A 57,671-nucleotide genomic window follows, 5' to 3' on the forward strand; every position below is an offset into this window, starting at 1 on the left:
GGCCGGTGTCGATGCCGAGGCGTTCGGCGTCCTGCGGGTGCAGCTGCAGGGTGCAGCGGTTGCTGCCGCCGGCGAGCAGCGGGACGTTGTGCATCCACGAGTTGTTGGAGCGCAGCTGCCTGCGGCCGATCAGCAGCAGGCCGTCGGCCGGCGCCGAGCCGAGCTCGGCGAGATGGTCGGCCAGCCGGGCGGCCTCGGCGAGCAGCTGCGGGGGCGCGAGTTCGACCCGGCCGCTGGGGGTGCGCAGGACTCCGGGCAGGCGCGGGCGCAGCGGTCCCAGGTCCAGGCCGTGCGGGGCGGCGGCCAGAGCGTCCAGGCTGAGGCCCTCCGGTTTGGCGCCGAAGCCGTCCCCGTACGGGCCGCCGCGCAGCATCAGGTCGAGCAGGCGCTCCTGCCGGGTGCGGTGGGCGACGGCGGCCAGCAGGTCCCCGGGGTCGCGGCCGTGGGCCGGGGAGGAGGGGTCGGCGGCGATCCGGCGGGCGGTGTCGGAGGCGGTGAGGTCGTCGAGCTGCTGCGCGGTGACGCTGCCGCCGAGCGCGGCCGCGGCCAGTCGCAGCAGCACCTCGGACTCGTCCAGCTCGCCGGGGCCGAGCGGCACGCTCGGGGGTGACCAGTGGGCGGTGTTGCGGATCGAGAAGGAGGCGAACACCAGGTCGTAGTGGCTGCGCGCGAGCGGCGAGGCGGCCGGCAGCACGACGTGGGCGTGCCGGGTCGTCTCGTTGAGGTAGGCGTCCACGCTGACCATGGCGTCCAGCGAGGCCAGCGCCGCGCCGAGGCGGGCGCTGTTGGGTGTCGACAGGACCGGATTGCCCGCGACGGTGACCAGGCCGCGCAGCCGGGTGCCGTCGGCCGCCGACGGTGTGTCGATCTCCTCGGCCAGCGCCCCGGCCGGAAACTCGCCGAAGACGCTGGGGAGTCCCCGGACCCGGGTGCGGCGCGAGCCCGGCACCCGCACGCCGCGTCCCCGTCCGGGCTCGCCGGTGGTGGTGGGCGAACCGGCCGCCGGCTCGGGCCACATCACCCCGCCGGGCCGGTCCAGGTTCCCGGTCAGGGTGTTGACGACGTCGACCAGCCAGCTGGCCGCGGTGCCGTAGGCGGTGGTGGTGGTCCCGATCCGGCCGTAGACGGCGGCGCTGGGGGCGGCGGCCAGCTCCTCGGCGATCCTGCGGATGGTCCCGGCCGGGATCCGGGTCGCGACGGCGACCGCCTCGGGGGTGAACGGCTTGAGGGCGTCGCCGAGTTCGGCCAGTCCGTTGAGGTACGGGGTCACCCGGGGGCCCGGGTCGGCCAGTCCCTCCTCGACCAGGGTCCGGGCGATCCCGGCCAGCAGCAGCGCGTCCGTGCCCGGGCGGATGGCCAGGTACTCGTCGGCGATCTCCGCGGTACGGGTGCGGCGCGGGTCGACCACGACCAGCCGTCCGCCGCGCCGGCGCAGCGCCCGCAGCCGGCCGGGCAGGTCGGGCGCGGTGAGCAGGCTGCCGTTGGACACCATCGGGTTGGCGCCGAGGACCAGCAGGTAGTCGGTGCGGTCCAGGTCCGGGACGGCGATGGACAGCTCGGTCCCGAACATCAGCCCGGAGGCGACCTGCTTGGGCATCTGGTCGACGGTGCTGGCGCTGAAGCGGTAGCCGGTGCCGAGGGCCTGGATCAGAGTCCGGCTGTAGAGGCTGAGCCCGAGGTTGTGCACCACCGGATTGCCCAGGTAGACGCCGACGCTGTCGGCGCCGTGCTGCCGCAGCAGTGGCGCCAGCAGCCGTCCGGCCTCGGCGAACGCCTCGTCCCAGCCCACCTCGGTCCAGCTGCTGCCGCGCCGGACCAGCGGGGTGCGCAACCGGTCCGGGTCGGCGTGCAGCTGGCCGAGGGCGACGCCCTTGGGGCAGATGTAACCGCGGCTGAACGGGTCCTCGGCGTCCCCACGCACCCCGATCGCCTCGCCGGCGCCCTCAGGGCCGGGACCGATGGTGACGGTGAGCCCGCAGGTCGCCTCGCACAGCGGGCAGGTGCGGTGCGTGGTGGCAGTCATGCGCGCGAGCCTAGTCCCGGGGTGCGGACGGACGGAACGGTGCGGAACCACGGGCTCGCTTGCGGTAGCCGTCCAGGATGTCCTGGCGGAGCAGGAAGCCGAAGCCCGCCGACTCCAGGCGCAGGCCCAACTGCTCCTCGGTGATCGAGAGTTCGGCTGCGGTCCGGCCCAGGTGCCAGTCGTGGGCGGCCAGCCGGTCGAGCAGGTGGCCGCGGCGGACCTGGGCCTCGGAGAGCCGGAAGGTCTTCAGGTACACCACCCGGCCGGACTCGTCGGTGATGGTCTCGCCGATGTGGCTCTCCTGCTTGGGCCGGAACTCCGGCAGGAAGCGGGAGAGCGTGAAGCGGCCCATCCGGTACACCTGCTGCGAGGTGTGGGCGGCGTCCAGCAGGCCGCCGGCCATGGCCGAGTCGTGGAAGCCGGTCCACTCCCGTTCCTGCCGCTCGGCGGCCGCGCGCAGGTCGGCGAGCGAGCGGACCTCGGTGTCGCGGATCCGGGCGCGGAAGTCCGGCAGCGGCATCATCAGCGTGGCGCCGTGGTGGACCTGCTCGCCGTAGAGGTCCTGCACCAGGGTCGGATGCAGTGCGCGGTAGTCGGCGGGGTGCGGCACCGCGAAGGCCGCGGTGAGCGAGTCGGCCACGTAGAGCAGCACCCCGCACTGGCCGGGGTGGATCTCGAACACCCGGAGCGCGTCGGCCAGCCCCCGCACCTCGGCCCCGGTGCAGGCCTCCTCGACCCGCGGCGAGAGGCCGCGCCGGACCGCCTGCTGCGACCACTGCTCCCAGACCACCGTGGGACCGCCGAAGTGCAGGGCCAGGTAGCCCTCCAGGGCGAGGTGCAGCGGCAGGAAGCGCAGCCGGTTGCGCTCCTCGCGGCGGGCCAGCTTGCGGTGGAAGCGCAGGGGCATGCCGCTCGGCCGGTCGGTCCCCAGCTGGGTGCCGTAGGCGGCGACGGGGGACCCGTCGCCGGTCCAGTCCGCGACGAAGCCGTGCGGGATGTAGGAGAGGTAGTGATCGCGCGGAGCGAGCTCGACCAAGCCGACCCCGTCGCCGTAGGCCCGCCGGTGCAGCCGCAGGTCGGTGACCGGCTCCTCGCGCAGCAGCGGGACCAGCCGGATCCCGCCCCAGACCTGCGAGGGGCCCGCGGTCAGCCCGGTCAGGTCCGAGGTGGTCAGGTCCGAGGTGGTCAGGTCCGAGGTGGTCAGGTCCGAGGTGGTCAGGTCCGAGGTGGTCAGGTCCGAGGTGGTCAGGTCCGACGTGGTCAGGTCCGATGTGGTCATGTCGTCACCTCCGTGAACGTGGCCGTCCTGGCTGCCAGATGCTGCGTCAACTCGGCCAGCCCGGTGCGCCCTTCGGCGAACGCGGCCAGTTCGACCAGGGCCGGGAGGTCCTCCGCGTCGCGGATGCCCGCGGTCGGCACGGTCGGGGCCAGTCGGCGCACGTCGAAGCCCTCGGCGTCGTAGACCGGGTTGAGGTGGACGATGCTGGTGCTCCGGTCCGGGTCCAGGCGGGTGCGCCAGATCCGCAGCACCTCGGCGGCCAGCCCGGGCGGCGCGTTGTCCCAGCCGTCGGAGACGATCAGGATCCGGTCGGGCCGGGTGTCCAGGGCGTCGACGATCCGCCGCCCCAGCGGTGTGGCGCCGAACGGGCGGCTGAGCAGCGGGTCGTCACTCCCGGAGGTCCACAGCGGGGTGTAGTCGGCGGCGAGCGCCTGCAGCAGGTAGTGGCAGGCCAGCGCCACCGCCAGCGGACGGCGGCGCTTCTGCCCCGAGCCGGAGGCGGAGTAGCTGTCGTCCAGGACGGCGGCGACCCGGCCCCAGCTGCCCTGCTGCGGTCCGGCCGCACGCCGGGCGGCGCTGCGCAGGGCGGCGGTCAGCTCGGCGCGGCGGGTCACCCGGTCGGCCGGCGCCAGCGCCAGCACGTACGTGGCCAGCCGGGTGAGCGGCATCCGGGACAGGTCGGCCCGGACCGCCCCGGCCCGGTGCCCGCGGCCGGACTCCTGCAGCCGCAGCTGCTCCAGCCGGGTCATCCGGGGCGCGATGCGCTCCAGGAAGTCGCCCCTGGCGATGCCGCGCCTGGCGGCGAAGCCCTCGGCCACGGTGTACGGCAGCTCGTACAGGGCGGCCTGCTCGTAGTGGGCCCGGCGCCAAGTGTCCAGGATCGGCGTGGCGAACCGGGCCGGGGTGCGCGCGGCGAAGAAGAACGTGCCCAACTCCTCGGAGGCGGGCGCCAGATGGGCGTGCCGCAGGGCCTCCTTGAGACCGCCGCGGTACTTGACGGCGTCGAACGCCGGGTCGGGCCGGGCGGCGATCCAGTCCCGGACGACGGCCCGGGTCCTGCGGTTGTTGACCTTGGCCTGCCGCAGCGCCCGGAACAGCCGGTACACCCGCTGCGGCGGCAGCAGCACGAGCCGACGGGCGATCAGACGGCCCTCGACGCGGCGCTGCTCGGCGGTGGCCTCGCGCCCGCTCGCCAGCAGCCGATGGATGATCAGGGCCGCGTTGTGGTCGTTGATGTCCAGGGCGAGGGCGGCCGCGTAGAGCTCGCGGTAGTTGCCCAGCATGTAGGCGTGCAGGAAGTCGAGGGAGAGCCGCTGCTCCTCGGTGCCGGTGTGGAACTCGCGCTGGCCGGTCGCCGTGATCGCGGCATTGACGAACAGCAGGACGTCCTCGGCCGCGACCAGATCGTGCTGAGTCTCCATCAGGCCCCCGTCGCCGTCCCCGCCCCGATCGCCCCGGTCGCTCGGTCGATCCGGTCGCCCCGGGTGCCGGCCGGGGAATGGGGGCACGAACTGCGAATCATTGCTTCATAGGCACGTTCCGGAAGTCGCACCGTAGTCCCGCGGCCGGCCCGCCGACCGTAGCAGACCCGGCCGCCGGGCTTCCCGGGCTTTTCCGCGAGCCAGAAGCGCTGGTCGCGGGTGGTTCGGTTACCGTGAGGCGGCATCCGATGGCGAGGAGGGATCCGCAGTGCTCGGCCGAGAGAGCTGTACCCGGTTGCAGTCCGATCGCGGCAGGTCCGCTCCCGGGACGCGGCCGGCCGTCGTCGTGGACCGTCCGCCGTGCTGAGCGACGCCTCCTCGCCGCTGGCCCAGGAGATCCTGCGGCAGATGCTGGACGGCACCACGGCCGGCGTCGCGGTGCTGGACCGCGAGCTGCGCTACTCCTACGTCAACCCCACCCTGGCCCTGATGAACGGGGTGCCCTCGGAGCAGCACCTCGGCCGCACCATCGGCGAGGTGGTGCCAGGCATCGACGCCAGGGAGGACGTACTGCGCCAGGTGCTGGACGACGGCATCCCCAGGGAGGTCACCTCCAGCGGCCACACCAGGGCCGGATCCGACCGGGAGCGGCGCTACTGGCACGGCGCGTACCACCGCATCGAGGACGACGGCCAGGTGCTGGGCGTCATCGGCATCGTGCTGGAGGTCACCGACGCCCGGGAGCAGCAGCGCGACCTGGAGGAGGCCCGGGCCAGGCTGTCGATGCTGGACCGGGCCGCCACCGTGATCGGCACCACCCTGGACATGGACACCACCTGCGAGGAGCTGGCCTCCTTCCTGGTGCCGGACGTCGCCGACATCGCCACGGTGGAGGTGATCCCGGTGGACGGCACCACCGAGCTGCGGCCGCCGCCCCCGGGGGTGCTGCGGCTGCGCCGCGCGGCGATGGCGGTGCTGCCGCGGCTGCGCGAGCGGTCGCGGGCCTTCGAGGCCCCGGGCCAGTACGTGGACTACCAGCCCGGATCGGCCATCCCCCGCTGCCTGGCCAGCGGCCGGCCGATCGTGGAGAACCTGCCGAACGACGAGGCGCTGAGCCGCTCCGCACCCGACCCGCAGCGGGTGACCCGCTACCGGGAGGCGGGCATCCACTCGGCGATGGTGATCCCGCTCTCGGCGCGGGGGGCGCCGGTGGGCACCCTCACCATGGTCCGCTCGGGCGGCTCCCCCGCCTTCACCGACCAGGACGTCGTCACCGCCCAGGACCTGGCCGGGCGCGCCGCGATCAGCCTGGACAACGCCCGCCGCTACACCCGCGAGCACCACATCGCGCTGCAGCTGCAGCGCGCCCTGCTGTCCGGTCCCAGCCATCCGCATCCGGACCTGGAGATCGCCACCCGCTACCTGCCCTCGGGCACCAGTGCGCTGGTGGGCGGGGACTGGTTCGACAGCGTCCGGCTGTCCCAGGAGCGGACCCTGCTGGTGATCGGCGACGTCATGGGCCACGGCGTCGCGGCGGCCGTGGACATGAGCCACTACAGCGCGATGCTGCGGGTGGTCGCCGACGAGGGGCTGCCGCCGCACGAGATCCTGCGGCGCATGGACGCGCTGATGGCCCGGGTGGCCGGGGAGCGTCCGGCGACCTGCCTGCTGGCCCTGGTCGACTCCCGGCACGGCACCTGCACCTACGCCAGCGCCGGCCACCTGCCGCCCGCGGTGGTGGACCGGGGCAACCGGGTACGGCTGGTGGACGTGCCGCCCGGTCCGCCGCTGGGCACCGGGCAGGGCGGCTACGCCTCGTTCACCCGGCCCTGCGTCGGCGGGGACACCCTGCTGATGTACACCGACGGCCTGGTGGAGCGGCGCGGCGAGGACATCGACCGCTCGCTGCAACGGCTGACGGAGCTTCAACTCCCGGACGACCCACCGCTGGACCAGCTGCTGGACGACCTCCTGGAGCAGCTGATGGGCTACGGCACCGACGCCGAGGACGACGTCGCCGTGCTCGCGGCCCGGTTCACACCGCGCTGAGGGCGCCTAGGCTGTCCCCTCCGCCACCGTCGCCCCCTGCTTCTCCTTCTTCTTCCCGCCCATCGCCTCGTTGCGGATGATGTCGAGGAAGCTCGGCGTCCCCTGCTCGGTGCGCACCTCGACCACCGCGCGTGGATCCAGGCCGTCGACGACCTGGCGCAGCAGCGCGTTGGCCAGGTCGCTGCGCGAGGTGAACCGGCCGGGCAGCCGCGGTCCGGCGGCCATCCGGTAGCGGCTGACGGCCGGGGCGTCGAAGAGCCCGGCCGGACGGACCACGGTCCAGTCGCAGTCGCTGCGGCTGACGATCTCCTCGCCGCGGCGCATGTCCTCGTAGACGGTGCGCCCCACGTAGCCGACGATGAACGGCTCCAGCACCTTGCGGAAGAACAGCCCCTCGCCGGGGGACTCCTCCCCCGAGACCGAGGTCGAGGTGACGCAGGCCAGCCGGGCCACGCCGTGCCCGGCCATGGCCCGGGTGATGTGGGTGAGCCCGACCGAGTACACCGTGACCGGCTTGCGGCCGAACGGCACCCCGAGCGTCGAGACCACCGCGTCCTGGCCCGCCACCGCCTCCTTGACCGCGACCGGGTCGTACACGTCCGCGCCGACCACCCGCAGCAGCGGGCCGCCGGGCGGAAAGGACCCGGGCCGCCGGGTGACGGCGGTCACCGCATGCCCCTCGTCGAGGGCCTGCTGCACCATCTGCCGGCCGGTCGGACCGTTGGCGCCGAAGACGACGATCTTCATCTGTGTTCCCTTCTCAGGACGGAACTCCCTCACCGCCCTGTCGCCCGCGGACCACCGGATGTGACCGCAACGGCGGACGGGGGTCCCGCCTACCGCAGCCGTGGTATCCGGGTGCTCCTGCCGTCGGATGATGTGACCGCCGCCTGCTGCCGCCTACGGTGAAGTCGTGGAGATCCGTCGCTCACTGCGCCGGGCGGGCCCGGGAGCGGCGATCCTCGCCCTGGTCCTGGCCCAGGGCGCTTCCTCGGGGCGCCTCGGCGCGCCCCTGTTCCTGGCACCCTCGGTGCTGGTGTGCGCCGCGCTGGCCTGGCGCTGCGACCGACCGGCCGCGGTACTGGCCGCGGTCTGCGTCGGGGTGGGGGTGTACCTGGGCGCCGGCAACCCCTACGGTCCGGTGCTGATCGCGGTGGCGGTGGCGCTGTTCTCGGTGGCCCGGCTGGTGGGGCGGAAGTTCGCGGTGTACGCGGCGGTGGCGGCCACCCTGCTGATCGTGGGGACGGTGATGGCGGCGCAGGCCGACGACCCGTTCAGCTCCACCGACTTCCTCCCGGTCCCCTGGCTCGCCCTCGCGGTGGCCAGCGGCGACGCGGTCCGCAACAAGCAGGCCTACCTGGCCGAGGTGGAGGAGCGTGCGGCACGCGCCGAGCGCACCCGCGAGGAGGAGGCGCTGCGCCGGGTCGCCGAGGAGCGGCTGCGGATCGCCCGCGAGCTGCACGATGTGCTGGGCCATCACATCGCGCTGGTCAGCGTGCAGGCCGGGGTCGCCGCCCACATCATCGACGCCCAGCCGGAGCAGGCGAAGTCCGCCCTCGGCCACATCCAGCGGGCCAGCCGGGCCGCGCTGGACGAACTCCGGGTCACCGTCGGACTGCTGCGCCGCCCCGAGGACGCCGTCCCCACCGATCCGCTGCCCGGCCTGGGGTCGCTCGACGAACTCACCGACGACTGCGAGAGCGCCGGGCTGCGGGTGGTCACCGTCACCGAGGGGGCGGTGCGGCAGTTGCCGGCCGCGGTGGACCTGACCGCCTACCGGGTGGTCCAGGAGGCGCTGACCAACGCCAGGAAGCACGCCGGGCCGGCCGCCGTCGAGGTCCGCATCGGCTACGACCCGGAACGGCTCCGGGTCACCGTCCGGGACAACGGCCGGGGGACACCGCCGCCGGAAGCCACCGATCCCGGCAGCACCGATCCCGGGACCACCGGCCAGGGCACGATCGGCCACGGCACCACCGATCCCGGCACCACCGGCCACGGCCTGGTCGGTATGCGGGAGCGCGCCGCTGCGCTCGGCGGCACCATCGTGGCCGGTCCGCACCACGACGGCGGCTTCCAGGTGCACCTCGAACTACCGATACGACAGGGGGAGTTCGCATTGTGACCGTACGGGTGCTGATCGCCGACGACCAGGCGCTGCTCCGGGACGCCTTCCGGGTGCTGCTCGACTCCGCCCCCGACCTGGAGGTGGTCGGCGAGGCCGCCGACGGGCACGAGGCGGTGGAGCTCGCCCGGGACCGCCGCGCCGACGTGGTGCTGATGGACATCCGGATGCCGGGGCTGGACGGGCTCACCGCCACCCGGCTGATCTGCGCCGACGAGGACCTGGCCGGGGTGCGGGTGCTGATCCTCACCACCTTCGAGATCGACGACTACGTGGTGGAGGCGCTCCGCGCCGGAGCCAGCGGCTTCCTCGGCAAGGGCGCCGCCGCCCATGAACTGCTGGACGCGGTACGGCTGGTGGCCGCCGGGGAGGCCCTGCTGTCGCCCAACGCGGTCAAGGGTCTGATCTCCCGTTTCCTGGCCCAGCCGGAACGCGCGGTGGAGACCTCCCAGGTCCGGCTGGAGACGCTGACCGACCGGGAGCGGGAGGTGCTCGCCCTGGTCGCCACCGGGCTCACCAACGACGAGATCGCCGACACCCTCCACCTCAGCCCGCTCACCGTGAAGACCCATGTCAACCGGTCGATGACCAAGCTCGGCGCCCGAGACCGGGCGCAACTGGTCGTCGTCGCCTACGAGACCGGTCTGGTCCGGGTGGGTGGCGCGCTACCGCGCCCGCGGTAGCCGCGGCGGCCCGCCGGTGGAGGACGACAGCGACTCCGCCGGCCTGTGATCGTGACATAGCGGCCGCCGCCCCCGTGGTGCTCAACCCGACGGCGGCGGCCGCACTCTGATTGACCGTCACATCACCCTGACCGCCCACGGATGGGACCTTCCATGTCCACCCTCGCGCGATGGTGCCACCGGCACCGCCTCGCCGTCCTGCTCATCTGGCTGGCCGCCCTGGTCGCCCTGATGGGGGCGTCGCAGGTGGTCGGCAGCGCCTACAACAACGACTACAGCCTCCCCGGCACCCAGTCCGCCCGGGCCACCGCCCTGCTCCAGCAGAACTTCCCGGCCCAGGCCGGGGACACCGACACCGTGGTCTGGCAGCGGACCGGCGGCACCGGCACCGTGCGCGACCCCGCCGTGGTGGCCCGGATGGACGCCGTGCTGGACCGGATCGCCCACCTGCCCTCGGTCACCGGTGTCACCGGCCCCTACGACGCCCGGGGCGCGGCGCAGATCAGCCGGGACTCCCGGATCGCCTACGCGCAGATCGGCTTCGACCGGCCGGCGGCGCAGATCCCCAAGGCCGACGTGCTGGCGGTGATCCGGACCGCCCAGGCCGCACGGCAGGACGGCCTGCGGGTGGAACTGGGCGGCGGCGCCGTCCAGAACGCCCAGCAGAGCCCGCTCTCCAACGCCGCCCTGGTCGGGGTGGCCGCCGCGGCCGTGGTGCTCTTCCTGGCCTTCGGCTCGCTGCTCACCATGGTGCTGCCGATCGTGCTGGGGGTGGCCGCGGTGGGTGCCGCCCTGGCCACCGTGGCACTGCTCAGCCATGCCGTCGCCATCGGCGACTTCGGACCGACCCTGGGCGCCCTGATCGGCCTGGGCGTCGGCATCGACTACGCGCTGTTCATCGTCACCCGCCACCGCAGCGGCCTGCGGTCGGGGTTGGCACCGGAGCAGGCGCTGGTCACCGCGATGAACACCTCCGGCCGCGCGGTGCTGTTCGCCGGGGCGACGGTGACCGTGGCACTGCTCGGCATGTTCTCGCTGGGTCAGTCGTTCCTGGACGGGCTGGCGGTCGCGGCCGCCGTCACCGTGGTGTTCACCGTCCTCGCCGCGGTCACCCTGCTGCCCGCGCTGCTCAGCCTGCTCGGACGCCGGGTGCTCGGCCGGCGCGGACGCCGCACCGCCGCCGGCCCGGAGACCAACCCCGGCTGGGCCCGCTGGGCCCGGGTGGTGGAGCGGCGGCCGCGGGCGCTGGCCCTGGTCGCCGTGGTGCTGATGGCCGCGCTCGCGATCCCGCTGGGCTCGATCCGGATGGGCATCACCGACCAGGGCAACGACCCGACCAGCAGCACCACCCGCCAGGCCTACGACCTGCTGTCGCAGGGCTTCGGGCCGGGCTTCAACGGCCCGGTGCAACTGGTCGTCGACGCTCCCCGCCCCGACGACCGGGCCGCCCTCGACGCCGTGGCCGCGGCCGCCCGGTCCACCCCGGGCGTCGCCTCGGCCACCGCGCTGCCGCTGCGTCCCGGATCCACCGTCGGGGTGGTCCAGGTGGTCCCCGGCACCGCGCCGCAGTCCGCACCGACCGCGGACCTGCTGCACCGGCTGCGCACCGTGACGGAGCCCCAGGCCGAGGCGGCCACCGGAACGAGGATCTACCTCGGCGGCTACGGAGCCACCCTGGACGACTTCACCCGGGTCATCTCCGGGAAGATCCTGTGGTTCGTCGCGGTGGTGGTCGGACTCGGCTTCCTGCTGCTGACGGTGGCCTTCCGCAGCCTGGGCGTACCGGCCCTGTCCGCGGTGATGAACCTGCTGGCGGCCGGTGCGACCTTCGGCATCCTGGTGGCCGGGTTCCAGTGGGGCCATCTCTCCGAACCGCTCGGGGTGGGCGGCGCGGGGCCGATCGAGCCGTTCATCCCGGTGGTGATGTTCGCCATCCTCTACGGGCTCTCCATGGACTACCAGGTGTTCCTGGTCAGCCGGATGCACGAGGAGTGGATCCGCACCGGGGACAACCGACGCGCCGTCAACACCGGTCAGCGAGCGGCTGGACGCGTCGTCAGCGCCGCGGCGGCGATCATGATCTGCGTCTTCGCCTCGTTCCTGCTCAGCGGGCAGCGCCCGGTCGCCGAGTTCGGCCTGGGCCTGGCGGCGGCGGTGGCCCTGGACGCCTTCGTCCTGCGCACCGTGCTGGTCCCGGCGGCGATGCACCTGATCGGGCCGGCCAACTGGTGGCTGCCGCGCAGGCTGGACCGGATCCTGCCGAGGCTGGCCCTGGAGGCGGCGGAGCAGGCCCCGGAGGCGTCCGCAGCGGAACGCGAGTCCGTCGACGTCACGACGGGCGGGGACCGGACCGGACCGGTTCGCAGCGGACCGGGAAGTTGACCGAGTTCGCGATGAAGCAGAGCCCGTGGGCCCGCTCGTGCAGCGCGTCGCCCCGGGCCTCCTGCTCGGGGGCGGCGAAGCGGACCGTCGGGCGCAGCACCACCTCGGCGAACCGGCCGCCCCCGTCCGCGGTCTCGACCATGGCGCCGCGCGGGCGGTCGCTGTACTCGGTGACCACGACGCCCTCCGCCGAGCACAGGTGCAGGAACCACAGCATGTGGCACTGGGACAGCGACGCCACCAGCAGTTCCTCCGGGTTCCAGCGCTCCGGGTCGCCCCGGAAGGAGGGGTCGGAACTGCCGGGGACGGACGGCTTGCCGGCGGCGTCCACCCGGTGCGAGCGCTCGTAGTCGCGGTAACCACTGGTGCCGGAACCGGTGTTACCGGTCCAGACGACGGTCACCTCGTAGTGGTGGGTCCCGGGCATGGCGCTGCTCCTCGGTTGTCGTGGCACTGTCCGCCGTGACGCTGTCCGTCGTCAGGTGGGCCGCCATGGCGGCGGTCCGGGCCACGGTACTTGGCCGCGGCCCGGACGCGCCTCCCGGTCAGCCGGTGCTCACCGGGTGCGCAGCGACCGCTCAGCCGGTGCTCAACCAGGTGGCGGTGAACAGGCGGCCGCCGGTCAGGCCCGAGATCGAGTCCTCCTGGACACCCTTCATGTCCTGGAGGTTCCCGGTCCACAGGTCGAAGTTACCGAGGTTCTGCCCGTTGGCGGTGGCACCGCCGAAGGTCACCGAGCCGAAGTCGGTGACATTGCCCGACGAACCTGCGGCGCCGGTGTCGGAGTTGGCCTCGACGATGACATTGGCGGAGGTGGGGGTGCCGCCGGTGGAGACCTGGGTCTCGGTCTCGGTCTTCGTCCAGCCCTGGGTGACATTGGCCAGCTTCAGGGTGAACACGTTGTTCCCCTGGTAGGTGACCGAGGCGTGGATGTGGTCGCCCGGCGCGGTCTTCACGGTCATCGGCACACCGGCCGCCGGGTACATCTCCCACCAGGCGTAGTAGTCCGGTGTGGTGCCGTTGCAGTTGGCGGCCGTGCCGGTCTGCGCGATGGTGCCCGCGCCGCTGAGCCCGACCCAGAAGCCGGTCTGCTGGTCGCCCCCGGCGCAGACGGCGGTCGGCTGGATCCAGTTGGCGGTGACCGAGGTGAAGCTCCCGTTGATCGCCGAGTAGCCGGAGCCGAAGTTGTACCCGGTGCCCTTGGTGATGGTGGCAGCGTCGGCGCCGTGCACCAGCGCCCCGGCGGCGACCAGCGCGGTGACGGTGCCGATGCCGACGGCCGCGAGACGGCGCGGACGGCGGAGCAGCCGGTGCCGGGGGCCGGTACCCGGGTTCGGGACGGTGCCGGTACCCGGGTCAGGGATCGGGTCAGGGAGCGGGTCGAGGATGGAGTCGGGGACGGGACTCATGGGTCGGATCTCCAGTGCGCGGGAAGGGACGGGGGTCATCCCTCAGTGGTCCCGGCGCCGGAAAAGGTTGCCCGGTCCCAGGCGCCCCCGCTAACCGGCCTCGCCGGTCGGTGCTTCCTTGTGCCGCACCGGCCGGGACACCTGCTTCTCCACGCAGGACGGTATTCCGGAGACACCGTCAACTGCCTGGCGCTGGTAGCTGCTGGGGGGCATGCCGACCAGTTCAGTGAAGCGGGTGCTGAAGGTGCCCAGCGAGGAGCAGCCCACCGCGAAGCAGACGTCGGTGACACTGAGGTCGCCACGGCGCAGCAGCGCCATCGCCCGCTCGATCCGACGCGTCATCAGATAGCTGTACGGCGACTCCCCGTAGGCCGACCGGAACTGACGACTGAGATGCCCCGCCGACATGTGCTCACCACGGGCCAGTGCCTCGACGTCCAGCGGCTGCGCGTACTCCCGGTCGATCCGGTCACGGATTCGGCGCAGCCGGGCCAGGTCGCGCAGACGCTGTGTCTCGTCGGGTTTGCCGGTCACCCTCGGAATCGTGCCATAGGCAGGTCGCATCGGGGCGGCTCAACCGCCGACGTACTCCGCCAGGTGCTCGCCGGTGAGGGTGGTGCGGTCGGCGACCAGGTCGGCGGGGGTGCCCTCGAAGACGATCCGGCCGCCGTCGTGACCGGCCCCGGGACCGAGGTCGATGATCCAGTCGGCGTGCGCCATGACGGCCTGGTGGTGCTCGATGACGATCACCGACTTGCCCGAGTCGACCAGCCGGTCCAGCAGGCCGAGCAACTGCTCGACGTCGGCCAGGTGCAGGCCGGTGGTCGGCTCGTCCAGGACGTAGACGCCGCCCTTCTCACCCAGGTGCGCGGCCAGCTTGAGCCGCTGCCGCTCGCCGCCGGAGAGCGTGGTGAGCGGCTGGCCCAGGGTGAGGTAGCCGAGCCCGACGTCGGCGAGCCGCTGCAGGATCGCGTGCGCGGCCGGGGTACGGGCCTCGCCCGCACCGAAGAACTCCTCGGCCTCGGCCACCGGCATCGCCAGCACCTCGCTGATGTCGCGGCCGCCGAGGTGGTAGTCGAGCACCGATGCCTGGAACCGCTTGCCCTCGCACTCCTCGCAGGTGGTGGCGACCCCGGCCATCATCGCCAGGTCGGTGTAGACCACGCCGGCGCCGTTGCAGTTGGGGCAGGCGCCCTCGGAGTTGGCACTGAACAGCGCCGGCTTGACGCCGTTGGCCTTCGCGAAGGCCTTGCGGATCGGGTCGAGCAGCCCCGAGTACGTCGCCGGATTGCTCCGCCGGGAGCCGCGGATCGCGCCCTGGTCGATGGACACCACACCCTCGCCGGGCGCCGCCGAACCCCCGGCCGCCGATCCCTGCACCAGCGACCCCTGGACCAGCGAGCTCTTGCCGGAGCCGGCGACACCGGTGACGACGACCAGCACCCCGAGCGGGATGTCGACGTCCACGTCCTGCAGATTGTGTGCCGACGCCCCGCGCAGCTCCAGTGCGCCGGTGGGGGTCCGCACCTTCTCCTTCAGCGCGGCCCGGTCGTCGAAGTGACGGCCGGTCACGGTGCCGCTGGTCCGCAGCCCCTCGACGCCGCCCTCGAAGCAGATGGTGCCGCCGCCGGTGCCCGCGCCGGGGCCGAGGTCCACGACATGGTCGGCGATCGCGATGGTCTGCGGCTTGTGCTCCACGACCAGCACCGTGTTGCCCTTGTCCCGCAGCCGCAGCAGCAGGTCGTTCATCCGGCTGATGTCGTGCGGGTGCAGGCCGATGGTCGGCTCGTCGAAGACGTAGGTGACATCGGTGAGCGAGGAGCCGAGGTGGCGGATCATCTTGACGCGCTGGGCCTCCCCGCCGGAGAGGGTGCCGGACGGCCGGTCCAGCGAGAGGTAGCCGAGCCCGATCTCCACGATCGAGTCGAGGATCTGCTGCAGCGCTGTGAGCAGCGGCGCCACTGTGGGCTCGTCGAGGCCGCGGACCCAGGCGGCCAGGTCGCTGATCTGCATCGCGGACGCCTCGGCGATATTGGTCCCGCCGATCCGCGAGGACCGGGCCGCCTCGTTGAGCCGGGTGCCCTCGCAGTCGGGGCACACCGAGAAGGTGACCGCCCGCTCCACGAACGCCCGGATGTGCGGCTGCAACGAGTCGACGTCCTTGGACAGCATCGACTTGGTGATTTTCGGGATCAGGCCCTCGTAGGTCAGGTTGATGCCGTCGACCTTGATCTTGGTCGGCTCCCGGTGCAGCAGGTCGTGAAGCTGCCGCTTGGTGAACCTGCGGATCGGCTTGTCCGGGTCGAAGAAACCGCAGCCGGTGAAGATGCGGCCGAACCAGCCGTCCATGCTGTAGCCGGGGATGGTGAGGGCGCCCTCGTTCAGCGACTTGCTGTCGTCGTACAGCGCGGTCAGGTCGATGTCGGTGACCGAGCCCCGGCCCTCGCAGCGCGGACACATGCCGCCGACGATGGCGAATTCGCGGCGTTCCTTCACGGTCCGGCCGCCGCGGTCCATGGTGACCGCCCCCGCCCCGCTGATCGAGGCGACATTGAAGGAGAACGCCTTCGGCGAGCCGATGTGCGGAGTGCCCAGCCGGCTGAAGAGGATGCGCAGCATCGCGTTGGCGTCGGTGGCGGTGCCGACGGTGGAGCGCGGGTCGGCGCTCAGCCGCTGCTGGTCCACGATGATCGCGGTGGTCAGCCCGTCGAGGACGTCGACCTCGGGCCGCGCCAGCGTCGGCATGAACCCCTGCACGAAGGCGCTGTAGGTCTCGTTGATCAGACGCTGCGACTCGGCGGCGATGGTGCTGAAGACCAGCGAGCTCTTGCCGGAGCCGGAGACACCGGTGAACACCGTCAGCCGGCGCTTCGGGATCTCGATGCTCACGTCCCTGAGGTTGTTCACGCGCGCACCCAGCACGCGGATCAGGTCGTGGCTGTCGGCGGCGTGCGACACCGGGGACGTCCTCGTGGCCTTGCTCATCGTGACTCCATCAGGTCGGGCGGGCCGTGCTCATGTCCGTGACGGTCACCCTAGGTCGGTCCCGGTGGCGGCGCTTCTCGATTCGTGACCGGTGCGGTCCCGCTCAGGCGGCGGTGATCCGGAAGACCGGGAATCCCGGGGCGATGCGCTCCAGCTCCGACTCCGGGGAGTCGGCGGTGATGCCGTCGAAGAAGTAGCCGACCTCCCAGGCCCAGCGCTTGAGGTAGTGCCGCAGCACGACCGGCTTGTCGGCGTCGGCCAGCTCGACCGCGGCGAAGGCCTCGGCCTTCCGGCCGAGCCGCAGCTCACCACCGCCGGCGGCGCGCATGTTGCGCACCCACTGGGTGTGGCCGCGCGGGGCGACCAGGTAGCGCTCCCCGTCGAGGGTCAGCAGGTTGACCGGGGTGGTGCGCCACTCGCCGCTCTTGCGGCCGCGGACGGCCAGCACGCGGGAGTCGAGGACGCTGATGCCCCGGTTGGTCAGCCAGATCATCACCTTGCGGGTGATCCGGTCCATGGTGACCATCATCCGGCCCTGCGGGGTGACCAGGCGGGACGTCGCGGCGTCAGTGGCGGCGGTGTCGTTGGCAGTGACAGTGCTCATGATGTGCTCCTCATGGACAGCGATGCGGACGGGGCTCTCTTTCGAGAGCAGTGCTCTCGTTTGCCTGGTACGACTATTGCGCGGTCGGCGCACACTGTCAAGAGCACTGCTCTCGAATATGTTCAACGCACGCACACGGGTGCGGCGCTCTCGACTGTGGCAGACTCTCCGGCATGGCAGCAGCAATCCGAACCGCGCGTGAGCGGGCCCGTGAGGAGCTCACCCGTGAGATCAAGAAGGAGGCCCGCCGGCAGCTCGCCGAGGAGGGCGCCCAGCGCCTCTCCCTGCGCGCCGTCGCCCGCGAGCTCGGCATGGCGTCCTCCGCCCTCTACCGCTACTTCCCCAGCCGGGACGACCTGCTCACCGCGCTGATCATCGACGCCTACAACGCCCTGGGCGAGCGCGCCGAACACGCCGTCTCCGCCGCCCCGCCCGGGGATCCCCGGGCCATGTGGCGGGCCCTGTCCGGCGCTGTCCGCAGCTGGGCGCAGCAGCACCCGCACGAGTACGCGCTCCTCTACGGCACCCCGGTACCCGGCTACGCCGCCCCGCCCGAGACGGTCGCCCCCGCCGCACGCGTCGCGCTGGCGCTGATCGAGGTGCTGCGCGCCGGCGCCCACCGGGTCGAGCTGGCCACCCCGGTCCGCCCCCTGCGCGGGATCCTCGCCGAACAGGTCTCCGCCCTGGCCGCCCAGGTCGCCCCGGAGGTCAACGCCGGTGTCCTCAGCCGCGGACTGGTCGCCTGGACCCAGCTCTTCGGCATGATCAGTTTCGAGCTCTTCGGTCACCTGGTCGGATCGGTCACCCCCGCCGACGGTTTCTTCGCCCACACCGTCGAGGAGATGGCCGACTTCCTTGGCCTACCCGAGAGCGCTCCCTGAACCCGCTGTCACCTTCCGTCACCGGTTCCGGGTAGGGTCCGTGTCCGAGCACGAATCATCGGAAAGCATCCCAGCACACACGGGGGCGGAACTTGGCTGCCGACGATCTACCGGGCCCGGTGGTGACCTTCCTCAATGTCATCGGCGTCCCCTGGCCCTATCTCAACGAGGACGAGGTGCGCCGTTTCGCCGGCATGGTCCGGCAGTTCGGCCAGGCCGTGGAGACCACGCACCAGGACGCCACCACGGCCATGGCCAACTTCGCGCAGGCCTACCAGGGGGCGGCCACCCGGCAGATGCAGTCCGGCTGGACCAAGATGTCCGCCCAGCACACCCAGGAACTGGTGGAGGGCTGCCGCCTCCTCGCCGAGGCACTGGACCTGGCAGCGGACTACATCGTCGCCCAGAAGGTCGAAGCGGTGGCCGAGCTCGTCGCCATGGCGGCGACGTTCGTCGCCGACCAGGCGGCGGCGGTGGCCACGTTCGGGCTGGCGGAGGCCGCCGTCCCGGTGATCATCGGTACCGGGAAGAAGCTGCTGGAGACGCTGAAGCAGCAGATCATCCAGCACATCATGGGCGAGGTCATCGAGGCCGCCGCCAAACCGCTCTTCGCCAAGGTCGAGGCCGCCATGTCGGGGCTGGACTGGTCGCAGAGCGGCGCCGCCGGCGGCGGGAGCGACCTCGGCGAGGGCTTCTCCATCGACCACGGCACCGCCGGAGCACACCTGCAGGTACTGAGCGGGCACGCGGACACCCTCCGCGGCCACGCCCAGGTGCTGCGCAGCGGCATGGCCGGGCTGGCCTTCTGATGAGCGCCGGCGGAGAGGAGAAGGCGGTCTTCCACGCGCTGAAGGCGGACGCGGAGAAGAGCCTGCCGAAGATCGCGGAGAAGCACGCCGGGCTGGTCGACTCGACGGTGGAGAAGGGCACCAGGAACCTCGCCGAACACGCGGCCAACGAACAGGAGCTCTCCGACGCCTTCCGCTCGAAGATGCCCAAGGACGACCCGCTGACCGAGCCGAAGCCGTCCGAACCGGGCAGCGGCGGCTCACGGATCTCCCAGGCCCTGGACTCCGGCGCCGCCCCCGACCTCGAAGCCGGGGCACCCCAGCTGGGCCGCGACGCCCTGCACGACTCCCCCGACTTCAACACCCAGATCGACCAGGAGCTCAACGCCCGCGGCCTGGACCGCACCGAACACGACCGCCTCCGCACCAGCCCCACCAACGACCTGACGGACGAACAGATCCAACAGGTCGTCGACGTCCGCAACAGCATCAAGATCGCAGACGGCCAGATCGTCACCAAGGTCCTGGGCCCGGACATCGCCAAGTCGTACCTGAAAAACGCGAAGGTCCTGCCCGACGGAGGGGCGTTCGACTCCACGCGCTTCGGCGGCTCCATCGCCCGCGGCACGGACACCGCCGGACTCACCACGCCGTCCGACCTGCGCGACGCCCTCGCCCTGGACGACAAGGGCGCCGGATGGTCGCCCGTCCCCGAGGACGCCGCAGAGGCTTACCAGCTGCGCCTGAAAGCGCCCGAAGGAATGGATGCGGCCACCACATTCGGTGCCGTGGACGACCCTGCAGCCGCGCAACACGTCGCAGATCTGGCAGGGGCGAGCAAGGGACGTCCCTGGCACGATCCATTCACCGGCACCGGATACACCGGCGGCGGGATCCCCGAGTGGGAAGCCGCTCGAACCCTTGTTCCACCAGGTGCCGAGATCTGGAGAATGACCCCGGACGGCGGCGAATCCCTCGCGGGCTACTACGACGGAAACAAGTGGATCGGAACCAATGGCTGACACAACCGATTACCGAGGAGGGCGCTATGCCGTGTACCAGGGGCATGCCTACTGGTCCGTCGGAGACAGCAGTTCACCGATGATCACCCTCTGTGTGCGTGACGGCGATCCGGTGCCGGAAGGGCTGGAGCCCAATCGTGATCCACGTGGACCCAGCGATTCCTACCTTGTCGATCCCCGGGAGGTCACTGCCTGGTACACCTCCAGCTGGACCTTTCGCTGGAAGGGCGAGGAGTTCGCCAGCTATGGCTGTATTGACGACCGAATCAGCGGCTATTACCAGGGCACCAAGGGGTCGCCCTTCGCCGAGGTGTACCTGAAGCGTGTCGGCGTTATCGAGTACGAAGGCACCTTTCCCCTGAGCGAAGTAACCGACCTCACCGAAAAGCGCATCGACCTGCTCTCCGCCTGGAAGGCCAAGCACTCGCAATGACCACCCCCACCGCCGGCCTGTCCCCCCGCACCGTCATCCAGCTCCCTATCACCCGTCAGCTCGCCGGCCAGTACCTGGGCAACACCGTCGTCCCCGGTGCGTTCGAGCCATCGCTGATGTGGGGCCTCTGCTCGCGCCTGGTGGACGTCGTGGCCGCCGAATCCGGGGCTCAGGCGCGGGCCTTCCACGGCCTGGCCGAGGACGAAGCCAACTTCCCCACGGGCGACGGCCTGTTCGTGCTCCGCTTCCAGACGCACTGGCCGGCGCTGTTCCAGGCGTCCTTCGGTGGCCAGACCACCGCCGGTGCAGCCCGGCTCGACTCCACGCTCGTACTCCCCGAGCCCTTCCTCGGCACCGGCTACACCAAGTACGCCCCGGCGGCCGTCCCCGAGTACTGGCTGGAGCTGACCGACGTACCGGTCGGCGCCGAGATCTGGCACTTCGCCGAGGACGGCGGCGAAGGCTCCGAGAAGGCGCTGGCCCGCTACCCGGGCCGCTACACCGGCTGGCAGTCCTTCCCCGCAGCCAAGGAGACGGGGCTGACCTCCGGCCCGGTCGCCGCCCCTCCGGCAGGCAGCACCGCGCGCGGCCTGATCGTCACCTTCCAGGGGTCGGCCTACCTCGCGGACTTCGGCCCCAACCCGGGCGAGTCGACCGTCTACCGGGCCGCCGACGACGGCACGATGATGTCCCGCGCACTGGAGTTCGGTCAGTGCGACTCGGTGTCCTACCGACGGATGCTCGCCTCCTGGCGCGACAGCGACTTCGAGGTCCTGGCAGGCGCCGACGGAGTCGCCACCCTCGCGCTGACCAGCGGCAACGCCGAAGAGGCCGCCCGACTGGGCCTGGCCTCCGCAGGCCGTCACGCCTGGCGCGCGCAGGTCCCGATCGACGACCTCACCGAGGTGAGGCAGGAGACCCGCGAGATCACGGCACCGGACCCGCAGGCCTGACCGCGGGAGGGGCCGGGAACCTGCTGAAGCAGCTCCCCGGCCCCACCCCACGTCCTCCGGTCCCGTCCGCTCAAGGACGACCGGTCAGAGCCCGGCCCCGGCCGAGAAGACCACCGGGCGGACCTCGATCGACAGGCCCTTGATCCGGGCGTCCGGGATGAGCTCGGCGATCTCGACCGCGCGCTCCTTGCTCGCGCAGTCGACCAGGTAGAAGCCGCCCATGAACTCCTTGGCCTCGATGAACGGCCCGTCGGTGACCGCAGGCGCACCGCCGGTGCCGGCGACCACGGTCGACTCCGCCGGAGCGCCGAGCGCCTGGGTGAGGATGAACTCCCCGGAGTCCTGGATGGTCTTCATGAACCCGCCGTGGCCCTCCATGACGAACTTCTGCTCCTCCTCCGAGAGGCCGTCCAGGATCTCCTTGTTGACCTGCATGATCAGGAGGTACTTCATGTCCTTGCTCCTAGCGTCGGGTTCCGCCCCCTGCGGGGCTGCTCGACAAGGAGTCGGAGCCACCCCGCGCCCCTCGACATCCCCGGGCGAACAAATCCACACACCTCTGCCCTACTGCACCAGCCGATTGCTCCCCTCCCGTTGCGGGCGGCGGTCCTGCGCCGGGTCGAAGCATGGGCCCGCCCGCCGCCCGCCGCTACCTTGGTAGACGGACGGGCCGGTGCGTCCAGTCCGAGAGGTCAGGAGGCGCGGCCTGATGCTGCACGTCAGTCTCTTGGGGCAGCAGGCGATCACCGATGTCCCGGCCGGCACCGTGCTCACGCGTTCGTCCCGCGCGCTCGCCCTCGTCGCCTTTCTGGTGGCCCATGCGGGATCGCCCCAGCCCCGGCAGCGCATCGCCGGACTGTTCTGGCCCGAGTCGACGGACGCACAGGCGCTGACCAACCTGCGACGCGAGCTCCACCACCTGCGTCACGTCCTCGGCGACGAGCCCGCGCTCGTCGTGACGCCGAGGAGTCTGAGCTGGTGTCAGACCGGGACGTGCCGTGTCGACGTACTCGTCTTCGACAGCGAGCGCAGCGCCGCCCTGGCGGCAGCGGCGGCGAAGGACAGCGAGGGGATCCTCGCGCACGCCTCTGCGGCCATTGCCGAGTACCGAGGTGAACTCCTGCCCGGCGTGTACGACGACTGGCTCCTCGACGTCAGGTCGGAGCTCGAGCGCCAGTGCGTGGGCCTGTGCGATCTGATCTGTGAGACACGAGCACGACGGGGCGACCTGACCGGAGCTGTGGAGGCCGCCCGCCACCGCATCCGGCTGCAACCGCTGGAGGAGGTCGGCTACCGCGCCCTGATGCAGTTGCAGGCCGACCTGGGGGACCGTGCCGGCGCCGTGAGCACGTACCACCACTGCGCATCGGTCCTCGACCGTGAGCTCGGCCTCGCCCCGGACCCGGCGACGAGGCAGGCGCTCCAGCGCCTGATGGTCGGCGCGGATCCGTCGGACGCGAGGCCGCCGACGGTCGAGGCCGCCGTCGGTCGCTCCGGGTACGCCGCAGCACAACTCGTCGGACGGGCCCGGGAACTGGGCCTGCTTCAGGACCTGTGGCGAACCGCCGCGGCCGGCCGCCCCGGTCTCGCCCTGGTCCGCGGCAATGCCGGCGTCGGGAAGACCCGCCTGGTGGCCGAGGTCGCCGAAGCAGCACGCCTGCAGGGCGCCGTGGTGGCCGGCACCCAGTGCTTCGGTACGTCGCGCCAGCTGGCACTGGCGCCCGTGGCGGACTGGGTACGACATCCGGCGGTCAAGTCGGCCTCGGAGTCGCTCGACCCGGCCTGGCGCGCCGAGGTCGGCAGACTCGTGCCGTCCGGAGACCCAGCGGAACGCGAACGCGAAGGCGAACGTGAGACCGGTGCGCGCGCGATGGTGGACGTCTGGCGGCGCCACCGCTTCTTCGAAGGTCTGGCACGGGCGTTGATCGCTGTCGGCCGCCCGATGCTGCTGATCCTGGACAATGTGCAGTGGTGCGACCAGGAGACGCTGACGTTCCTCACGTTCTGCCTGGGACTGGCCCCCGACGCCCCGATCCTCGTTGCCGGGACGCTGCGCAACGACAACCTCGACGAGGATCCGGAACTCGTGGACTGGACCGTCAGGATGCGGGCCACCGGACTGCTCACCGAGCTCTCACTCAGCCCGTTGGAGCCGGCCGACACAGCACGTCTCGCCGAGGCGATCTCCGGGCGTCGGCTCGACGAGGCCGACACCGGCCTGCTCCAGGCGACGACGGGTGGATTCCCGTTGCACGTCATCGAGGCAGTACGGAGCAGCATCGATCTCGGTCGTGGCGTCCTGGCGGTCGGCGATCTGACCGGAGTACTGCGCCACCGTCTCGAGCAGGCCAGTGCGACGGCACAGGAGGTGGCCGGCCTCGCCGCGGCGGTGGGGACGAACTTCACCCTCGACCTGCTCACCGAGGCGAGCGACCTCGAAGCCGATGCCGTGGTGGGAGCGGTCGACGAACTGTGGCAGCGCAGGATCGTGAGCGAGTTCCGAGAAGGCTACGACTTCGCCCATGATCTGCTCCGCGAAGCGGCATACGCACAGATCAGCCCACCGAGGCGCTGGCTGCTGCACCGGCGCATCGCCCAGGGCCTCGAACTGCTCCACTCCGCCGACACGGACCTGGTCTCGGCTCAGCTCGCGGAGCAGTACGCCCGCGGCGGCCGGACCGAGCAGGCGGTGGCCTACTACCGGCGCGCAGCCGACGTCGCAGCGGGCAGGTTCGCCCACTCCGAGGCGATCCGGCTGCACCGGGAGGCGCTGTCCCTCGTGAACGGCCTGCCCGCAGGAACAAGCAGGGACGCGCAGGAGCTCGCCGTCCTCGAAGCCATGGCGGCACCGCTCAACGCCAGGCACGGCTACTCGTCCCCGGAGCTGCAGCAGGCGCTGGAGCGCTCGATCACCCTCGCGGAATCCCTCGGCCGCAAGGACTCGTTGCTCACCGGCCTGGCCGGTCTCTGGGCATCACGGTTCGTGCAGGGGCGCACCGCCGACGGATACCGGACGGCCGCCCGCGCGCTGAGCCTCGTCGGCGCCGACTCCGAGCTGAGCGGCCCGGCCCACTTCGGTGTCGGCGGCTCGGCGGTGAGCCTCGGGAGGCCCGCGGAAGGGCTCCGCCACCTGGAACTGGCCGCCGAACTGACCAGCGGAGCCGTCTCATTGAGCGTCGGCACCCGTCCCGACGTGCACAGCAGGGCCTTCGCCGCGCATGCCCACTGGCTGCTGGGCCACGACGAGCAGGCCCGGTCGAGCTGTCGCGACGCCATCGGGCTGGCCCGGGAGATCGGGCATCCGTACAACCTGGCCGTGGCCCTGGCGTACGGCAGCGTCACCCACCAGATGCGCCACGACCTCCCCGCGCTGCGGGACGCCGTCGGCGAACTGCGCGAGCTGTGCGAGCGGTACGGCTTCGCCTACTACCGGGAGTGGGGACTCATTCTCGACGGCTGGTCCCGTACGGACGGGTCAGGGATCGGCCTGGCCCGACGAGGCGTCCGCAACCTCAGGGCGGAAGGGTCGTTCGCCCGCATGCCGTACTGGCTGTCACTGCTGGCCGACCTGTCGACGCGCCACGACCGGCCGGACGCCGCCCGGGCGACGCTGGACGCCGCCCTCGTCGGCGGGCAGGCCCGGGACGACCTGTGGTGGCTGCCCGAGGTGGTACGGATGCGCGCCGCCCACGACAGCGATCCGGCCGCCACCGTCTCCCGGCTGCGCCAAGCCGCCCGGATGGCTTCGGACCACGGCAGCACCGCGCTGTTGCGGCGCTGCGAGCGCGACCTCGCCGAGCACGGCGTTCGGCTCCCGACCACCGACGCTCCCCCGGCGTCCTGACCCGGCACGCCCACGAACGCTGGAGGAACGCCGTAGGGCCTAACGTCGCTGGCGCTCGGGATTCGAGCGACGCATCCAAGGGGGAAGCGACATGAGCACCACACCGGCCGGCATCGCCGCCACTGCGTACGAACAGTTGTCCGCCGTCCTGCGCGGCGACCTGATCACGCCGGGGGACCCCGGGTACGACGAGGCGCGTGCCGTCTACAACGCCATGATCGACAAGCGCCCGGCCGCCGTCGCCCGCTGCCGGGACACCGCCGACGTCATCGCCTGCGTGCGCTTCGGCCGCGAGCACGGTGTCGAGATCGCCGTCCGGGGCGGTGCGCACAACGCGGCCGGTCTCGGAGTCCAGGACGACGCCCTGGTCATCGATCTCTCGCTGCTGCGCAGCACCACTGTCAGCCCGCAGAGCCACACCGTCCGCGCCGACGCCGGATGCACCTGGGGCGACGTCGACCACGCCACCGTGGCCTTCGGCATGGCCACTCCCTCCGGCTTCCTCGCTTCCACCGGGGTGGCCGGCCTGACGCTCGGGGGCGGCATCGGCTACCTGAGCCGACGCTTCGGGCTCACGGTCGACAACCTGCTGTCCGCCGACGTGGTGCTCGCCGACGGCACGTTCGTGACGGCCGACGAGAGCTCCCACAGTGACCTGTTCTGGGCATTGCGGGGCGGCGGCGGCAATTTCGGCGTCGTCACCTCGTTCACGTTCCGCTGCCACGACATCGGCGAGGGCGGCACGATCATCGGCGGCCCGGTGCTGTACGACTTCGCCGACACGGCCGAGGTGATGCGCTGGTACCGGGAACTGCTGCCGTCACTGCCGGAGGAGCTGAGCGGTTGGATCGGACTGCTCACCATCCCTCCGGCCGCCCCGTTCCCGGAGGCGCTCTGGGGCCGCAAGGCGTGCGCCATCGTCTGGTGCTACACGGGACCGCACGACCAGGCCGACAAGGTACTCGAACCGGTCCGGACGTTCGGCGAGCCGTTGCTCGTCGGCGTCGGCGCGATGCCGTTCAACGTGCTGCAGAGCGCGTTCGACGGGCTCTACCCGGCCGGGCTGCAGTGGTACTGGCGGGCGGACTTCTTCGACGAGATCTCCGACGAGGCGATCCAGATCCACCAGAAGCACGGCGAGCAGTTGCCGACCGGCCACTCCACCATGCACCTCTACCCCATCGACGGCGCCGCCGCCCGGGTGCCCACTGACGCGACCGCCTTCGCCTACCGCGACGGCGGCTGGGCCGGCGTGATCGTGGGCGTCGACCCGGACCCGGCCAACGCGGGCCTCATCTCGCAGTGGGCGCAGGACTACTGGCAGGAACTGCACCCGACCTCGGCCGGCGGCGCCTACGTCAACTTCCTGATGGACGAGGGCCAGGACCGGGTCAAGGCGTCCTACCGCGGCAACTACGACCGCCTCGCCCAGGTCAAACGCCGCTACGACCCCGACAACACCTTCCACGTCAACCAGAACATCCGGCCGGCCGACGGGACCGCCCCGTAGGCGTGCCGCGTCCCTCCCAGGAGTCGGGCGCGACCTGACCTGACCTGACCTGACCGCCAGTCAGTTCAGGTCAGGTCGCACCGGCCGGCCATGGACTACGGAGCCGTCAGCGGCGGAAGAGGCCGGTGATGGAGGGGACCAGCTTGCCCACGTTGGCGTCGCCGTAGGCTGAGTCGAAGTGGACGACGGTAGCCAGCACCAGCAGCCGGTTGACTCGGGAGTCGAGCACCTTCACGTCGTACTGGGAGCGGAGGCCGGCGCGGCGGCCGACCTCGAAGCCCTTGCTCTCCCTGCTGCTGAACCGCAGCCGGTGCCTGCTCACCAGATCGGCCACGTTCTCGGTAAATCCCCAGGTGAGCGGCGTGTGCCGGGCCCGGCTGGCCAGGCCCACCGGCTTGGCGGAGAAGGCACCCAGATCCGTCTGCACAACCGTCCAGACGTCGTCCTGGAACATCGCACCCGGCATCTGGCTGACAGTGCCGATCCGCGTGCCCTCCGCATCCGCGGCGGAGGTGAGCCCGACGGCGCCAACCCGCTGGTCGAGTGCCGGACCGGCATCGACCAGATAGGCGCGGACCGACTCCGGCCCGCCCGGCCGCACCCCCCTGAGCAGCGGCGTCCCACCGCCCTTCGGCTGGACCAGCCAACTGCTCTGCTTCACCCGGAAGGTGAAGACGACCTCGAACTCGGTGGCCTGCTCCCACGGAGCCGTGCCGTCATTCACCGGACCACCCCATTGCCGTTGCTGCCACGGTCGATGCCCTGGTGCTGCCCGGCCACCCGGTAGCGGCGCAGGTCCTCCGCGCCGGTCCGGCTGAGCTCCTCGATCAGGTCGCGAACGTCGTCCACTTCGGCGCCGGCCTTGAGCCGATCGTAGATGCGGGCACTCAGGTCGCGCTGGCGGTCGGTCTGCGCGGCCAGCAGGTAGTCGCCGACACGGGCGGCCTTGGATGCGGACGGGTCGTCAGGCACAGGATCCTCCTCAGGAGCGGGCAGCGGGTGGGGTCGGGTGCGGGGCGGGGGCGGGGCGGGGTCGGGCGTAGTGCTCCGGGCGGTACTGACCACCCGTCACATGTCGGGTCCGGGAAGTCAGGCCGATGGCAGCATTGCCAGTCGGGCCGCGCCCAGCGTGGGGCTCCAGCCACCGCTCTGCTCGAAGGTGAACCCCTTCTTCTCCACGTCGTCGATCAGGCTGCCGACCGTGGGCAGCGGCGCGTTCAGCGCGGCGAGAACCGCGTTGACCTCCTTGGGTATCGCGTCGATCGCCTCGGTGATCGCGTGGTACACCTTCTCGATCTTGCTGATGATGCCCACGATGGTGCGGACGATCTTGTAGATCTTGTAGAGCTTCCAGATCGTGAACGCTCCGGCGGCCACATCCGCCACCGGGTCCTCGGGGCCGCCACCCGCCACCTCGATGGTGGCATCCACCGCTGCGGTCTCGGCTGCCTGCTTGGCCAGTTCGTCGAACTCGTGCATGGCCGAGTTGATCATCGCCAGCCCGGTGAAGACCAAGGCCACCACCGCGTCGTAGGCATCCTTGTAGACCTTGGCGGTCAGCTGGGCCACGTCGCCCAGGCCGCCGACGCCCATGCTCCAGGAGAACAGGTACGAGTCGAAGGCGGTTGCCGCTGCGCCGGTCCACTCGGTGCCCAACGCCCAGGAGCCCTTGCGCAGCGTTCCGGCCACCGTGTAGACGCCGTTGCCCAACTCGACGTAGGCATCGTGCAGGTAGAGCAGTCGGGCATAGTCGCCGACGAGCGGGTCCAGCAGCAGCGCGATCAGGCTCTGCCCGGTGCACCACTTGAACAGCTTTTCCGCTCCCGCCAGCTCACCGCCCTTGAACTGGAGCTTGAGCGCCCGCAGTTGGTGCTTGATGTTGGTGGCCTCGTCGGCCGCGGCGCTGGTCGGCTCCTTGGGGCTGACCCCCTCGTCCTGGAAATTGCCCACCAGATGCGCGCTCGGGATCGCGCCCAGATCGGGGAAGCCGCTGATCGCGGAGGGGTAGATCCGGCGCAGGTCGGCGGAGGCGGAGGCGTCCGCGGCCCGGTAGTCAGCGGCGGTACGGTCCGCCTTGCCCGCCACCAGCGTCATACCGCGTCCGCACTGCGCCAGTTTGCCCTCGAAGAACTGCGAGACCTGCCCGACCACCGGGCGCAGCGGGTAGAGCAGGCCGTCCAGCCCGCCTGTCTGCGCGCACTGTCCGGTGGCGTACCCGCCGAGGGTGGCCAGGTGGCCGCCCTGCTGCCTGAGCAAGGCCGAGTAGGTCTGGAAGTCGCCCAGCGGCGGCGTCTTGAAGCCGGTCATCAGCGGTCAATCCCCCATTGACGTGGCGGTGTATCGCATGAGCGTGCGATAGATGTCCGCCCAGACCCTAACGCACGCCCCCGGCGGCCAACCTCGGGCTGACCGGAATCCCAGTTCAGGCGACTCGAGTCCGAAAGGCCGCAAATGGCCGTACCACACCGTGGTACGTCGCGCTATCCTGGCAACATGGTCCTCCCGAAACGCCATCCCACAGACGTCAGCGTGCGGCAGTTCGTCGCCGACTCCGGATCCGTCACGCGCGGCCTCCGCCAGGGCCAGCCCTACATACTCACCCTCAACGGTGAGCCTCTGGCTCAGATGATCCCCATTCGCCGCCGCCGGTCCATTCCCAGGGACGAGGCTCTCGACATCTTCGCCACAGCCCCTCTGCTCGACGCCGACGACCTGCGCGACGACCTGGACGCCACAGTGGAGCAGGACCTGCGCGACCCCTACGAAGGAACAGATCTGTGACGCATGCGGAGGGAGTACTCGACACCAACATCATCGCCGCACTGGCGGCCTACGACCCCTCCGGACTCCCACAAGAGCTCCTGATCACAGCCGTCACCCTCGGCGAGCTCTCCCACGGTCCGCACGCGACCGACGATCCCGTCAAACGCGCCAAGCGCATGGCGGTCCTCCAGCATGTCGAGGCCACCTTCGACCCCCTCCCCTACGACCGCGACGCAGCAAGGATCTACGGCCAGATGTGCGCCGCAGCGATCGCCGCCGGCCGCCAGCCTCGCGGGCGCTCAGCCGACCTGATGATCGCCGCCACAGCAGCCAGCAACGGACTCCCCCTCTACACATCCAACCCGAAGGACTTCCAGGGCCTGGACGACCTCGTGGAGATCGTCGCTCTCACGCGCCCGGCAGACGCCTGAACCCCGCATCCACCCTGGCCGCCAACGGACCCGCCTCAGACCCAGGGCTGGTCACCCATCGGTCCTGAACTGCACTGACTCTCAGCTACGCAGTGCCCCCGGCAGGACTCGAACCTGCGGCCAAGTGCTTAGAAGGCACCTGCTCTATCCACTGAGCTACGGGGGCGGGGCTGGACAGAGGCCGGGGTTGGTGGGCCGGGCTGGGTCCTGCCGTGGGACAGGATAAGCGCCGGTCGGCTCTGCACCTGGTGTGCCGGCGGGGTGGTGTAGGCCGTAACCCCCCGCTTGGGCGGTCTGATAATCGCAGGTGGGATCCTTGGGCGCAGCGGTGCGGGAGCCCAGAGGGCGGGCTGTTGTCCACTCGTTACGGCGCTGCTGCCTCAGCCGTTATGGTCGGAGCCGATTACTGAGCGTGTACGGTCAGGGTCGATCGGGAGAACATCGTCACCGCTGCCGTCACGCTGGGGCACCGGTCGCCAACTACACCCGATCGAGTGAGGGCCTTTTCCACATCCCCCTAGTTGTCCACAGCTCCGCGCCCGGCGCCGCTCCGGGGCCTCGTTCTGCTCCAGGCTGGTTCCGGACAGCAGCTCACGGACAGGGGTAGGGCGCGATGAACAGCACTTTGGTGACGGTCGTGGGGCACGTGGCCTCGGAGGTGCGGTACGCGACGACGGCGAGCGGGGTGCCGGTGGCGAGCTTCCGGCTGGCAGCCACGGACCGGCGGTTCGACAAGCAGCGAGAGGTCTGGGTGGACGGGGACACCAGTTTCTATACGGTCTGGTCCTGGAGATGGTTGGCCGAGAACGTGCTGGCCTCGGTCGGCCGGGGTGATCCGCTGCTGGTGACGGGGCGGATGCGGGTCCGGGAGTGGGACAACGGGGAGGGGAAGCCCCGGGGGTACGCCGCCGAGATCGAGGCCACGGCGATCGGGCACGACCTCTCGCGGGGCACCTCGGCCTTCCGGCGCGCCGTGCGCGGGCGACCCGAGCTGGTGGCCAAGGCCTCGACGCGGACGACCGAGCCGGTCGAGGACGCCCCCGGCGCCGGCATCGCAGCTGATCCGCGCCCGACGGCCGCCACTCCGTCGAACACCGCCACCGCCACCGCCTCCGCCCCCGTACTAGTCGGCGCCGCTCCCCCGGGGAGCGGCGAGCGGGGAGTGTGAGCCCTGCCTCACCGGGGTTCGGGGCCCCGCCCCGGGTGCGGCACAATGGAAGGCTGTAAACCAACCCCCTACGACGCCGGACGGTTCACCTTGGCTGAGTACATCTACACCATGCGCAAGGCACGGAAGGCTCACGGCGACAAGGTCATCCTTGACGACGTGACGCTCAGCTTCCTGCCTGGCGCGAAGATCGGCGTCGTGGGCCCCAACGGCGCGGGCAAGTCCACCGTGCTGAAGATCATGGCCGGGCTGGAGCAGCCGTCCAACGGCGACGCCTTCCTGTCCCCCGGCTACAGCGTCGGCATGCTGCTGCAGGAGCCCCCGCTGGACGAGAGCAAGACCGTCCTGGAGAACGTCGAGGACGGCGTCCGCGAGGTCAAGGGGAAGCTGGACCGCTTCAACGAGATCGCCGAGCTGATGGCGACCGACTACTCGGACGCGCTGCTCGAGGAGATGGGCACGCTCCAGGAGGAGCTCGACCACGCCAACGCCTGGGACCTGGACGCCCAACTGGAGCAGGCCATGGACGCCCTGGGCTGCCCGCCCGGCGACTGGCCGGTGAACAACCTCTCCGGTGGTGAGAAGCGCCGCGTCGCGCTCTGCAAACTGCTGCTGGAGGCCCCCGACCTGCTGCTGCTCGACGAGCCCACCAACCACCTGGACGCCGAGTCCGTCGCGTGGCTGGAGCAGCACCTGGAGAAGTACGCCGGCACCGTCGTCGCGGTCACCCACGACCGGTACTTCCTCGACAACGTCGCCGAGTGGATCCTGGAGCTGGACCGCGGCCGGGCCTTCCCCTACGAGGGCAACTACTCCACCTACCTGGAGACCAAGGCCACCCGCCTCAAGGTCGAGGGCCAGAAGGACGCGAAGCGCGCCAAGCGCCTCAAGGAGGAGTTGGAGTGGGTCCGCTCCAACGCCAAGGGCCGTCAGGCCAAGTCCAAGGCCCGTCTGGCCCGCTACGAGGAGATGGCGGCCGAGGCGGACAAGATGCGGAAGCTGGACTTCGAGGAGATCCAGATCCCGCCGGGCCCGCGTCTGGGCAGCGTCGTGGTGGAGGTCAACAACCTCTCCAAGTCGTTCGGTGACAAGATGCTCGTCGACGACCTGAGCTTCACCCTGCCCCGCAACGGCATCGTCGGCATCATCGGTCCGAACGGCGCCGGCAAGACCACGCTGTTCAAGATGCTGCTCGGGATGGAGCAGCCCGACTCGGGCACGGTCCGCATCGGCGAGACCGTCAAGGTCTCCTACGTCGACCAGAGCCGCGCCAACATCGACCCCAAGAAGACGCTGTGGGCCGTCGTCTCCGACGAGCTGGACTACATCAACGTCGGCCAGGTCGAGATGCCGTCCCGGGCCTATGTCTCGGCCTTCGGCTTCAAGGGCCCGGACCAGCAGAAGCCCGCGGGCATCCTCTCCGGCGGTGAGCGCAACCGGCTCAACCTGGCGCTGACGCTCAAGGTCGGCGGGAACCTGCTGCTGCTCGACGAGCCCACCAACGACCTGGACGTGGAGACCCTCGGCTCGCTGGAGAACGCGCTGCTGGAGTTCCCCGGCTGCGCCGTGGTCATCTCCCACGACCGGTGGTTCCTGGACCGGGTCGCCACCCACATCCTCGCCTACGAGGGCGACTCCAAGTGGTACTGGTTCGAGGGCAACTTCGAGTCCTACGAGAAGAACAAGATCGATCGCCTGGGTGCCGACGCGGCCCGTCCGCACCGTGCCACCTACAAGAAGCTCACCCGAGGCTGACTCCGGCGACACCCACCCGCAACACCGCCGGGGCAGGCTTGGACTTGGCAGTATCGAGCCCGTCCCGCCCCGGCGCCTCCCCTCCCGCTCTGGAGACCCCCGTGCCCCGCCACATATATGCCTGTCCGCTGCGCTGGTCCGACATGGACGCGTTCGGACACGTCAACAACGTGGTCTTTCTGCGCTACCTCGAGGAGGCGCGGATCGACTTCACCTTCACCAACGCCGGCGAGGCGGGCGAGAAGGCCTTCTCCGAGGGCTCCGTTGTGGCGCGGCACGAGGTCGACTACCTGCGTCCGCTGGTCTACCGGCCGGAGCCGGTCACCATCGAGACCTGGCTGACCAAGCTCGGCCACGCCTCGTTCACGGTCGCCTACGAGATCAAGGACGCGGACATGGTCTACGTCAGGGCTTCCACGGTCGTGGTCCCCTACGACCTGGCGGCGGCCCGGCCGCGCCGGCTCACCCCCGGTGAACGCGCCTTCCTCCTCGACTACCTGGAAACCGCAGCGGTAGCCGCGTGACCACAGTGACTGCGATCCGGTTCGCCGACCCCCGGGAGGCACCCGCCCTGGGCGCCTTCCTCAGCAGGCTGCTCCGGTACGACAAGGCCGCCGTCGTCCGGCTGCAGACCGCGAACGGGGCACTGGCCGTCTTCGGCAGGCTGCCGCTCGGCGAGAACGGACCGCTGGTGGTCCGAACCGCACCGCTGGCGACGCAGTCGCAGTCGCAGCTGCAGACTCAGTCGCAGCCCCAGCCCCAGCCGCAGTCCCTGGACGCCACCGTCTCGGCCGGTCAGTTGCTGGACGGCATCGCCGAGCATGCCGAGGGCGGCGAGAACGCGGCCGACCTGGTGCTGCCGCCGCCGGTCACCGGCCCCTCCTGGGCCGGGCTGCTGCCGCCGCGCACCTCCTGGGAGCATGTCGCCGACCTCGACACCGCGCTGCTGGACGCCGCCGTCCAGGCGGCGATCACCGAGTTCCGCCAGGAGGGGGCCGACCCGGACGCCCTGGCCGAGTCCATCTGGTCCCGTCAGGTCCACCCCAGCGGGCTGACCATGCGCGCCGTGCACGCCGCCCACCTGGTCGGCTTGCTCCGGCAGTCCAGGACCGTCGCCCTGCACCGGCACCCGGCCTGGCTGCGGATCACCGCCCCGCGCGGGGCCGTGATCATCCGCAGGGCCCCCGCCCCGGGCGCCGGCCTCGGCCTGTCCCCGACCCGCTGACCCGGCCGCGCCGAGTCGACCGGTCGCCGATGCCACCAACGTCGCCGATGCCCCCGATGCCGCCGCTTGACCCTCGACCTGGTCGAGCCAGCAGAGTCACCGCTGTGGAGAGCACAGCGAACGAGACAAGGGACGACCCCGGACAGCAACTGCTCAGCATCGGCGAGCTGGCCAGGGCCAGCGGACTGACCGTCAGCGCCCTGCGGTTCTACGACGGAGCGGGGATCCTGCTGCCGGTCCAGGTCGATCCAGGCAGCGGCTACCGGTGGTACGGCTCCGACCAGCGCACCGAGGCCCGGCTGCTGGCACGGCTGCGCCGGGTCGGCATGCCCCTGGCGGACCTGAGACTGATCCTCGCCGGCTGGGCTGGCCAGGACACCGCCCTGGTCGGCAAGCTGCTCGACGCGCATCTGCTCCGGCTGCAGGACGGCCTGGACGACGCCCGCCGTGAGCTCTCCACAGTCCGAGACCTACTCGCTCTGAGGGAGCACCAGATGCCCGAGACCGCAGACACCGCCCCCGTACGACTGACCCTGGAGGCCGAGGCGCTCGCAGCCGCCCTGGACACCGTCCGCTTCGCGGTGAGCACCGATCCCGAACTGCCGATGCTCGGCGGGGTCTGCTTCGACGTGGACCCGGAGGACCGGACCCTGCGCCTGGTGGCCACCGACCGCTACCGACTCGCCCTGTCCCAGCTGCCTCTTGACGCCCGCTCAGCCCCGGTGGCACGGCAGGTCCTGGTGCCGGCCGCCCTGGTCGACGCCGTCCGCGCACTGCTCGGCTCCGGGGGCGAGGCGGTGCTGACCCTCGACCTGGACCGGATCTCCCTGGAAGCCGGCGGCAGCCAGGCCGGTGGATCGGTGCTGGAGCACGACTTCCCCGACTACCGCCGGCTGGTCCGGCTGGCCCCGGGCCGCCGGGTCCCGGTGGACGTGCCCGCCCTGCGCGCCGCGCTGGCCACCGCCGAGGTCCACGGCGGCCGGCGCGACCAGGACGGCGGCGACTTCGACATCGCCGTCCTCGGCGTCTCGCCGGACGGCGCCCTCACCGTCGTCGGCAGGGAGGACCGCCCCGCCGACCACTTCGCCGTCAACCGGGAGTTCCTGCTGGACGCCCTCGCCGTCACCGCCCGGGACCAGCTGGTCCTGGAGCTCGGCGGACCGGTCGCCCCGCTCGCGATCCGGCTCCCCGACGCCGAGGACGGCCGCGAGGACGGCCGCTCCCTCTCCCTGCTGATGCCGGTACGCCTCGACGACGAGTGACCAGACCCCACCCCGACCGGACACCACGACGGTGCCGGCGGCAACGCGACTTCGCGCTGCCGTCGGCCCCGTCCCACTCGCCCCGTCCCACTGGCCCCGTCCGCTGGCCCCGCCCCGCCGACCCCGTCCCCGCAGGACCGACGACCCGTCAGCCCTGCTTCACCGAAGCCTCCCACTCCGCCCGGTAGTCGGCGAAGATCTCCTTCAGGTGGTGGCCGATCTTCAGGTAGTCCAGGTCGTCCAGGTTGGCCAGCGACACCCGGACCGACCACTCGGGACCGTCGAAGCCACCGCCGTTGAGCAGCACCACCCCGGTCTGCTCGGCCAGCCGGAACAGCGGCTCCACCGGCTCATAGGTGGCCAGCAGGTAGTCGGCGAAGGCCTTGCCGGACACCCGCTCGGCCTCGGCCAGCAGATCCAGCTCGATGTAGTAGCCGGCCCGCTGCGGGTCGTCGGAGATGCGCATCCCGGAGCCCTCCAGCAGCAGCTCCAGCCGCTGGCGCACGATGGACTGCACCTTCGCCTTGTACTCCTTGCCCGCGGGCAGCAGGGCGAACAGCGAGAACAGCGTCATCTGCACCTGCTGCGGCAGGCTCAGCCCGGCGGTGTGGTTGAGCGCGACCTGGCGCGAGTCGGCCACCAGCCGGTCGATGAAGCGGATCTTGTCGGGCTCCAGGGTGAGCGTCCCGTAGCGCTTCCGCAGCCGCTCCCGCTCGGCCTCCGGCAGCGCGGCGATCTGCTCGTCGATGACGTTGTCCCGGTCCAGCCCGATGACGCCCAGCCGGTGCCCGGTGCAGCCGTAGTGCTTGGAGTACGAGTAGACCAGCAGGGTGTTGCGCGGCAGCTCGGCGGCGATGGTGCGGAAGCCGTCGACGAAGGTGCCGTAGACGTCGTCGGTGACGATCAGCAGGCCCGGGTTGCTGGTCTCCACGATGCCCTTGATCTGGCTCATCACCCGCTGGGACAGCGCCAGCGACGGCGGGTTGCTGGGGTTGACCAGGCAGACCAGCCGGACCGACGGGTCGGCCAGCTTGGCCACCTCCTCCTCCGGGTAGCGCCACTCCCGGACACCGGTCTCGGAGAAGTTGGACGCCTCCACCTTCACCACGTCGAACTCGTAGGTGTCGAGCTCGGGGATCTCGATGTAGGGGGTGAACACCGGCACCATCAGCGCGATCCGGTCGCCCTTCTTCAGCACGCCGTTCTTCAGCAGCGAGTCGAAGATGTAGCACATGGCGGCGGTGCCGCCCTCGGTGGCGAACAGGTCGAGCTGCGCCCCGGCCGGCGGCCGGGAGTCCATCAGCTCCTCCTGCAGGTAGCCGCGGACGATCTGCTCGGCGTTCACCAGCATCCGGTCGGGCACCGGGTAGTTGTCGCCGATGATGCCGTCGGTGAGCTCGTGCAGCCAGCCGTCCCGGTCCAGGCCGAAGCGCTCGGTGGCGAGGTCGACGCAGTCCTTGAGCAGGGCGATCCCGGGGAGCTCCGGGTGCGATGCGGCGAAGGCGTCGAATCGGGCGGCGACGCCCTTCATCTCGGGCATGCCGCCGAGGTTGTCCGCGGTCCAGACCCGGCGGCTCTCGGCCAGCGCGAAGGCGCCCAGGGCGAAGTAGGCCTCGCGCGGACCGGTGGCGACCCAGTTGGGGTTGCCGCGCCCGGCGTTGAGCATCGCCCGGGTGCTGCGCTCCTTCTGCCTGGGCTGGTCGGCCTGGTACTTCTCGGCGAGCGCGATGAACTCGCCCTTGAGCTCGAACGGACTGAGCGTGGCGAGGCGGTGCATCTCCTCGCGGGTGACGCTGGACTTGGGCACAGGGAACTCCAGGAAGGATCGGAGGGTATTCGGCGAGGTCGGGTCGAGTCAGATCGGATCGACTCAGGTCGAGTCAGATCGGGTCGGGTCAGATCGGGTCGGATCAGGCCAGCAGGGCGACGATGATCGCGCCCCAGATCGTCAGCAGCACATTGGCCACGGCGTAGGGGATGGTGTAGCCGAGGACCGGGACCTGGTTGCCCGCGGCCTCGTTGGTGGCACCGATGGCCGCGGTGGTGGTCTGACCGCCGGCCACCACGCCCATCAGGATCGGCGTACGGATCTTGAACACGTAGTGCCCCACCGCGACCCCGACGAACAGCGGCACCACCGTGGCCACCGCACCCCAGATCAGCAGCCCCCAGCCGGCGCTGGCGAGGCCGCTGGAGAAGCCGGGCCCCGCGTTGATGCCGACGATGGCGACGAACATGCACAGCCCGAGGGTGTCCATGAACCACTGCGCGCCCGGCGGCACATTGCCGTAGGTGGGGTAGCGGCCGCGGATCCAGCCGAACACCAGACCCATGATCAGCGCACCACCGGAGGTGGACAGGCTGATCGGCACCCCGCCCATGGTGAGCGCCGGGATCCCGATGCAGCCGCCGAGGAAGATGCCGAGGCCGACCCAGATCATGTCGGTGGCGAAGCTGGTCGGCACCGGCTTGCCGATGGCCTCCCCGGCCGGGTCGACCAGCCGCTTGGGACCGCTGAGGACCAGCGTGTCGCCCCGGTCGATGGTGGTGGACAGCCGGTACGGGAACTCCGCGCCGGAGCGGTAGATCCGGTCGATGAAGACGCCGACCATCACCGGCTCGGCCCGCAGCTGTGCGACCGTCTTGCCGATCGTCCCCTGCTCGGAGACCACCACGTGCAGCGATTCGGTCTGGTAGCCGAGCAGTTCGATGTCGTCCGCCTCGAACCCGATGTGCACCCGGGCGTCGAACTCCACCAGGTCGTGCCGCAGCGCGCTCACCGCGAGGATGTCGCCCTGCCGGACGACGGTCCGCTGGTCGTGGTCCAGGATCTGGCCGTCCCTGCGGATCCGGGTGATGTAGATGCGGCGGCCGAGCGCCTGCTGCTGCTGCTCGAAGTCCTCGACGGTACGGCCGACCAGGAACGCGGCGTCCACGTTGAAGGCGCGCAGGACCACCTCGTAGTAGCCCGCGCCCAGGTCCGGGTCCTCGCTGGGCACGTCCAGCTCCTTGGCGAGGATCGCACTGTCGCGCTTCATGTCGGTCCGCAGCATCCGCGGGAAGATGTTGGCGCAGAGGATGGCGCAGAGGATGGTACCGAGCGGGTAGGTCACCGCATAGGCGACCGGTACCAGGTTCTGCTGGTCGGTGATCTGAGTGTGGCTCAGCCCGGGCAGGTTGCCGATGGCGTCCTGGGCCACGCCGATGACCGCCGACTGGGTGAGCGCGCCGCCGAGCAGTCCGGCGCCCAGGCCGGTGCCGTAGCCGAGCATCTTGGCGAAGCCGTAGCAGACCAGCAGGCCGGTGACGCACATCACGACCGCGGTCACGACCTGCGGCAGCCCGTCCTTCTTCAGCCCGCGGAAGAACTGCGGCCCGACTTTGTAGCCCAGGGCGAACAGGAACATGATGAAGAAGACCGCCTTGACGGTCGAGTTCACACTCACATTGGTCGCCCAGCCGGTGAACAGTCCGGCGATCAGGCAGCCGGTGACGGCTCCGAGGCCGATCGCCTTCCAGCGGAGTTTCCCGACCAGGAATCCGAGCGCCACCGTGAGGAAGATCAGCAGCTCTGGATAGGGCTTGAAGATGTGGTCTGTGAGCCAGTCCACCATGGATGCGGCCGCCTTAGGGGAGTCGAATCGGGCAGCTTGCCTGAGCGCCCACAAAGACCCTAAGTGACCATATGTACTATATGTCCGCATTGACTGGCGGCGGAACTGACGTGGCGTCCGCTGCCGGGCCCCGGTCCTGTCAGTACCCGGTGGTACGTTCCGCAGACGACGTGATGACGACATGACGGGCGGACGACGACCGGGCGGGCGTGACGAAAGGACGGCAGGTGGCGGCGCAGCGGGTCGCGGTGGCGGCGGACCAGGACGGCCCCGGCGGTCGGCTGCAGCCGCTGGACGAGAGCGGGACCCCGCTGGCCGGTCCGACGCGGGTACCGGACCTCGCCGCCGCGATGGCCGACCTGGAGGCGACCGACTCCCCCCGCTGGGTCTGGGCCGCGACGGACGAGGTGTACGGACGGCTGCTGCCCCGGCTGGCGAAGGGTCAGCCGGTGGACCGCCGGCTGCCGGGGGGCCGACTGGCCCGCTGCCACGACGTGAAACTGGTCGAGCCGCTGCTGCTCGGCCAGGAGGACCGCTACGGGCAGCCGCGCTCCCTCGGCGCGGCCTGGGCCCGGCTGCACGGACTGCCGGTCCCGGCCGACCTGCCGGAGGGACCGGCCGCCTCCGACGGCGACCAGGACTCGCTGTTCGCCCCGGACCGCACCCGGCTGCCCCCGGGCACGGACCCGCTGCAGGCCCTGGTCGCCGTGCACGCCGAGCAGCAGCGCCGGATCGCCGCGAGCGCCGACCCCGGCCGCACCCGGCTGCTCTGCGCCGCCGAGTCCGCGGGCGGCCTGGTCGCGGCCGAGATGGGTTTCGACGGGCTGCCCTGGAGCGCCCGGGTCCATGACGACCTGCTGTACGACCTGCTGGGTCCGCGCCCGCGCGGCGGGGCCCAGCCGGCCAAGCTGGCAGCGCTCGCCCAGGACCTGTACGAGGCCCTCGGCGGACACCGGCTCTTCGGCGGCAAGCCCTTCAACCCCGACTCGCCGGGCCAGGTGCTGCGGGCCTTCGCCGAACAGGGCGTCAGCCTGACCTCCACCCGCAACTGGGTGCTGCGCGAGCTGGACCACCCGGCCGCGCCGCTGCTGCTGCGCTACAAGGAGCTGTCCAGGATCCACGCCGCGCACGGCTGGGCCTGGCGCGAGGCCTGGGTCCGCGACGGCCGGTTCCGTCCGGAGTACGTGGTCGGCGGCGTGGTGTCGGGCCGCTGGGCCAGCCGGGGCGGCGGGGCGCTGCAGATCCCGCGCATCCTGCGCGGCGCGGTGGTCGCCGACCCGGGCTGGCGGCTGGTGGTCGCGGACGCCGGCCAGCTGGAGCCCCGGGTGCTGGCGGCCATGTCCGACGACCCCGGCATGATCCGCGCCGGCGCCGCCGGGGACCTCTACGCCGGGCTGGCCGCCGAGGCCTTCAAGGGCGACCGCGCCCGGGCCAAGCTGGGCCTGCTGGGTGCGATGTACGGGCAGACCACGGGCGAGACCGGCCAGCTGGTCGCGGTGCTGCGGCGGCGCTTCCCGCAGGCCATGGGCCTGGTCGAGGCCGCGGCGCGGACCGGCGAGGCGGGCGGGGTGGTCCACTCCCGGCTCGGCCGGGTCTGCCCGCCGCCGTCGGCCGGCTGGCTGGACCGGACGGCGGGCGCCTTCAGCACCGACGACGGCGACCTAGACGGAACCGGAGCCGGATTCGGGACCGGAACCGGATTCGGAACCGCCACCGACGGCAGCGGCGGCAGTGCCGCACGCGACGCCCGCTCCCGGGGGCGCTTCACCCGCAACTTCGTCATCCAGGCCAGCGCCGCCGACTGGGCCCTGGCCCTGATCGCCGGTCTGCGCCGGCGACTGGCGGCGATCCCGGTGGACGTCCCCGGCGACCATCCGCGGCTGGTCTTCTTCCAGCACGACGAGGTGATCGTGCACACTCCGGCGCAGCTCGCCGACGCGGTGCGGGCGGCCGTGGCCGAGGCCGGCGAGGAGGCCCGGCGCCTGGTGTTCGGCGCGACCCCGGTGCACTTCCCGCTGGACACCCATGTGGCCGTCAGCTACCTCGATGCCAAGGGCGGCAGCGACGACGACCCGGACGACGAGGACTGACCGCATTCGCTTGAAGTGTTCGATCAAACGCGTACACTCATCAGTGTTCGCAAATCATCGAACACTTTGGTTCGTCCTCCGGGGGTATGCCATGCGTGCAGTCGTCGTAGAACAGCTCGGTGCACCTGAGGTCCTGACCCTGCGTGAGATTCCGGCGCCCGAACCGGGACCGGGGCAGGTCCTCATCGACACCGCCTACGCCGGGATCAACTTCGCCGAGATCAAGGCCCGTTCCGTCGGCTACCGGGTCACCGCCCTGCCCTTCGTGCCGGGTCTTGAGGTGTCCGGCCTGGTCCGCGCCGTCGGCGCGGGCGTCACCGGCTTCCGGCCGGGGCAGCAGGTGGCCGCGCTGCTGGACACCGGCGGCTACGCCGAGGCGGTGGTCGCCGATGCCGCCCGCACCTTCGCCGTCCCGGACGGGCTCGGTCTGCGCGACGCCGCGACCCTGCCCTCGGTACTGCCCACCGCCTACGCCCTGGTGCACCAGGCCGGACGGCTCCGCGCCGGCGAGACGGTGCTGGTCCAGGGCGCGGCCGGTGGTGTCGGCACGGCGCTCGGGCAGGTTGCCAGGCTGGCCGGGGCGGCCAGGGTCTACGGCGTGGTCTCGCACCCCGACAAGGCCAAGTACGCCCTGGACTTCGGCTACGACGAGGTCTTCGTCGGCGCCGACTTCGACGAGCAGGTGGCCCGTGCCACCGGCGGACGCGGCGTCGACCTGCTGCTCGACCCGGTCGGCGGCGACACCTGGCGGCGCGGCGGCGCCTCGCTCGCCCGCTACGGAAGGGCCGTCTCCTACGGCAACGCCGGCGACGCCGCGCCCTGGAGCGCCGGCTTCGCCGACCTCGCCGCCAAGGCGCTGTCGGTCTCCGCGTTCAGCATCCTGGGCCTGGCCGCCGCCGACCCGCAGGCCCTGCGCGACCTCACCGAGACCGCCTTCGGCCTCGCCGCGGCGGACGGCGTCCGGCTCCCGGTCACCGCCGAGTTCCCGCTGGAGCAGGCCGCCGAGGCGCACCGCCTGGTCGAGAGCCGCAGCAGCACCGGCAAGCTGCTGCTCCGCGTCAACGGCGACTGACCGGCACCACCCGTACCGGGGCCGACCTGCACGACCCGTACCGGGTCCGGGCACGGACCATACTGGGTCGGGTGATCAGCACCCTGCGACTTCACCTCCCCGCCGTCAGCCCCACCGCGGCGCTGGACCTCGCCTACGGGGGCGGCGGCGGATGGTGGTGGCTCGGGCAGGGGCCGGGCGAGGGGACCAGGGCGATGGCGGGCGCGGTCGCCCGGGCCGACGAGGTCGGCTGGCACCGTCCGCCCTGGGGCCTCTACGCGATCATCCGGCGCGAGGACGGACACGCCATCGGCAGCATCGGCTTCCATGGACCGCCCGGCGCGGACGGGACCGTGGAGATCGGCTACGACCTGGTCCCGGAGGCCCGCGGCGCCGGGCACGCCACCGAGGCCGTGCACGCGCTCACCTCCTTCGCCTTCGCCCACCCCGCCGTCCGCAGCGTGCTGGCCCTCACCACGCCGGAGAACACGGCCTCTCAACGGGTGCTGGCCCGCAGCGGCTTCACCCGCGCGGAGCAGGACCCGGACGGGCTGCGGCGATATCGGGTCGACAGGTGAGGGGGCCGCTTGCGTAGGCTGGAGGGCGCAATGGGTACCCCGCAGAGCTCCGCCGCCGTCGACTCCTCCGCAGTCGCCCCCTCCACCGCCGCTCCGGCCGGCGATTCCGCACATCCCGACACCCCCGCGAGCACCTCCCCGAACGCGCCTGTGGCCGCGCCCGCGGACACGGACGCGGCCACCCCCGCGCGCCGTCCCCGCGGCGGGCGCTCGCGCGGTGGCGGGCGCCGGAGCGAGGGCGGAAACGCCCAGCGCAGGGAGGGCGGGAACGCCCAGCGCAGGGAGGGCGGTGCCGCCCGCGGGGAGAGCGATGCTCCACGCCGGGAGCCCCGGACCCCGCGCCGGAGCGCCGACGCCCCGCGCGGGGACGCCGCGCCGGCCACCGGCACGCTCGCCGAACTGATCGCCAAGCTCCCCGCGCTGACCCTGCGCGACGAGGAGCGGCTCGGCCGCCGGCTGGAGAGCCTGCGCAAGCAGCGAGAGCCCGAGAAGCGCGAACGCGCCCAGGCCGCCGTGGCCGCCGAGATCGAGGCCGCCGAACTGCGTGTCGCCAACCGCCGGGCCTCGGTGCCGACGCCGACCTACCCCGAGTCACTGCCGGTCAGCGCCCGCCGCGAGGACATCCTCGAAGCGATCAGGGACAACCAGGTCGTGATCATCGCCGGTGAGACCGGCTCCGGGAAGACCACCCAGATCCCCAAGATCTGCCTGGAACTGGGCCGCGGCGTCCGCGGCCTGATCGGCCACACCCAGCCGCGCCGGATCGCCGCCCGCACCGTCGCCGAACGCGTGGCCGAGGAGCTGGGCACCGAGCTGGGCCGGACCGTCGGCTGGAAGGTCCGCTTCACCGACCAGGTCGGACCCGAGACCGCGGTCAAGGTGATGACCGACGGCATCCTGCTCGCCGAGATCCAGAACGACCGGCTGCTGCGCCAGTACGACACCCTGATCATCGACGAGGCGCACGAGCGCAGCCTCAACATCGACTTCATCCTCGGCTACCTCAAGCAGCTGCTGCCCAAGCGCCCCGACCTCAAGCTGGTCATCACCTCGGCGACGATCGACCCGGAGCGCTTCGCCCGCCACTTCGCCGACCCCCGTAGCGGCGAGGACGCCCCGATCATCGAGGTCTCCGGCCGCACCTACCCGGTCGAGGTCCGCTACCGCCCGGTGATCGAGGAGGGCGACGAGGAGACCGAGGACGGCCCGGACCGCGACCGCGACCAGGTCCAGGCGATCTGCGACGCCGTCGACGAGCTCGGCCGCGAGGGCCAGGGCGACATCCTGGTGTTCCTCTCCGGCGAGCGTGAGATCCGCGACACCGCCGACGCGCTGGAGAAGCAGAACCTCAGGTTCACCGAGATCGTGCCGCTCTACGCCCGGCTCTCCTCCGCCGAGCAGCACCGCGTCTTCCAGCCGCACAACGGCCGCCGCATCGTGCTGGCCACCAATGTCGCCGAGACCTCGCTCACCGTCCCCGGCATCCGCTACGTGATCGACCCCGGCACCGCCCGCATCTCCCGCTACAGCCACCGCACCAAGGTCCAGCGACTGCCCATCGAGGCGGTCTCACAGGCCAGCGCCAACCAGCGCAAGGGCCGCTGCGGCCGCACCTCGGACGGCATCTGCATCCGGCTGTACTCGGAGGAGGACTTCCTCTCCCGCCCCGAGTTCACCGACCCGGAGATCCTGCGTACCAACCTCGCCTCGGTCATCCTGCAGATGACCGCGGCCGGTCTGGGCGACATCGGCGCCTTCCCGTTCCTGGAGCCGCCGGACCGGCGCAACATCAAGGACGGCGTGGACCTGCTCCAGGAGCTGGGCGCGCTGCAGACCAGCGGCAGGGTCAACACCCTCACCCCGGTCGGCCGCAAGCTCTCCGCGCTGCCGGTGGACCCCCGGCTGGCCCGGATGGTGCTGGAGGCCGAGAAGCACGGCGTGGTCCGCGAGGTCATGGTGATCACCGCGGCGCTGTCCATCCAGGACCCGCGCGAGCGCCCGGTGGAGAAGCGGGCGCACGCCGACCAGCTGCACGCCCGGTTCACCGACCCGACCTCGGACTTCCTCACCTACCTCAACCTCTGGCGCTATCTGAAGGACCAGCAGAAGGCTCTGTCCTCCAGCCAGTTCCGCCGGATGTGCAAGTCGGAGTTCCTGAACTACCTGCGGATACGCGAGTGGCAGGACATCGACGCGCAACTGCGCCAGGTGGCCAGGTCGCTGGAGATCGAGCTGGGCCACCCCGCCGACGAGGTGGACGGCGACGCGGTGCACCGCTCGCTGCTTGCCGGGCTGCTCTCCCACATCGGCCTCAAGGACGCCGAGAAGCAGGAGTACTTCGGCGCCCGCAGCGCCAAGTTCGCGATCTTCCCCGGCAGCGCCCTCTTCAAGAAGACCCCGCGCTGGGTGATCGCCGCCGAGCTGGTGGAGACCTCCCGCCTCTGGGCCCGGATCGCTGCCAAGGTCGAACCCGAGTGGATCGAGGAGCAGGCCGCCCATCTGCTCAAGCGCAGCTACAGCGAACCGCACTGGGAGAAGGACCGGGGCCAGGTCGTCGCCTTCGAGAAGGTCACCCTGTACGGGGTGACCCTGGTCGCCCAGCGCCGGGTCGGCTACGGCTCCATCGATCCGGAGCTCTCCCGGGAGCTGTTCATCCGCCGGGCCCTGGTCGAGGGCGAGTGGCGCACCCACCACCGCTTCTTCCACGACAACCGCAAGCTGCTGGACGAGGTCGAGGAGCTGGAGAACCGGGCCCGCCGCCGGGACATCCTGGTCGACGAGGAGACCCTGTTCGACTTCTACGACCAGCGGATCGGCTCCGAGGTGGTGTCCGGGGCGCACTTCGACAGCTGGTGGAAGAAGACCCACCGCACCCGCCCCGACCTGCTGACCTTCACCCCGGACCTGCTGGTCAACGACAACGCGGCGACGGTCACCGAGCGGGACTACCCGTCCGTCTGGCACCAGGGCGACATCGCGCTGCCGCTCACCTACCAGTTCGAGCCCGGCGCGGAGGCGGACGGCGTGACCGTCCACATCCCGCTGACCCTGCTCAACCAGGTGCGGCCGACCGGCTTCGACTGGCAGATCCCGGGCCTGCGCGAGGACCTGGTCACCGCGCTGATCCGGTCGCTCCCCAAGGCGCTGCGCCGCAACTTCGTACCGGCCCCGGACTACGCCAAGCACCTGATGCGCGGCCTGGCGAAGCTCGACCCGTCGACCCCCTCCACCGAGGACAAGCCGCTGGTGGAACTGCTGGAGTGGCAGCTGCACGAACTGCGCGGGATCCCGGTGCCCCGGGAGAGCTGGAACTACGAGGCGGTCCCGGACCACCTGCGGATCACCTTCCGGGTGGTGGACGAGAAGAACCGCAAGCTGGCCGAGTCCAAGGACCTGGAGGCGCTCAAGCTCGACCTGCGCAGCCGCACCCAGGCCGCCATCGCCGAGGCCGCCGGCGGCCTGGAGAAGCGCGGGCTGACCGACTGGACCATCGGCGAGCTGCCGTACACCTTCGAGCAGAAGCGCGGCGCACAGACCGTCAAGGGCTTCCCGGCCCTGGTCGACGACGGCGACTCGGTGTCGGTACGGCTGCTGGACACGCCCAGGGCCCAGCAGCGGGCGATGCTGGCCGGCACCCGCAGGCTGCTGTTGCTCGGGGTGAACTCCCCCGTCAACGCGATCCAGTCGCGGCTGGGCAACGGCGCCAAGCTGGCGCTGGCGGCCAATCCGCACGGCAGCACCGAGGCCCTGTTCGCCGACTGCCTGACCGCCGCCGCGGACCGGCTGATCGCCGACGCGGGCGGCCCGGCCTGGGACGAGGAGTCCTACAAGCGGCTGCGGGACTCGGTCCGCGCCGAGCTCTACGACGTCACCGCCGACACCGTGGTCAAGGTCGCCAACATCCTGGCAGTGAACCACCGGGTGACGGAGCGTCTGAAGGGCATCAGCAACAGCCTGGCGGTGCTCACCGGCCTCACCGACGTCAGGGCCCAGCTGACCGAGCTGATCCACCCCGGCTTCGTCGCCGCGACCGGCCAGCGCCGGCTGCCGGACCTGCTGCGCTACCTCAAGGCGATCGAACGCCGGCTGGTCAAGCTCCCGGACGATCCGCACCGGGACCGGGACCGCACGGTGGCGGTGATCCGGATGCAGGACGCCTACGCCGAGTTGCTGGCCCAGCTGCCGCCGGACCGCCGCGACGAGGAGGGCGTGCTGCAGATCCGCTGGATGATCGAGGAACTACGCGTCAGCCTGTGGGCCCAGCCGCTCGGCACCCCCTACACGGTCTCCGAGCAGCGCATCCTGAAGGCCATCGAGGCCCTCAGGTAGGACTTTCGACTGCGGACCGTAGCGGGTCGTTCGCGCAGTTCCCCGCGCCCCTAGGGGTCTGCAACTGGCTCAGTTGCACAACCTCAGGGGCGCGGGGAACTGCGCGACAAACCATGCAGACGCCGCACCCGAGAACGATCAGCCGTTCTGTTCCAGCACCGGCCGCAACCGCGTCAGCAACTCGTGCAGCACGCTCCGCTCCTCCTCGCTGAGCAGATCCAGCGCCTCATGCGTAGCCTGCATGTCCGCGCGCACCGCGCGAATCGCGGCTTCACCCGCGTCCGTGGCGACCACGATCTTGATCCGCCGGTCGCTGGCCCCCACCTCACGGCGGACCAGCCCCCGCGCCTCCAGCCGGTCGACGAGCCCGGTCACATTGGACGCGTCGCAGACCAGTTGCTCGGCGATCCCGCGCATCGGCAGTGGCCGGCGCACCAGCACCGCGAGCGCCTTGGCCTGCACCGACGTCAACCCGTGCCGCGCGGCGACCGCGGCGAAGTCCTGGTAGTACGCGGCCCCGATGGCGGCGAACTCCTCGATCAGGTCCGCCTTGGTCGGGACGGCGGCGGTGGACGGCTCGGAGGTGCGATTCATGCCGTCGAGGGTACTGCAACAACTTGACATCATCAACGATTAAGGTGTTCCGGCATTCCCGCCTCCGCAGCAACCGCGCGCGGGGTCCCCCGGCAGACCGTCGCTCGGCCTGCCGGGGGACCCGGTGGAACACAGGGTCAGTTCTTGGACCTGACCTGGGGCCAGAAGGTCGCCCCCGCACCCACCACCACCAGGGCGCCGACCAGTTGCAGCAGGTGCCGGATCCAGTCGATGCCGCTGGTGTGGCGGACTCCGATCCAGGAGGCGACCAGGTTGCCGAGCAGCGCGCCGACGATGCCGCAGAGCACCGTGAGCCAGAACGGGATGGCCTGCTTGCCGGGGAGAAGCATCTTCGCCAGGACGCCCAGCACGGCGCCCACGATGATGATCCAAATGAGCTGGAACATGTCGACTCCTCCTTGATCGCCTGTCGCCCAAGTGTCAGGCCGGGGGATCCCCCGCGCACTCGGACGCCGACCGTCCGGGTGACGGATCGGCCGGCAGTGCCTGCGCGTCCCTGGCCAGCAGCAGCAGCGCGGCGTCGTCCCGCAGCGACCCGCCGGCGTGCCGGAGCAGGTCGGCGTAGATGCGGGCGACGGCCGCCTCCACGTCGGCGCCGCTCTCGGACACCAGCGCGGGGGCGCGCTCCGCCAGCGGGTAGAACGCACCGGCGCCCCGGTGCCGGGCCTCCACCACCCCGTCGGTGCACAGCACCAGCACATCGCCCTTGACGAAGGGCACCGTCCACGGCCGCGGGCCGCCGGGGGCGAGGTGGGCCAGCCCCAGCGGCACCCAGGGATCCGGCGGGTCGAGCAGCCGCGGGGTGCCGCTCCCGGGCACCAGCAGCGGCGGAACGTGCCCGCAGTGCAGCAGTTCGACGCTGTCGGGCTCGCCGAAGCCCACCAGCAGCGCGGTGATGAACTCCCCGGAGGGCACGTGCCGCATCACGCTGGCCTCCAGCCGCCGGGCCACCCCGGTCAGCTCCGCCTCGTCGTACGCGGCCTCGCGGAAGGCGCCCAGCACCACGGCGGCGGACTGCACCGCGGCGAGCCCCTTGCCGCGCACGTCGCCGATGATCGCGCGCACCCCGAACGGGGTGTCCAGCACCCCGTACAGGTCCCCGCCGATCTTCGCCGAGTCGGCCGCGGAGACATAGCGTGCAGCCAGCCGGATGTCGCCGACGGTCGGCCCCGGCGGGCGCAGCAGTGCGAGTTGGGCGGCCTCGGCGACGGTGCTCATGGCGACCAGGTGCCGGGTGCGGACGATCCGGAAGTAGGAGATGAAGACGCTGGCGGCGGACAGCGCGAGGTAGGAGACCAGGGTGCCGTAGAAGAGCCGCCGGTCGTACGGCTGGTCGAGTCCGTCGTAGCGGCTCAGGGCCACCAGCAGCGCCATGCCCAGACCGCTGGTCAGCACCAGTTCCAGCGGGTAGAGCGTCAGCGCGGCCAGCGGGGGGACCACGGACAGCAGCGAGGCGAGGTAGGTGTTGTCGCCCGCCAGGATGTCCAGCGCCGAGACCAGCGTCATCACCAGGCAGGGGGCCAGCAGCCGCTTCCACAGGCTGGCCTTGAGCAGCGCGGCCGCGTCGTAGCCGAGCGCATAGGTCCCCACGTCGCCGCGCTGCTCGGCCCGGTCGGGCTGATCCCCTGTCACACGGCGAATCTACCTGAATATCGGATGAACGCGGACATAGTGTTCACCCACCCGACCAGGCAGGAGGCCGGAAAATCCGGCTCCTTCACCCCCTCTCGACTATTCCCGCCCTTTACGTGGTCCTTATCACCACCGTCAAGCCACACCTACGGTGGCGTAGGTCACTTGAGGTGGTGAAGTATTTTCGGCATGGCTGCGCAGACTGAGACTCCCGCGTTCACTTCCTACGTCGCCCTCGGGGACAGCTTCACCGAAGGCCTCAACGACCCCGATCCGGACGGCGGATTCGCCGGTTGGGCCGACCGGCTGGCCCGACTGCTCGCCGAGGGCCGCCCGCGCACCCCCGAGGGTCCCTACGACTTCCGCTACGCCAACCTCGCGGTGCGCGGCCGACTGCTGGACCAGATCGTCGAGGAGCAGGTGCCGCGGATCCAGCAGATGCAGCCCGACCTGGTCAGCTTCACCGCCGGCGGCAACGACATCCTGCGGCCCGGCAGCGACCCGGACGAGGTCGCCGAGCGCTTCGAGGCGGCCGCCGCGCGGCTGCGCGACTCCGCCGGCACCGTGCTGATCTGCACCGGCTTCGACACCCGCGACACCCCCGTGCTCAAGCATCTGCGCGGCAAGATCGCCACCTACAACGCCCATCTGCGCGCCATCGCCGACCGCAACGACCTCGCGGTCACCGACATCTGGGCACTGCGGACGCTGCGGGACCGGCAGGCCTGGAGCGAGGACCGGCTGCACCTCTCCCCCGAGGGCCACCAGCGGGTCGCCCTGCTGGCCGCCCGTGCCCTGGGCCTGGACACCGCCGAGGCCCCGGACGCCCCCTGGCCGGCCACCCCGTTGCACACCCCGGCCGAACTGCGCCGGGAGAACCTGCACTGGGCCCGCGAGCACCTGCTCCCCTGGGTCGGCCGCCGGCTCCGCGGCGAGTCCTCCGGGGACGCCGTCTCGGCCAAGCGCCCCGACCTGCTGCCGCTGGGCTGAGCCCCCCGGTCCGCCCCGTCACCCTCCGTCGCAAGCCCGCCCGGCCCGTCCCCACCCGGGGGCGGGCCGACGGCGTTTCCCGGGGCGGAAGCCGTCACATCGTGTCCCTCTGGTTACCCTCTGTACCGGAAGCCCGCGACCGATCCGGATTTCCGAACTTTCCAGCGCTGCGTCGAAATACCCCCTAGGGGTATGGTGTTGGATAGGTCAGAGAGCACAGCACCGACTCATGGAGGAACAACATGTCCACTGCCGTCTTCACCGTCTCGGGCATGAGCTGCGGTCACTGCGAGAAGTCGGTGAGCGAGGAGATCAGCGCCCTGCCCGGGGTCACCGAGGTCAGCGCGGACGCCAAGGCCGGCACGGTCACCGTCGCCTCCGAGCAGCCGCTGGAGGACGAGGCCGTGCGCAGCGCCGTCGACGAGGCGGGCTACCAGCTGGTCGGCCGGGCCTGAACACCGGTCGGGGATCGAGGCCCCGGGGCCTCGATCCCGCGAGACCGGACCCCATGAGAGGCCGGACCCCATGAGAGGAGAGTGGGCACCATGAGCACCGCGACGCCCGGCATAGGCCTGCCGGACTCCCGAACCCTCGCCGACGACGCTCCCCGCACCCGGGTCGAGCTGTCCATCGGTGGGATGACCTGCGCCTCCTGCGCCGCGCGGATCGAGAAGAAGCTCAACCGCATGGACGGCGTCGAGGCCACCGTCAACTACGCCACCGAGCGGGCCAGCATCAGCTACGCCCCCGGTCTGGCCGTGGACGACCTGATCGCCACGGTCGAGCGCACCGGCTACACCGCCGAGGCCCCGCAGCCGGAGCCCGAGGCCGGGCCCGATCCGGCCGGCGACACCGGCGACACCGGTGCCGCCCCGGACGGGCTCGCCGCGCTGCGGCAGCGGCTGCTGGTCACCGTCGCCCTCAGCCTGCCGGTGGTGCTGCTGGCCATGGTCCCCGCGCTCCAGTTCCGCAACTGGCAGTGGCTCTCCTTCGCGCTCACCGGACCGGTGGTGGCGTACGGGGGGTGGCCGTTCCACCGCGCCGCCTGGACCAATCTGCGCCACGGCGCCGCGACCATGGACACCCTGGTCTCGCTCGGCACCCTGGCCGCCTTCGGCTGGTCCACCTGGGCGCTGTTCCTGGGCACCGCCGGGATGCCGGGAATGACCCACGGCTTCAGCCTGGAGGTCGGCGCGGGCGACGCCTCCTCGACGCTCTACCTGGAGACCGCGGCCGGGGTCACCGCCTTCATCCTGCTCGGCCGCTACCTGGAGGCCAGGGCGAAGCGCCGGGCCGGCGCCGCGCTGCACGCCCTGCTGTCGCTGGGCGCCAAGGACGCCGCGGTGCTGCGCGACGGCCGCGAGGTACGGGTGCCGGTCTCCGCGCTGGCCGTCGGCGACCTGCTGGTGGTCCGGCCCGGGGAGAAGATCGCCGCCGACGGCGTCGTGGCCGAGGGCAGCTCGGCCGTGGACACCTCGCTGCTGACCGGGGAGTCCGTCCCCACCGAGGTCGCCCCGGGCGATCCGGTCACCGGAGCCACCGTCAACTGCGGAGGACGGCTGGTGGTCCGGGCCACCGGTGTGGGCGCCGACACCCGGCTGGCCCGGATGGCCAAGCTGGTCGAGGAGGCGCAGAACGGCAAGGCCGCGGCCCAGCGGCTGGCCGACCGGATCTCCGCCGTGTTCGTGCCGGTGGTCCTGGCCATCGCCGTGGCCACGCTGCTCGGCTGGCTGGCCGTCAGCGGCAACGCGGCCGAGGCGTTCACCGCCGCGGTGGCGGTGCTGATCATCGCCTGCCCCTGCGCACTGGGCCTGGCCACCCCCACCGCACTGATGGTGGGCACCGGGCGCGGTGCCCAGCTGGGCATCCTGATCAAGGGCCCCGAAGTGCTGGAGTCCACCCGGGCCGTGGACACCGTGGTGCTGGACAAGACCGGCACGGTGACGACCGGTCAGATGGCGCTGCGCTCCGTGCACACGGTCGAGGGCGTCAGCGGCGCGGAGGCGCTGCGGCTGGCCGGGGCGCTGGAGCACGCCTCCGAGCACCCGATCGCCCGGGCGGTCGCGGATGCCGCGGCCGCCGCCGAACCGGACGGCGTGCTGCCACCGGTCGACGGTTTCCGGAACACTCCCGGGCTGGGCGTCCAGGGCGTGGTGCAGGGGCATCTGGTGCTGGCCGGCCGGGAGGGCTTCGTGCACGGGGACGGTGCGCTGCCGGAGCCGCTGCTGGCCGCCAGGGAGAGCGCCGAGAGGTCGGGCCTCACCGCGGTCACCGTGGGCTGGGACGGAGCGGTACGGGCCGTCCTGGTGGTCGCCGACGCGGTGCGGCCGACCAGTGCCGAGGCGGTGCGCAGGCTCCGGGCGCTGGGGCTGACGCCGGTGCTGCTGACCGGCGACAACCGGGCCGTGGCGGCGAGCGTGGCCCGCGAGGTCGGCATCGACCAGGACCAGGTGATCGCCGAGGTGCTGCCGGAGGACAAGGCCGCGGTGGTGGCCCGGCTCCAGGCCGAGGGCCGCACCGTGGCCATGGTCGGCGACGGGGTGAACGACGCCGCCGCACTTGCCCGGGCCGATCTCGGACTGGCGATGGGCACCGGCACCGACGCCGCCATCGAGGCGGCCGACCTCACTCTGGTCCGTGGCGACCTGCGGGCCGCCGCGGACGCCATCCGGCTGTCCCGACGGACCCTCGGCACCATCAAGGGGAACCTGTTCTGGGCCTTCGGCTACAACGTGGCGGCACTGCCGCTGGCCGCGTTCGGCCTGCTCAACCCCATGATCGCCGGAGCGGCCATGGCCTTCTCCTCGGTGTTCGTGGTGAGCAACAGCCTGCGGCTGCGGAGCTTCCAGGGGCAGCGGGACTGAGGCGTTCTGACGTCACATCACCACTACTCTGCGCCATGAGAGCGGAGTCACAGGGGACCGGCGTAACTTCCGGCCCCCTGTTGTGTGTTACAACACGTGAATCGGGGTTCCGGCGGACCCCGTACGTCGGCCTCCGTCGCTGGGTGGCCGACAGGCGCACGGCGCGGCCGGGGGGTGGTTGAGCGGCCTCCCCCTACGGTCCGCGCCGTGCGCGCCTCGACGTTCCTGCCGAGGGCGCTCAGCGCTCCGAGACGGGGACGTAGTCGCGGGTCTCGATGCCGGTGTAGATCTGCCGCGGACGGCCGATCTTGTTGGTCGGGTCCGTGATCATCTCCTGCCAGTGGGCGATCCAGCCCGGCAGTCGGCCCATGGCGAACAGCACGGTGAACATGCTGGTCGGGAAGCCCATCGCGCGGTAGATCAGGCCGGTGTAGAAGTCCACGTTGGGGTAGAGCTTGCGCGAGACGAAGTAGTCGTCGGTGAGCGCGTGCTCCTCCAGCTTCAGCGCGATGTCCAGCAGCTCGTCGGCCTTGCCCAGCTGGGCCAGGACGTCGTGGGCGGCGCTCTTGATGATCTGGGCGCGCGGGTCGAAGCTCTTGTAGACGCGGTGCCCGAAGCCCATCAGCTTCACGCCGTCTTCCTTGTTCTTCACCTTGCGGATGAAGGCGTCGACGTCGCCGCCGTCGTTCTTGATCGCGGTGAGCATCTCCAGCACGGCCTGGTTGGCACCGCCGTGCAGCGGGCCCCAGAGCGCGTTGATGCCGGCCGAGATGGAGGCGAACAGGTTGGCCTGCGAGGAGCCCACCAGGCGGACCGTGGAGGTGGAGCAGTTCTGCTCGTGGTCCGCGTGCAGGATCAGCAGCTTCTCCAGGGCGCTGACGACGACCGGGTTCAGCTCGTAGTCCTCGGCCGGCACCGCGAAGGTCATCCGCAGGAAGTTCTCGACGTAGCCGAGGTCGTTGCGCGGGTAGACGAAGGGGTGGCCCTGGGCCTTCTTGAAGGCGTAGGCCGCGATGGTGGGCAGCTTGGCGATCAGCCTTATGGCCGACAGGTCGCGCTGCTCGGCGTCGAACGGGTTGTGGCTGTCCTGGTAGAACGTGGACAGCGCGCTGACCACCGAGGACAGCATCGCCATCGGGTGCGCGTCACGCGGGAAGCCCTGGTAGAACCGCTTGACGTCCTCGTGCAGCAGGGTGTGCTGGGACACGTCCCGCTGGAACGCGGTCAGCTCGGCGGCGGACGGGAGTTCGCCCTTGATCAGCAGGTGCGCGGTCTCCAGGAAGGTGCCCTGCTCGGCGAGCTGCTCGATGGGGTAGCCGCGGTAGCGCAGGATCCCCTTGTCGCCGTCGATGTACGTGATCGCCGATTTACAGGCCGCGGTGTTGCCGAAGCCGTTGTCCAGCGTGGTCAGGCCGGTCTGGCTGAGCAGCTTCGAGATGTCGAAGCCTGCGTTGCCGACGGTGGCGTCCACCACCGGGTACTCGTACTCGTCGCCGTGGTAGCTGAGTACTACAGAGTTGTCGCTCACGTCTTCCCTCACCAGCGAAATGAACCTCTTCAAGGGGTGCCCTGACTAATAACACTGTCCACCATTTGCCTGACAAACGTGCAGCCAGGGTGCCCAAAAAGAGCTGAACACCACAAAGATCGGACCGCTGTGCGTTCACAAGTCGACAGCAGGACGGCGGCCCGATCAGCCCGTACGCAGCCGGTGGTCCAGCGCGGTATGCCTGCGACCAGCGGAAACAGCCCGAACGGCCTGGGCCAGGGCGCGCCGGGACCCCACCAGCACCACCAGTTGCTTCGCCCGGGTGACGGCGGTGTAGAGCAGGTTCCGCTGCAGCATCATCCAGGCGCTGGTGGTGACCGGGATCACCACGCAGGGGTACTCGCTGCCCTGCGAACGGTGGATGGTCACCGCGTAGGCGTGCGCCAGCTCGTCCAGCTCGTCGAAGTCGTAGGGCACCTCCTCGTCCTCGTCGGTGACCACGGTGAGCCGCTGCTCCTCCAGGTTGAGCGCGGTGACCACCCCGACGGTGCCGTTGAAGACCCCGTTGGCGCCCTTCTCGTAGTTGTTGCGGATCTGGGTGACCTTGTCGCCGACCCGGAAGGTCCGCCCGCCGAAGCGGCGTTCGGGCAGGTCGGGGCGGGACGGGGTGACCGCGGCCTGCAGCAGGGTGTTGAGGTTGCCGGCGCCGGCCGGGCCGCGGTGCATCGGGGCCAGCACCTGGACGTCCCGGCGCGGGTCCAGGCCGAAGCGGGCCGGGATCCGGCGGGCCACCACGTCCACCGTGAGCCCGGCGGCGAGCTCGGTGTCCTCCTCGGCGAAAAGGAAGAAGTCGGCCATGCCGTCGGTGATCGGCGGGACGCCCTCGTTGATCCGGTGCGCGTTGGTGACCACGCCGGACTGCTGCGCCTGCCGGAAGATCCGGGTCAGCCGCACCGCCGGGACCGGGCTGCCGGGGGCCAGCAGGTCCCGCAGCACCTCGCCGGCGCCGACCGAGGGCAGCTGGTCGACGTCGCCGACCAGCAGCAGGTGCGCGCCCGGGGCGACGGCCTTGACCAGCTTGTTGGCCAGCAGCAGGTCCAGCATCGAGGCCTCGTCGACGACCACCAGGTCGGCGTCGAGCGGACGGTCCCGGTCGTAGGCGGCGTCCCCGCCGGGCTTGAGCTCCAGCAGCCGGTGCACCGTGGACGCCTCGCAGCCGGTCAGCTCGGCCAGCCGCTTGGCGGCCCGTCCGGTGGGGGCGGCCAGCACCACCTTGGCCTTACGGGCCAGTGCCAGGGTCACGATGGAGCGCACGGTGAAGGACTTGCCGCAGCCGGGGCCCCCGGTGAGCACCGCGACCTTCTCGGTGAGCGCCAGCTTCACCGACTGCTCCTGCTCCGGGGCCAGGTCGGCGCCGGTCTGCGTCCGCAGCCAGGCCAGGGCCCGGCCCCAGTCCACGTCGGCGAAGGCCGCGAGCCGGTCCTCCGGGCCCTTGAGCAGCCGCAGCAGCTGGTTGGCCAGCGAGATCTCGGCGCGGTGGAAGGGGACCAGGTAGACCGCGGTCAGGCTCTCGCCGACGCCCTCGTCCAACGGCACCTGCTCGCGGACCACGCCCTCCTCCGCGACCAGACCGGCCAGGCACTCGATGACCAGGCCGACCTCCACCGCCAGCAGTTTCACCGCCTCCGAGATCAGCCGCTCCTCCGGGAGGAAGCAGTGGCCCTGGTCGGCGCTCTGCGACAGCGCGTGCTGCAGCCCCGCCTTGACCCGCTGCGGGCTGTCGTGCGGGATGCCGACGGCCTGGGCGATCCGGTCGGCGGTGAGGAAGCCGATGCCCCAGACGTCGGCGGCCAGCTTGTAGGGCTCCTCCCGGACCACCCGGATCGAGTCGTCGCCGTAGTTCTTGTAGATGCGGACGGCCAGGGAGGTGGAGACGCCGACGCTCTGAAGGAAGATCATCACCTCCTTGATCGCCTTCTGCTCCTCCCAGGCGGCGGCGATCAGCCTGGTCCGCTTGGGGCCGAGTTTGGGGACCTCGACCAGCCGGGCCGGGCTCTGCTCGATGATCTCCAGGGTCTCGGTGCCGAAGTGCTCCACGATCCGGTCGGCCAGTCGCGGACCGATGCCCTTGATCAGCCCGGAGCCGAGGTAGCGGCGGATGCCCTGGACGGTGGCCGGCAGCACGGTGGTGTAGTTCTCGACGGTGAACTGCTTGCCGTACTGGGGGTGGCTGCCCCAGCGGCCGTGCAGCCGCAGGCTCTCCCCGGGCTGGGCACCGAGCAGCGCCCCGACGACGGTGAGCAGGTCCCCGGCGCCACGGCCGGTGTCGACCCGGGCGACGGTGTAGCCGGTCTCCTCGTTGGCATAGGTGATCCGCTCCAGCACACCGGTGACCTCGGCGAGTTGGATCGGCGCTGCGGGATTCCGGTCGGGCATGGGGGAACCGTACCGCCGGGGTCCGACAGGCGCGGGGGCGCTGTCTTTGCCACTATCGAACGTGATCGAAAATGACCGAAATAATTTCTTTTCGATCCTGCTGCCCCGAGGGCTCCAGATTGTCAGTGCCCGGCGCAAGACTGTGAACCGGCAGTGAACCGCAGTCCCTCACCGACCCCACCCCGCAGGAGCACACCATGCTCAGCAACTCCAACACCCCCTCCACCCCCACCTGGCTCGACCTCGGCAGCAACGACGTCGACGCGAGCACCGCCTTCTACACCGAGCTGTTCGGCTGGACCGCCCGCTCCGCCGGCCCGGACAGCGGCGGCTACGTCTTCCTCGAACTCGGCGGGAAGATGATCGGCGGCCTCGGCCCGAACATGGAGCCCGGCGCCGACGGTGCCTGGACGCCCTACTTCGGCACCGCCGACGTCGAGACCACCAGCAAGTCCGTCGAGATGGCCGGCGGGACGGTCCGGATGCCGGCCATGGACGTGATGTCCTCCGGCCGGATGGCCCAGTACACCGACCCCACCGGGGCGAAGTTCGCGGTCTGGCAGCCGCTGGAGCACACCGGCTTCCAGGTCGTCGACGTTCCGGGCAGCGTCTCCTGGGTCGAGCTGCAGACCCACGACGGCCCGGTGGCGATCGCCTTCTACGAGGCCGTGCTGGGGTGGACCGTCACGCCCAACCCGATCGGCCCGGACATGGTCTACAACGTCGTCTCGCTGCCGGGCGGCGCGCCCACCGGCTTCGCCGGGATCATGGCGGACACCCAGTTCCCGGCGGTGCTGTGGAACCCGTACTTCGAGGTGGCGGACTGCGACGCCACCTTCGCCAAGGCGACCGCGCTGGGGGCGAGCGCGCTGATGGGCCCGGAGACCATGCCCGGCATCGGCCGGATGGCGCAGCTGACGGACCCGCTGGGCGCCCGCTTCTCGGTGATCGCCACCGAGGCGCCGGCCCAGCAGGGCTGAGCCGCGCG

46 protein-coding genes and 1 tRNA gene (1 of these 47 only partly in view) are annotated in these 57,671 nt (G+C 71.4%); 26 read left to right on the forward strand and 21 right to left on the reverse strand.

Annotation, left to right across the window (positions count from 1 at the left end; genetic code table 11):
- The 3 genes from ABUW04_RS34770 to ABUW04_RS34780 all read right to left on the reverse strand — a co-directional run.
- Positions 1-2,023, reverse strand: partial view of a molybdopterin-dependent oxidoreductase gene (locus tag ABUW04_RS34770; RefSeq protein WP_380568414.1) — the 5' portion only. It extends 260 nt beyond the left edge of the window; only the first 2,023 of its 2,283 coding nucleotides appear in the window; it begins with the start codon at positions 2,021-2,023; the stop codon falls past the left edge of the window.
- A gap of 10 nt (positions 2,024-2,033) precedes the next feature.
- The gene (locus tag ABUW04_RS34775) at positions 2,034-3,197 is read right to left on the reverse strand and encodes an ARPP-2 domain-containing protein (protein WP_380568487.1); all 1,164 of its coding nucleotides are present in this window, start codon (positions 3,195-3,197) and stop codon (positions 2,034-2,036) included.
- A 101-nt stretch (positions 3,198-3,298) separates the two neighbouring features.
- Positions 3,299-4,723: a hypothetical protein gene (locus ABUW04_RS34780; protein ID WP_380568415.1), complete on the reverse strand. Its 1,425-nt coding sequence runs from the start codon at positions 4,721-4,723 to the stop codon at positions 3,299-3,301.
- A gap of 360 nt (positions 4,724-5,083) precedes the next feature.
- Here ABUW04_RS34780 and ABUW04_RS34785 point away from each other — a divergent pair, with 360 nt between their 5' ends.
- The gene (locus tag ABUW04_RS34785; RefSeq protein ID WP_380568416.1) at positions 5,084-6,772 is read left to right on the forward strand and encodes a SpoIIE family protein phosphatase; all 1,689 of its coding nucleotides are present in this window, start codon (positions 5,084-5,086) and stop codon (positions 6,770-6,772) included.
- Between the two features lie 6 nt (positions 6,773-6,778).
- Here the strand turns inward: ABUW04_RS34785 and ABUW04_RS34790 are convergent, their stop codons facing one another.
- Positions 6,779-7,519, reverse strand: a complete 741-nt coding sequence (locus ABUW04_RS34790) for an NAD(P)-dependent oxidoreductase (RefSeq protein ID WP_380568417.1) — start codon at positions 7,517-7,519, stop codon at positions 6,779-6,781.
- Positions 7,520-7,685: 166 nt separating this feature from the next.
- On the opposite strand from ABUW04_RS34790, the gene ABUW04_RS34795 reads away from it, so the two are divergent.
- The 3 genes from ABUW04_RS34795 to ABUW04_RS34805 all read left to right on the forward strand — a co-directional run bounded on the left by ABUW04_RS34795 (position 7,686) and on the right by ABUW04_RS34805 (position 11,962).
- Entirely contained in the window at positions 7,686-8,897 is a 1,212-nt protein-coding gene (locus ABUW04_RS34795) for a sensor histidine kinase (protein ID WP_380568418.1), read from the forward strand.
- Positions 8,894-9,580, forward strand: a complete 687-nt coding sequence (locus tag ABUW04_RS34800; RefSeq protein ID WP_380568419.1) for a response regulator transcription factor — start codon at positions 8,894-8,896, stop codon at positions 9,578-9,580. The genes ABUW04_RS34795 and ABUW04_RS34800 overlap by 4 nt, the downstream gene beginning before the upstream one ends.
- A gap of 153 nt (positions 9,581-9,733) precedes the next feature.
- Entirely contained in the window at positions 9,734-11,962 is a 2,229-nt protein-coding gene (locus tag ABUW04_RS34805) for an MMPL family transporter (protein ID WP_380568420.1), read from the forward strand.
- Here ABUW04_RS34805 and ABUW04_RS34810 read toward each other — a convergent pair.
- The 5 genes from ABUW04_RS34810 to ABUW04_RS34830 form a co-directional block, all read right to left on the reverse strand.
- A complete protein-coding gene (locus tag ABUW04_RS34810) occupies positions 11,910-12,389 on the reverse strand; it encodes an OsmC family protein (RefSeq protein WP_380568421.1) in 480 nt (159 codons plus the stop codon). The two genes, ABUW04_RS34805 and ABUW04_RS34810, sit on opposite strands and share 53 nt — an antisense overlap.
- 151 nt (positions 12,390-12,540) lie before the next feature.
- Positions 12,541-13,371 carry a G1 family glutamic endopeptidase gene (locus ABUW04_RS34815; protein ID WP_380568422.1) on the reverse strand — a complete coding sequence of 277 codons (831 nt, stop codon included), beginning with the start codon at positions 13,369-13,371 and terminating at the stop codon, positions 12,541-12,543.
- Between the two features lie 90 nt (positions 13,372-13,461).
- Positions 13,462-13,905, reverse strand: a complete 444-nt coding sequence (locus ABUW04_RS34820; protein WP_380568423.1) for a helix-turn-helix transcriptional regulator — start codon at positions 13,903-13,905, stop codon at positions 13,462-13,464.
- A gap of 39 nt (positions 13,906-13,944) precedes the next feature.
- Positions 13,945-16,356 carry an ATP-binding cassette domain-containing protein gene (locus ABUW04_RS34825; protein WP_380568424.1) on the reverse strand — a complete coding sequence of 804 codons (2,412 nt, stop codon included), beginning with the start codon at positions 16,354-16,356 and terminating at the stop codon, positions 13,945-13,947.
- 103 nt (positions 16,357-16,459) lie between these two features.
- On the reverse strand, positions 16,460-16,885 hold the full coding sequence (locus ABUW04_RS34830; protein ID WP_030250427.1) for a nitroreductase family deazaflavin-dependent oxidoreductase: 426 nt from the start codon (positions 16,883-16,885) through the stop codon (positions 16,460-16,462).
- Positions 16,886-17,133: 248 nt separating this feature from the next.
- Here ABUW04_RS34830 and ABUW04_RS34835 point away from each other — a divergent pair, with 248 nt between their 5' ends.
- The 5 genes from ABUW04_RS34835 to ABUW04_RS34855 all read left to right on the forward strand — a co-directional run bounded on the left by ABUW04_RS34835 (position 17,134) and on the right by ABUW04_RS34855 (position 21,037).
- A complete protein-coding gene (locus tag ABUW04_RS34835; RefSeq protein ID WP_380568425.1) occupies positions 17,134-17,841 on the forward strand; it encodes a TetR/AcrR family transcriptional regulator in 708 nt (235 codons plus the stop codon).
- Between the two features lie 92 nt (positions 17,842-17,933).
- On the forward strand, positions 17,934-18,650 hold the full coding sequence (locus ABUW04_RS34840; RefSeq protein WP_380568426.1) for a WXG100-like domain-containing protein: 717 nt from the start codon (positions 17,934-17,936) through the stop codon (positions 18,648-18,650).
- Positions 18,650-19,651: a hypothetical protein gene (locus ABUW04_RS34845; RefSeq protein ID WP_380568427.1), complete on the forward strand. Its 1,002-nt coding sequence runs from the start codon at positions 18,650-18,652 to the stop codon at positions 19,649-19,651. The genes ABUW04_RS34840 and ABUW04_RS34845 overlap by 1 nt, the downstream gene beginning before the upstream one ends.
- Positions 19,644-20,084 (forward strand): hypothetical protein, encoded by a 441-nt coding sequence (locus tag ABUW04_RS34850; RefSeq protein ID WP_380568428.1) that lies wholly within the window; start codon positions 19,644-19,646, stop codon positions 20,082-20,084. The genes ABUW04_RS34845 and ABUW04_RS34850 overlap by 8 nt, the downstream gene beginning before the upstream one ends.
- Positions 20,081-21,037, forward strand: a complete 957-nt coding sequence (locus tag ABUW04_RS34855) for a hypothetical protein (RefSeq protein ID WP_380568429.1) — start codon at positions 20,081-20,083, stop codon at positions 21,035-21,037. The genes ABUW04_RS34850 and ABUW04_RS34855 overlap by 4 nt, the downstream gene beginning before the upstream one ends.
- An 84-nt stretch (positions 21,038-21,121) precedes the next feature.
- Here the strand turns inward: ABUW04_RS34855 and ABUW04_RS34860 are convergent, their stop codons facing one another.
- Positions 21,122-21,490, reverse strand: coding sequence for a YciI family protein (locus ABUW04_RS34860; protein ID WP_030250418.1), 369 nt, complete (start codon positions 21,488-21,490; stop codon positions 21,122-21,124).
- A 256-nt stretch (positions 21,491-21,746) separates the two neighbouring features.
- On the opposite strand from ABUW04_RS34860, the gene ABUW04_RS34865 reads away from it, so the two are divergent.
- Together ABUW04_RS34865 and ABUW04_RS34870 are read left to right on the forward strand one after the other, a co-directional pair.
- Complete coding sequence (locus ABUW04_RS34865; protein ID WP_380568430.1) at positions 21,747-24,881, forward strand: ATP-binding protein; 3,135 nt, start codon at positions 21,747-21,749, stop codon at positions 24,879-24,881.
- Between the two features lie 91 nt (positions 24,882-24,972).
- A complete protein-coding gene (locus tag ABUW04_RS34870; protein WP_380568431.1) occupies positions 24,973-26,391 on the forward strand; it encodes an FAD-binding oxidoreductase in 1,419 nt (472 codons plus the stop codon).
- A 106-nt stretch (positions 26,392-26,497) separates the two neighbouring features.
- Here the strand turns inward: ABUW04_RS34870 and ABUW04_RS34875 are convergent, their stop codons facing one another.
- From ABUW04_RS34875 to ABUW04_RS34885, 3 genes are all read right to left on the reverse strand, one after another.
- A complete protein-coding gene (locus tag ABUW04_RS34875) occupies positions 26,498-27,115 on the reverse strand; it encodes a hypothetical protein (RefSeq protein ID WP_380568432.1) in 618 nt (205 codons plus the stop codon).
- Positions 27,112-27,363: a hypothetical protein gene (locus ABUW04_RS34880; protein WP_380568433.1), complete on the reverse strand. Its 252-nt coding sequence runs from the start codon at positions 27,361-27,363 to the stop codon at positions 27,112-27,114. Before ABUW04_RS34880 ends, ABUW04_RS34875 begins: the two co-directional genes overlap by 4 nt.
- 117 nt (positions 27,364-27,480) lie before the next feature.
- Positions 27,481-28,698, reverse strand: coding sequence for a hypothetical protein (locus ABUW04_RS34885; RefSeq protein ID WP_030250397.1), 1,218 nt, complete (start codon positions 28,696-28,698; stop codon positions 27,481-27,483).
- A 186-nt stretch (positions 28,699-28,884) separates the two neighbouring features.
- Between ABUW04_RS34885 and ABUW04_RS34890 the strand changes: the two genes are divergently transcribed.
- Complete coding sequence (locus ABUW04_RS34890) at positions 28,885-29,172, forward strand: hypothetical protein (RefSeq protein ID WP_380568434.1); 288 nt, start codon at positions 28,885-28,887, stop codon at positions 29,170-29,172.
- Positions 29,169-29,585, forward strand: coding sequence for a type II toxin-antitoxin system VapC family toxin (locus ABUW04_RS34895; RefSeq protein ID WP_380568435.1), 417 nt, complete (start codon positions 29,169-29,171; stop codon positions 29,583-29,585). The genes ABUW04_RS34890 and ABUW04_RS34895 overlap by 4 nt, the downstream gene beginning before the upstream one ends.
- 93 nt (positions 29,586-29,678) lie before the next feature.
- Here ABUW04_RS34895 and ABUW04_RS34900 read toward each other — a convergent pair.
- Positions 29,679-29,751: transfer RNA gene (locus ABUW04_RS34900), tRNA-Arg, on the reverse strand.
- A 447-nt stretch (positions 29,752-30,198) separates the two neighbouring features.
- On the opposite strand from ABUW04_RS34900, the gene ABUW04_RS34905 reads away from it, so the two are divergent.
- From ABUW04_RS34905 to ABUW04_RS34925, 5 genes are all read left to right on the forward strand, one after another.
- Complete coding sequence (locus ABUW04_RS34905; protein WP_380568436.1) at positions 30,199-30,753, forward strand: single-stranded DNA-binding protein; 555 nt, start codon at positions 30,199-30,201, stop codon at positions 30,751-30,753.
- A gap of 90 nt (positions 30,754-30,843) precedes the next feature.
- A complete protein-coding gene (ettA, locus tag ABUW04_RS34910) occupies positions 30,844-32,508 on the forward strand; it encodes an energy-dependent translational throttle protein EttA (RefSeq protein WP_380568437.1) in 1,665 nt (554 codons plus the stop codon).
- Positions 32,509-32,609: 101 nt separating this feature from the next.
- Entirely contained in the window at positions 32,610-33,032 is a 423-nt protein-coding gene (locus ABUW04_RS34915) for an acyl-CoA thioesterase (protein WP_030250381.1), read from the forward strand.
- A complete protein-coding gene (locus tag ABUW04_RS34920) occupies positions 33,029-33,733 on the forward strand; it encodes a hypothetical protein (protein ID WP_380568438.1) in 705 nt (234 codons plus the stop codon). The genes ABUW04_RS34915 and ABUW04_RS34920 overlap by 4 nt, the downstream gene beginning before the upstream one ends.
- A 104-nt stretch (positions 33,734-33,837) precedes the next feature.
- Positions 33,838-34,995: a DNA polymerase III subunit beta family protein gene (locus ABUW04_RS34925; RefSeq protein WP_380568439.1), complete on the forward strand. Its 1,158-nt coding sequence runs from the start codon at positions 33,838-33,840 to the stop codon at positions 34,993-34,995.
- A gap of 148 nt (positions 34,996-35,143) precedes the next feature.
- Here the strand turns inward: ABUW04_RS34925 and ABUW04_RS34930 are convergent, their stop codons facing one another.
- Positions 35,144-36,802 (reverse strand): bifunctional aspartate transaminase/aspartate 4-decarboxylase, encoded by a 1,659-nt coding sequence (locus ABUW04_RS34930; protein WP_380568440.1) that lies wholly within the window; start codon positions 36,800-36,802, stop codon positions 35,144-35,146.
- A gap of 103 nt (positions 36,803-36,905) precedes the next feature.
- The gene (gene aspT, locus ABUW04_RS34935) at positions 36,906-38,609 is read right to left on the reverse strand and encodes an aspartate-alanine antiporter (protein ID WP_380568442.1); all 1,704 of its coding nucleotides are present in this window, start codon (positions 38,607-38,609) and stop codon (positions 36,906-36,908) included.
- Positions 38,610-38,818: 209 nt separating this feature from the next.
- Here aspT and ABUW04_RS34940 point away from each other — a divergent pair, with 209 nt between their 5' ends.
- From ABUW04_RS34940 to hrpA, 4 genes are all read left to right on the forward strand, one after another.
- Complete coding sequence (locus ABUW04_RS34940; RefSeq protein ID WP_380568443.1) at positions 38,819-40,699, forward strand: bifunctional 3'-5' exonuclease/DNA polymerase; 1,881 nt, start codon at positions 38,819-38,821, stop codon at positions 40,697-40,699.
- 91 nt (positions 40,700-40,790) lie between these two features.
- Positions 40,791-41,771, forward strand: a complete 981-nt coding sequence (locus ABUW04_RS34945; protein WP_380568444.1) for a quinone oxidoreductase family protein — start codon at positions 40,791-40,793, stop codon at positions 41,769-41,771.
- 71 nt (positions 41,772-41,842) lie between these two features.
- The gene (locus tag ABUW04_RS34950) at positions 41,843-42,328 is read left to right on the forward strand and encodes a GNAT family N-acetyltransferase (RefSeq protein ID WP_380568445.1); all 486 of its coding nucleotides are present in this window, start codon (positions 41,843-41,845) and stop codon (positions 42,326-42,328) included.
- Positions 42,329-42,358: 30 nt separating this feature from the next.
- The gene (gene hrpA / locus ABUW04_RS34955) at positions 42,359-46,657 is read left to right on the forward strand and encodes an ATP-dependent RNA helicase HrpA (protein WP_380568446.1); all 4,299 of its coding nucleotides are present in this window, start codon (positions 42,359-42,361) and stop codon (positions 46,655-46,657) included.
- A 138-nt stretch (positions 46,658-46,795) separates the two neighbouring features.
- On the opposite strand, the gene ABUW04_RS34960 is transcribed toward hrpA, so the two are convergent.
- The 3 genes from ABUW04_RS34960 to ABUW04_RS34970 form a co-directional block, all read right to left on the reverse strand.
- Positions 46,796-47,251 carry a MarR family winged helix-turn-helix transcriptional regulator gene (locus ABUW04_RS34960; RefSeq protein WP_380568447.1) on the reverse strand — a complete coding sequence of 152 codons (456 nt, stop codon included), beginning with the start codon at positions 47,249-47,251 and terminating at the stop codon, positions 46,796-46,798.
- Positions 47,252-47,388: 137 nt separating this feature from the next.
- Entirely contained in the window at positions 47,389-47,658 is a 270-nt protein-coding gene (locus ABUW04_RS34965; protein WP_030250352.1) for a GlsB/YeaQ/YmgE family stress response membrane protein, read from the reverse strand.
- Positions 47,659-47,692: 34 nt separating this feature from the next.
- Positions 47,693-48,904: a PP2C family protein-serine/threonine phosphatase gene (locus ABUW04_RS34970; RefSeq protein ID WP_380568448.1), complete on the reverse strand. Its 1,212-nt coding sequence runs from the start codon at positions 48,902-48,904 to the stop codon at positions 47,693-47,695.
- Between the two features lie 189 nt (positions 48,905-49,093).
- Here ABUW04_RS34970 and ABUW04_RS34975 point away from each other — a divergent pair, with 189 nt between their 5' ends.
- The 3 genes from ABUW04_RS34975 to ABUW04_RS34985 all read left to right on the forward strand — a co-directional run bounded on the left by ABUW04_RS34975 (position 49,094) and on the right by ABUW04_RS34985 (position 52,758).
- The gene (locus tag ABUW04_RS34975; protein ID WP_380568449.1) at positions 49,094-49,894 is read left to right on the forward strand and encodes an SGNH/GDSL hydrolase family protein; all 801 of its coding nucleotides are present in this window, start codon (positions 49,094-49,096) and stop codon (positions 49,892-49,894) included.
- 242 nt (positions 49,895-50,136) lie between these two features.
- Entirely contained in the window at positions 50,137-50,349 is a 213-nt protein-coding gene (locus ABUW04_RS34980) for a heavy-metal-associated domain-containing protein (protein ID WP_030250347.1), read from the forward strand.
- A gap of 90 nt (positions 50,350-50,439) precedes the next feature.
- Positions 50,440-52,758 carry a heavy metal translocating P-type ATPase gene (locus ABUW04_RS34985; RefSeq protein WP_380568450.1) on the forward strand — a complete coding sequence of 773 codons (2,319 nt, stop codon included), beginning with the start codon at positions 50,440-50,442 and terminating at the stop codon, positions 52,756-52,758.
- Positions 52,759-52,996: 238 nt separating this feature from the next.
- On the opposite strand, the gene ABUW04_RS34990 is transcribed toward ABUW04_RS34985, so the two are convergent.
- A complete protein-coding gene (locus ABUW04_RS34990) occupies positions 52,997-54,286 on the reverse strand; it encodes a citrate synthase (protein WP_030250341.1) in 1,290 nt (429 codons plus the stop codon).
- Positions 54,287-54,451: 165 nt separating this feature from the next.
- Complete coding sequence (gene recD2, locus ABUW04_RS34995) at positions 54,452-56,683, reverse strand: SF1B family DNA helicase RecD2 (RefSeq protein WP_380568451.1); 2,232 nt, start codon at positions 56,681-56,683, stop codon at positions 54,452-54,454.
- Between the two features lie 197 nt (positions 56,684-56,880).
- Here recD2 and ABUW04_RS35000 point away from each other — a divergent pair, with 197 nt between their 5' ends.
- A complete protein-coding gene (locus ABUW04_RS35000; protein WP_380568452.1) occupies positions 56,881-57,663 on the forward strand; it encodes a VOC family protein in 783 nt (260 codons plus the stop codon).
- The last annotated feature ends 8 nt before the right edge of the window (positions 57,664-57,671 follow it).

Source organism: Streptacidiphilus jeojiensis, from assembly GCF_042510965.1.
Classification (GTDB): domain Bacteria; phylum Actinomycetota; class Actinomycetes; order Streptomycetales; family Streptomycetaceae; genus Streptacidiphilus; species Streptacidiphilus jeojiensis.

Excerpts from the sequence above, each read along its gene's own strand:
- ABUW04_RS34780 (WP_380568415.1), bottom strand. The coding sequence starts at position 4,723 with ATGGAGACTCAGCACGATCTGGTCGCGGCCGAGGACGTCCTGCTGTTC.
- ABUW04_RS34790 (WP_380568417.1), bottom strand. The coding sequence starts at position 7,519 with ATGAAGATCGTCGTCTTCGGCGCCAACGGTCCGACCGGCCGGCAGATG.
- ABUW04_RS34805 (WP_380568420.1), top strand. The coding sequence starts at position 9,734 with ATGTCCACCCTCGCGCGATGGTGCCACCGGCACCGCCTCGCCGTCCTG.
- ABUW04_RS34810 (WP_380568421.1), bottom strand. The coding sequence starts at position 12,389 with ATGCCCGGGACCCACCACTACGAGGTGACCGTCGTCTGGACCGGTAAC.
- ABUW04_RS34815 (WP_380568422.1), bottom strand. The coding sequence starts at position 13,371 with ATGAGTCCCGTCCCCGACTCCATCCTCGACCCGCTCCCTGACCCGATC.
- ABUW04_RS34825 (WP_380568424.1), bottom strand. The coding sequence starts at position 16,356 with ATGAGCAAGGCCACGAGGACGTCCCCGGTGTCGCACGCCGCCGACAGC.
- ABUW04_RS34830 (WP_030250427.1), bottom strand. The coding sequence starts at position 16,885 with ATGATGGTCACCATGGACCGGATCACCCGCAAGGTGATGATCTGGCTG.
- ABUW04_RS34835 (WP_380568425.1), top strand. The coding sequence starts at position 17,134 with ATGGCAGCAGCAATCCGAACCGCGCGTGAGCGGGCCCGTGAGGAGCTC.
- ABUW04_RS34845 (WP_380568427.1), top strand. The coding sequence starts at position 18,650 with ATGAGCGCCGGCGGAGAGGAGAAGGCGGTCTTCCACGCGCTGAAGGCG.
- ABUW04_RS34850 (WP_380568428.1), top strand. The coding sequence starts at position 19,644 with ATGGCTGACACAACCGATTACCGAGGAGGGCGCTATGCCGTGTACCAG.
- ABUW04_RS34855 (WP_380568429.1), top strand. The coding sequence starts at position 20,081 with ATGACCACCCCCACCGCCGGCCTGTCCCCCCGCACCGTCATCCAGCTC.
- ABUW04_RS34860 (WP_030250418.1), bottom strand. The coding sequence starts at position 21,490 with ATGAAGTACCTCCTGATCATGCAGGTCAACAAGGAGATCCTGGACGGC.
- ABUW04_RS34865 (WP_380568430.1), top strand. The coding sequence starts at position 21,747 with ATGCTGCACGTCAGTCTCTTGGGGCAGCAGGCGATCACCGATGTCCCG.
- ABUW04_RS34870 (WP_380568431.1), top strand. The coding sequence starts at position 24,973 with ATGAGCACCACACCGGCCGGCATCGCCGCCACTGCGTACGAACAGTTG.
- ABUW04_RS34885 (WP_030250397.1), bottom strand. The coding sequence starts at position 28,698 with ATGACCGGCTTCAAGACGCCGCCGCTGGGCGACTTCCAGACCTACTCG.
- ABUW04_RS34890 (WP_380568434.1), top strand. The coding sequence starts at position 28,885 with ATGGTCCTCCCGAAACGCCATCCCACAGACGTCAGCGTGCGGCAGTTC.
- ABUW04_RS34905 (WP_380568436.1), top strand. The coding sequence starts at position 30,199 with ATGAACAGCACTTTGGTGACGGTCGTGGGGCACGTGGCCTCGGAGGTG.
- aspT (WP_380568442.1), bottom strand. The coding sequence starts at position 38,609 with ATGGTGGACTGGCTCACAGACCACATCTTCAAGCCCTATCCAGAGCTG.
- ABUW04_RS34945 (WP_380568444.1), top strand. The coding sequence starts at position 40,791 with ATGCGTGCAGTCGTCGTAGAACAGCTCGGTGCACCTGAGGTCCTGACC.
- hrpA (WP_380568446.1), top strand. The coding sequence starts at position 42,359 with ATGGGTACCCCGCAGAGCTCCGCCGCCGTCGACTCCTCCGCAGTCGCC.
- ABUW04_RS34960 (WP_380568447.1), bottom strand. The coding sequence starts at position 47,251 with ATGAATCGCACCTCCGAGCCGTCCACCGCCGCCGTCCCGACCAAGGCG.
- ABUW04_RS34965 (WP_030250352.1), bottom strand. The coding sequence starts at position 47,658 with ATGTTCCAGCTCATTTGGATCATCATCGTGGGCGCCGTGCTGGGCGTC.
- ABUW04_RS34975 (WP_380568449.1), top strand. The coding sequence starts at position 49,094 with ATGGCTGCGCAGACTGAGACTCCCGCGTTCACTTCCTACGTCGCCCTC.
- ABUW04_RS34980 (WP_030250347.1), top strand. The coding sequence starts at position 50,137 with ATGTCCACTGCCGTCTTCACCGTCTCGGGCATGAGCTGCGGTCACTGC.
- ABUW04_RS34985 (WP_380568450.1), top strand. The coding sequence starts at position 50,440 with ATGAGCACCGCGACGCCCGGCATAGGCCTGCCGGACTCCCGAACCCTC.
- recD2 (WP_380568451.1), bottom strand. The coding sequence starts at position 56,683 with ATGCCCGACCGGAATCCCGCAGCGCCGATCCAACTCGCCGAGGTCACC.
- ABUW04_RS35000 (WP_380568452.1), top strand. The coding sequence starts at position 56,881 with ATGCTCAGCAACTCCAACACCCCCTCCACCCCCACCTGGCTCGACCTC.